We start from the raw sequence: 56,388 nt of genomic DNA, 5'->3' as shown, positions 1-56,388 counted from the left end.
CTCCTCCCCCACCCGCCGCATCGACGACACCGCTCGCGCGACGCCTGCTGGCGGAGCTGAGTCGGTCGGGACGGGATGTCGGCGGCTCTCGTTAGGCTGGGAACATGCCTCATCTGCGTATCGCCACGGTCAATGTCAACGGGATCCGAGCGGCGGCTCGCAACGGGATGAGCGGCTGGCTGGACGACGCCGGTGTCGACATCCTGACGCTCCAGGAAGTCCGCGGTCAGGACGAGCACCTCGAAGCCGCTCTCCCCGGCTGGTCCTTCGTGCACGACGAGGCGACGGCGAAGGGCCGTGCCGGCGTCGCGATCGCGAGCCGCACCCCGGCCGTGGCCTCCCGCACCGCCTTCGGTCCGGAGGACTTCGACTCCAAGGGCCGCTGGATCGAGGCCGACTTCCAGATCGGCGACCGTCCGCTCACGGTGGTCAGCGCGTATGTCCATTCGGGCGAGGCCGAGACTCCGAAACAGGAAGAGAAGTGGAAGTTCCTCGACGCCTTCGGCACCCGGCTGAGCGAGCTCGGCACCGAGGGAGCGCTCGCGCTCGTGACGGGAGACCTCAACGTCGGGCACCGCGAGCTCGACATCAAGAACTGGCGCGGCAACCGCAAGAAGGCGGGGTTCCTCCCGCGCGAGCGCGCCTATTTCGACCGCTTCCTCGGAGAGAAGGGCACCGAGGTCACCGGGGTCGACGGCACCGTGGGCACGGGCCTCGGCTGGGTGGACGTCGGGCGGAGGTTCCACGGCGAGGTGGACGGCCCGTACACGTGGTGGTCCATGCGCGGACAGGCTTTCGACAACGACTCCGGGTGGCGGATCGACTATCACCTCGCGACACCGACGCTCGCTGAGCGGGTCGAGACCTACCACGTCGCGCGGGCTGCAGCCTATGACCAGCGGTGGAGTGACCACGCGCCGGTCGTGGTCGACTACCGCTACTGAATCGTGCCTGACCCGGTGCCGTCTGCGTAGCGGTACCACCCGCGATATTCGAGGATCGTTCCGAGAACAGGGCTCGTCGCGCGCATGTCGATCGTGCGACGACGGCGGGCATCATCCCACCCATCGACGAGCTCGACGTCGATGCGAAGGATTCCGCGAAGTGCGATCCGATGTCGGCCCACCCGTAGTGCGACGGCGCGCGTGCTCATACGCAGCGCGCCGTTGTCGGTGACCGCGCACCGTTCCAGCATCTGAATCCGACCGCGTGCACCCAAGGCGTTCTGCACGATGGCGGAATGCCCCGTTGCGAAGAGTCGATCCACGACGTGCTGCGTCGCGCCGGGAAAGCGGAACTCGCGGACGGTGTCGAGCGTCGCCCGCCCCGAGCGCGACCGACCGGACACCGTGTCGATGCGGAACGGCACATCGCGCGCGAACCGTGTCACGAGCAATCCTGGACCGACCACCGGAGCGGCGAGACCGGCGAGCCGCCCGAACCGGCTCCCCGCGACCTCGAACACGCCCTCCGCACTGTCGTGCGTCACCTCGACCCGCATCTGCGCGAGGAGCTCGGGATGGAGCCGCCGGGCCTCCGCTCCCAGTGCCTCGAGGAACGCCGCTCCCCGCGCGGTCGCCGCCGCGGGATCCGCGACTCCTCGCGCTCCGGACCGCGAGCGGGGAGACGAGGGCGCCATTCGCCCATCGTAGGCGCATGCCGCGCACCCCATAGGATTGATCCTGTGACGAAACCTCGCCTGTACTCCGGAATGCAGCCCTCCGCCGACTCCCTCCAGATCGGCAACTACATCGGCGCGCTGCTCCAGTGGCGAGATCTGCAGAACTCCTACGACGCGTACTTCTCCGTGGTCGACCTGCATGCCCTCACCGTCGCCCAGAACCCGGCTGAGCTCCGCGAGAAGACGCGGCGCACTGCCGCCCAGTACATCGCTGCGGGCATCGAACCCTCACTGTCCACCCTCTACGTGCAGTCGCACGTGCGCGCACACGCCGAGCTCGCCTGGATCCTCAGCACCATCACCGGCTTCGGCGAAGCCGGCAGGATGACCCAGTTCAAGGACAAGTCGACGCGCTACGGCGCCGACGCGACGAGCGTCGGACTCTTTACGTACCCGGTGCTCATGGCAGCCGACATCCTGCTCTACCAGACCGATGTCGTGCCGGTCGGCGACGACCAGAAGCAGCATGTCGAACTCACCCGCGATCTCGCCGAGCGCTTCAACTCCCGCTTCGGCGCGACCTTCACGGTACCGATGCCGGTCATCCAGAAGGAGACCGCCCGCATCTACGACCTGCAGAATCCGACCGCGAAGATGTCGAAGTCGGCGGAGAGCGACGCCGGCGTGCTGTGGCTGCTCGACGACCCCGCGAAGTCCGCGAAGAAGATCATGCGCGCGGTCACGGACAACGAGGGCTCCGTGCGGTTCGACCGGGAGAACAAGCCGGGCGTCTCGAACCTTCTCACGATCTACGCTGCACTCAGCGGGCGTCAGGTCGCATCGATCGAAGACGAGTACGCGGGGCGCGGCTACGGAGACTTCAAGAAGGGCCTCGCGGAAGTCATCGTCGAGGAGTTCGAACCTGTACGCGCGCGCGCACTCGAACTGCTCGACGACCCGGCGGAACTCGACCGCATCCTGGCGGAGAACGCCAGCCGCGCGGATGCCGTCGCCGATGCCACCCTGTCCGACGTCTACGACCGCGTGGGGCTGCTCCGCCGCGTCTGAGCCACGCCTAGGATGGGCTCGTGATTGATCCGCAGCTGCCTCCTCCGGTACCCCCGGCGTACCCGGCACCCCCCACCTCCCCGACGGCGGCTCCGGCGTACCCGGCGGCGCCTCCTGGCGCCTATCAGGTCCCGGTGGGAGGCTACGCTGCCCCCGCGGGCATGTATGCCGTCCCGGAGACCGCCCCGCGACGGTCCGCCGTCCTCGGCGTCGTCGCCCTGGTCCTCTCGCTCATCGCCGCGGTCGTGCCCGCGATCCTGGTGGGAATCAGCGCCTTCGAAATCGGCCGAGTCCTCCCGCAGGGCGTCACGACCACGACCTCCGACGACCTCAGCCTGCTGTCCCCCGCCCGGGATCAGGTTCTCTGGGCGGAGCTGTCGTTCTGGGTCGGAACGATCCTGGGCATCGCCGCGATCGTGATCGGCATCGTCGCGATCGCCAAGAGGAAGGGCAGGGGCATCGGGATCGCGGCCCTGGTGATCGCCGTGCTGGGCGCGGTCCTCTTCTTCATCGTGCTCGTCTCGGCCCTGGCAGCCGGCAGCGCCGCAGGCTTCGCCACGTATACCGCCTGACCCCCCCGCAGCGCGGTCGGAACGTGTCAGCGCGGAGCGTGGTGCTTCTGCTGCGCCGCGAGCAGACCTTCGCCCACGAGCAGTTCGACCGCGTCAGCGGCATCGGCGATGAGGATCGGTAGGTTCGGCCGCTCGTCCTTCCCGAAGGGTGCGAGCACCCAGTCCGCAGGGTCCTGACGCCCGACCGGGCGCCCGATCCCCACCCGCACGCGGGGGAACTCGGCGGTGCCCAGCGCGCGCGCCACATCGCGAACACCGTTGTGTCCGCCGTGACCACCTCCGGTCTTGAGCTTCACCGTGTCGAAGGGGATGTCGAGTTCATCGTGCACCACGACGACCTGTTCGGGGGGAACGGAGTAGAACCGGGCCAACGCGGCCACCGGGGCACCCGAGACGTTCATGAAGGTGTTCGGCTTGGCGAGCACCAGCTTCTCCGCGCCGGGGCGCAGCCAGGTCTCGACGACCCGCGCTCCGCCTTTGTGCTCGCGAAAGGTCTCACCGCGGCGCGCGGCGATCTCGTCCACGACCATCTGGCCGATGTTGTGCCGGGTCGTCTCGTATCGGGGACCGGGATTCCCGAGTCCGACCACGAGCCAAGTGGATGCCATGTCCTCGTCCTCTCGATACCCGGGTGCGCGCCCCGGGTCAGGATATGACAGAGGGGACGCGATCGGATCGCGTCCCCTCTGTGATGAGTCAGTCGGAGATCACTCCGCGGCGGCCTCTTCGGTCTCCTCAGCTGCCTCGGCGTCCTCCGCGGTCTCGTCCTCGGACGGAGCCGCGGGAACGGAGACGGCGACCACGAGGACCTCGGGGTCGGAGAGCAGAGTGGAGCCCTTGGGGAGCTTCACCTCGGCGGCGGTGATGTGTGCGCCCTCTTCCAGCCCCTCGACCGAGACCTCGATGTGCTGCGGGATGTGCGTGGCCTCGGCCTCGATCGAGAGCGTGGTCGCGTCGAGGTTGACGATGGTGCCCGAAGCCGACTCGCCCGTGATGGTGATCGGGACGTCGATCGCGACCTTCTCGCCCTTCTTCACGACGAGCAGGTCGATGTGCTCGATGATCTGGTGCACCGGGTCGCGCTGGACGTCCTTGACGAGGGTGAGCTGGCTCTTGCCGTCGATGTCGAGCTCCAGCAGCGCGTTCGCGCGGCGGATGATCAGCGAGACCTGGTGGCCGGGAAGTGCCACGTGGACGGGCTCGGTGCCGTGACCGTAGATGACGGCAGGGATCTTGCCGGCGGCGCGGAGGCGGCGGGCGAAGCCCTTGCCGAAGCTCTCGCGGAGCTCGGCCTGGACCTTGGTGTCTTCAGACATGGGTTCTCCTTCGGGACACGCAGCGAAGGCGCCGCGCGGTGGTCTTGGAATATTCGAACTCGCTGACGCAGGAGGAAAGCCACCGGGCTTGCTTCGCCGCGTCGATAACGGATGATCGCGCACGCGCAGAAGCATCCCTCGCCGAGGTACAGCCTCAATGGTACCGGATGACCCGATAGGCTGAGGACACCGGTCCTTTTCTGCAGAACACGGAGAACCCCCATGCTCGACGGCGCCTTCCTCTCGCACGTACTCCTCTGGCTGATCGGGGCCATGAGCGTGTGCGCCGTCGTGGGCAGCCTTGGCGCCCTCTTCTCCCTGGGACGCTCGGGCTACCGCAAGGACTGACGCTCAGAGCACGGTCTGCGCGATCAGCGCGACGGACTGTGCCACATCCGTCCGCTCCACGCGCACGCCCGGCTCGTCGCCCTGAAGAGGTTCGAGCGTCTGCAGCTGCGAAGCGAGCAGGGCAGGCGGCATGAAGTGATCCGCGCGCGAGCGCACCCGCTCTTCAAGGGCGGTCCGATCCACCACGAGCTCCGCGAAGAACGCCTCGGGCGCCTCGGTCCTGATCGTGTCTCGGTAGACGCGTCGCAGAGCCGAGCAGGCGACGACGATGCGGTCTTCCCGCTGGAGCGTACGTCCGACGAGTGCCAGCCACGGCATGCGATCCTCGTCGTCCAGCGGCACCCCGGCAGCCATCTTCTCCACGTTGGAGAGCGGATGCAGGTCGTCCGCGTCGATGAAGCGCGCGCCGATGCGATCGGCCAGCGCCCGACCGACCGTCGACTTCCCGCAGCCGCTGGGACCCATCACCACGATGCGCGTGCTCATGCCGACGCTCAATAGAACTCGACGGTGTCGACCACCGCGCGCAGCGGGCGACCGTCCAGCAGCCGGGTCGCGTTCTCGGCGAAGCGTCGAGCGATCCGCTCCTCCTCCTGAGCGCTGATGGCCGCGGTGTGCGGGCTGATCAGCACGTGCGGATGCGACCACAGCGGCGACGACGCCGGAAGCGGCTCCTGCTCGAACACGTCGAGCGCGGCGAATCCGACGCGACCGTCATCGAGCGCGTCCAAGAGCGCCCCCTCGTCGACCACGCTGCCGCGACCGACATTCGTGAGAACCAGGCCCGGCTTCGCGGCGGCCAGCGCGTCCCGACCGATCAGGTGGTGCGTCTGCGCGGTTCCCGGGAGCGTGACCACGATCGCGTCGACTTCCGCGATCGCCGCCGTCAGCTCTTCGAGGGGCACGAGCCGGTCGACGCCCTCGACGGCTTCGCCCGACCGGGTGGTGCCCCACACGGTGGCACCCAGCGCGTGGAAGCGCCGAGCACACTCCTTGCCGATCCCGCCGAGCCCCACCACCAACACCGTCATCTCCTCGAGCTGCCTCATCTCCCAGCGATCAGGCCAGGTGCGAGCACGCTGGTCAGCGAGAAGGCGAGGAAGGCCCTTCGCGCCGGCGAGGATCGAGAAGACCGCGAACTCGGCCAGAGTCCCGCCGTGCACGCCGGCGCTGGTCGTGAAGACCACCCGGTCGAGGTCGCGGCGGGACAGTCCGGCCTCCCTGACCGTGGCGCCGCCGCCCGCAGCGGTGGTCATCACCCAGCGCAACCGTGGATTCGCGCCGACGGTTCGGGCGAGCGCGGCGGCATTCACATCGGGGATGCCGAACAGCACATCGGCGGAGTCGACCATCTCCTCGAAGGACGACTGCTGCTGCGGCGTGCGCGCGTACGCGGGATCGCCGGACCAGTCGGCCGGCCAGCGGGCCGGCGGAGTCAGACGGGCGTCACGCACCACATCGAGTCGCGGCTCCAGACGCTCGATCAACTGACACAGGTCCTCCGGCAGGGGTACCGCCACGACCGCTCTGAGCCTGTCTCCGTTGTCCGCCACGCCGTCTCCTCATCGAATCGATCCGTACCTCCAGCGTAGGGCCGCCGGCTCCCGCCGCCCGAAGCATGACGAGAACGGGACACACGTGCGCACCAGACCTGTGACAGCGATACGCTGAGTCCATCCTTTCTTCACGATCGAGGAGCCTTCTGTGCCCGAAGCATCAGCGAACATCGGAGTCGTCGGACTCGCCGTCATGGGATCGAATCTCGCCCGCAACCTCGCCAGCCGCGAGGGCAACACCGTGGCGATCTTCAACCGCAGCTACGAGAAGACCCAGACTCTCCTCGACGAGCACCCCGAGGCCGGCTTCGTCCCGGCGCACTCCTACCAGGAGTTCGCCGATTCGCTGCAGAAGCCGCGGACCGCGATCATCATGGTCAAGGCCGGGGGCCCGACGGACGCCGTGATCGACGCCCTGGTCGAGGTCTTCGAGCCCGGCGACATCATCGTGGACGGCGGCAACGCCTACTTCCCCGACACCATCCGCCGCGAGAAGGCGGTCCGCGAGACCGGCATCAACTTCGTCGGCGCCGGCATCTCCGGCGGTGAGGAGGGAGCGCTCACCGGCCCGTCGATCATGCCCGGCGGCTCGGACGAGTCCTGGGTCACGCTCGGACCGATCCTGAAGTCGATCGCGGCGATCGCCGAGGGTGAGCCCTGCGTCACGCACATCGGTCACGACGGTGCCGGCCACTTCGTCAAGATGGTGCACAACGGCATCGAGTACGCCGACATGCAGCTCATCGCCGAGGCCTACGACCTCATCCGTCGCGGCACCGGCAAGTCCCCCGCCGAGATCGCCGAGATCTTCGCCGAGTGGAACAAGGGCGAGCTGGAGTCGTATCTGATCGAGATCACCGCCGAGGTGCTCCGACAGGTCGACGCCTCCACCGGCAAGCCGTTGGTCGATGTGATCCTCGACCAGGCCGGGGCCAAGGGCACCGGAGCCTGGACCGTGCAGACCGCGCTGTCCCTGGGCGTTCCCGTGTCGGGCATCGCCGAAGCGACCTTCGCCCGCTCTCTCTCCTCGCACCCCGAGCAGCGCGCCGTCGCCGGCGGACTCCCCGGCCCCGACGAGGAGTTCACGGTCTCTGACGAGGACACCGATCGGTTCATCGAAGACGTGCGTCTGGCCCTCTACGCGTCGAAGATCGTCGCCTACTCGCAGGGCTTCGACGAGATCCGCGCCGGCGCAGCCGAGTACGGCTGGAACATCGACCTCGGCGCGATCTCGAAGATCTGGCGCGGCGGCTGCATCATCCGCGCCCAGTTCCTCAACCGCATCGCGGATGCCTACGCCGCGACCCCCGATCTTCCGGTGCTGATGACCGCGCCGTACTTCGCCGAGGCGCTCGCGCGCGGCCAGGCGTCGTGGCGCCGCGTCGTCGTCACCGCGGCGCAGGCGGGTATCCCCTCGCCGGCGTTCTCCTCGTCGCTGTCGTACTACGACGGCATCCGTGCCGACCGCCTTCCGGCAGCGCTCGTCCAGGGCCAGCGCGACTTCTTCGGCGCGCACACCTACAAGCGCGTCGACAAGCCGGGTACCTTCCACACTCTGTGGTCGGGCGACCGCACCGAGATCGAGGCCGAAGACACGCACTGATGTGAACGGTCGAAGGGCCGGGAAACCGCGAGCGCGGGTTCCCGGCCCTTCGTGCGTCAGACCGTGATGTTGTGGTTGCGGCGGAACAGGTTCGCCGGGTCCCACGCGGCCTTGGTCGCACTCAACCGCGGGAGGGCGGCTTCCGAGAACATGCCGGGGACAGCCTGCGGCCGCTCGGTGTCCGCGAAATTGCCGTACTCGGCCAGACGACCGCCCTCGATCACGCTCCAGTCCGACTCGATGGCGGCGCGGGTCTCGTCATCGATCAGACCGGGGATGTCGAACGCGCCGGCGAGGACGAACCAGTTCGCCGCGCGGGCGGGGAACGCCGTGTCATCCTGCGCCACGTCCTGGATCGCCCCGCCCAGAGATCGCAGGAACACGACGGACGCCGGGTAGGAGCGACGGAAGGCCACCAACTGCGCAATGAGCGCGTCGTCGAGTTCGGCGTAGAGCCCGTTGCCCCCGATGAAGCCAGGAGGAGAGGCGGGTTCCTCCCCGTCGGGCGCTGGCATCTCCATCAGCACCTCCCGATATGCCGGCGTCGTCACCTCGGTCTGCACCCCGTCGAGGGCGGAGATCGGTTCCAGCACCGCACGCAGCCGATCCGGCTCCGGTGCTGCCCACACCGCGCTCAGACGTGCTCCCGCCGGCGCACTCGGGTCCATCGGCGGGACGTCCATGTAGGTGACCGTGAGCTCTCGAGGCGCGTCACGGAGCAGGTCTCGGGTCGCCTTCAGCACGGCGGTCGCCTCGCCGTCGATGCGGCTCTCCGAGAAGGCGATGCCGGGGAGCGGATGCGCGGCGAAGTCGAAGCGTGTCACGACGCCGAAGTTCCCTCCGCCGCCGCGCAGAGCCCAGAAGAGCTCGGGGTGTGCATCGGCCGAGGCCTCGACGATGTCACCCGTCGCCGTGACGACCTGGGCGCCGACGAGCTGATCGATCGCGAGGCCCCAGGCGCGCGCCATCCACCCGATGCCGCCTCCGAGCGTGAGACCGCCGACGCCCACCGATGCGGTGTCGCCGGAGCTGAGGGCGAGGCCGTGTGCGGCGAGTGCCGTCGCGACATCTCCCCAGACCGCGCCACCGCTGATGCGGACGGTGGTGCCGTCGACCTCGATGTCCGACAGCCCACCGAGCTCCAGACGGATGCCGGCAGCGGGGCCGTGCGACCACGGGCCGTGCCCGCCGGCGACGACGGTCACGGGCACGGCCTCGCGTGACGCCAGGCGCACGACCCGGGCGACCTCGGCGGCGGTTCTGGGACGGTGGACGGAAGGGACGGGAGCAACGGAGTCGTCGGCCATGCCGACACTGTAGCCAGTGCCGCCGACATCGCACCCCTGTTCGCCCTCTCCTACGTCGTGATGTCCCGTACCACGCCCTTCGCGAGGCGGAGGCGCCGCGTCGCGCGTCGAGCCACGGCCGAGTCATGCGTCACGACGATGATCGTGATGCCTTCGGCGCACAGGGATTCGAGCAGCGTCAGGATCTCGTCGCGCATGCTCTCATCGAGGTTGCCGGTGGGCTCATCGGCGAGCAGGACCCGCGGCCTCTTGACGATGGCTCGAGCGATCGCGACCCGCTGCTGCTGTCCCCCGGAGAGTTCCGTGGGCAGATGGTCGCCTCTGTCGTGGAGGCCGACGTGTGCGAGGGCCTCGGCGACTCTGGTCCGGCGTTCCGCCGGGTCGAGGCGGAGAGGCTCGAGTGCCATGTCGACGTTCTCGGCGGCAGTGAGCGTGGGGATCAGATTGAAGCCCTGGAACACGAAGCCGATCTCCTCCGCCCTGATCCGGCCCAGCTCTTTCGGAGAGGCCGACGCGAGCTCCCTGCCGTCCAGCAGGAGCGAACCGGTCGACGGCGTGTCCAGGGCACCGAGGAGCTGCAGGAGGGTCGACTTCCCTCCCCCCGTCGGCCCTTGGATCGAGACGAACTCGCCGGGCATGATGTCGAGTTCGACCCCGGTCAGGGCCTTCACGACGCGCCCCTTCTGCGTATACGTCCTGGTGATGCCCGCGACACGATAGAGCGGGTGCGTGCTCTCCGCGTGCGATGTCGTCTGCTGAAGCTCTTCGATGCTCATGTGTTTCTCCTTCTCGGGGGATGACGGGGTGTGTCCGATCTGAGCCGGTCGCGGAGTGCTCACGCGACCGACCGCAGGGCTTCAGCCGGGCTGAGGCGCGCAGCCCTCCAGCCGCCGAAGGCACCGGCGACGAGCCCGCCGAGCACGGCGAGTCCGACCGCCGCCACCAGCACCCACGGCGTGAACGGTGCCTGCAGAACGATGTCCGCGGTCGGCTGATTCGACAGCATGGCTCCGCCGCCACTCGGGCCGCCGCCCATGCCCCCCGGGCCCGCTCCCTGACCCGCGGAGCTCGCCGCAACGGTCGGCCTCAGCACATTGATCAACACGATGCCCGCGATGCCGAGGACGAGACCGGCGGCACCCCCGATCAGCCCCTGCACCATGGACTCGCCTGCGACCTGACGCACGACCCGACCGTTCGACCATCCGATCGCCTTGAGGGTGCCGAACTCCCGGGTACGACGCCCGACGCCCGACAGTGTGAGCAACACGGAGATGAGCACCGCGACGGCCAGCACGATGACCGCGAGCCAGCCGCCGAGATTCGTGATCAGCGTGGTCGCACTCGAGAGCGAACCCGATACGGTCGAGGCGAGCTCGGATTGCGAGGTCACGGTCGCGTCCGGGAGTTCATCGGCGAGCGCGGACTGCACGGCGTCGATCGAGGCCGCCGAATCCGCCTGCACGTAGACGGTGGAGATCACGTCGTCGACGCCGGCGAGCGTCTGCGCCGTGCTCAGCGGCAAGTAGACGTTCGCCGCCGTGTCCGCGCTGTCCGAGGTCGAGGCGAGAAGTCCCACGACCTCGACGTCGGAGCCGGACACCTCGATCGTGTCGCCCACGACGATCTCGTTCGTGGTGGCGTAGCTTCCATCGACGAGGGCGACCAGTTCCCCGTCGTCCGCCGCGTCGAAGCCGCGGCCATCGGTCACCTCGACGGAGGCCAGCGGGCCCACCGCGATCGAGGCCGGGTCGATCCCGAGGACGGAGAACGAGTCGACTCCGAAAGAGCCTCCCCCACCCTGTCCACCATCCGGTGGCGCTTCTCCCCCCTGAGGAACGGTCGGCTGCTCGCCGTCCTGCTGCCCGAATCCGCCGCGGGGCACCTCGCCCGAGAAGGTGGAGTTCGTCAGGCTCAAAGCCCCGGATGCCGCAGCGACGCCTTCGGTGCCGGCGACGGTGTCGAGCACCGCGGAATCGAGGGTGCCCCGCAGGAAGTCGGTTCGCAGCGTCGACTGCGCGAGCGTGGTCGTCTCGCCGTCGGATTCCCCGGCATCCGCATCGAACTCGAAGCGGGGCCCCTGCCCCTGGCCGGGCTCCGCGGCCGCACCGGTCACCGTGAGATCGGTACCGACGCCGTACACCGCGGCGAGAGCCTGAGCCTGCGCGTCGCGGACTCCCGCAGTGAGAGCGTTGACGATGATCACCAGAGCGATCGCGATCGCCAGCCCGATCGCGACGATCAGCGTCTGCTTCTTGCGGCCCGCGAGTTCGCGCCGCAGATATGTCCCGTACATCTCTCTCCTTCCACCGCGGCCTTCGCGGGGTGACATCGACGCTAGGAATCTCGGATAAGGGGAATCGAAGGGGAAGTGATGAGGAAGCTATGAAGAACGACGTCTCCCAGGCAACGCATAGCCGGTTCCATAGAAATCGCATAGGAGATTCCGCAGAATAGGGATATGACCAGCGACCTGCCCGAACTGCGCCGCCCCGACGGCTCCCCCCTGCGGATCCTCGCCGTCGACGACGAGCAGATGCTCACCGACCTGCTCGCGATGGCCCTCCGGATGGAGGGCTGGGAGGTGCGCACCGCATCCTCCGGCATGGAGGCGCTCCAGGTCGCCCGCGAGTTCGAACCGGACGCACTCGTGCTCGACATCATGATGCCGGATCTCGACGGCATGTCGGTGCTGAGACGACTGCGCGAGTCCGGGAACCTCGTCCCCGTCCTGTTCCTCACCGCGAAGGATGCCGTGGGCGACCGCGTCGCCGGGCTCACAGCGGGCGGCGATGACTACGTCACCAAGCCCTTCAGCCTGGAAGAGGTCATCGCGCGTCTCCGGGCGATCATCCGCCGCACCGGTCACGCCACCGCCGACGACGGGCAGTCCATCCTGCGCGTCGCAGACCTCACCCTCAACGAGGACAGCCATGAAGTCGTCCGCGACGGTACCGAGATCGAGCTCACCGCCACCGAGTTCGAGCTGCTGCGCTACCTGATGCGCAACGAGCGCCGGGTGCTGTCGAAGGCCCAGATCCTCGACCGCGTCTGGAGCTACGACTTCGGGGGCAAGTCCTCGGTCGTGGAGCTGTACATCTCCTACCTGCGCAAGAAGATCGATGCCGGACGCACGCCGCTGCTGCACACCGTCCGCGGCGTGGGGTACATGATCAAGGCTCCGCAGTGACTTCTGCGACGATGCTGAGGCGGCCGATGAACCTGCAGACACGGCTGATGACCGCCGTGATCGGGTTCGTGTCGCTGATCCTCGTCATCGTCGCCATCATCACGAGCGCGACTCTGGGGAAGACGATGGAGGATCAGCTCGATCAGAAGCTCAGCACCAGCGCCCGCGCGCTGGTGAGTGTCACCGAGGCCTTCGCCCCCTCGGCGGCGACCGCGCAGAACGTCCTCCTCGCTGGCCGATACTCGCCACCGGCCGGACTGCTGTTCGTCGTCTCGAGCCCGGTGACCGGCTTCAGCGGTTCCCTCGTGAAGAGCACTGCCGCCGACGAGCTCACGGGGACCCTGCAGCCGCTGACCGGTGAGCAGCTGACCGAGATCGCCGTGGCGCTGAAGGGTACGTCTGTAGCCACGGTCTCCCTCACCGGCCTCGGCTCCTATCGGGTGATGGCGCTTCCGTCGAACAACGGCGTTCTCGCGGTGACAGGGCTCCCCCGCGACGACATCCAGAACCAACTGGCCCAACTACTCACGGTCATCGCCCTCGCGACGATCGGCGGCCTCATCCTGCTCGCGTTGACCACGGCGATCACCATCCGCGTGGGACTACGGCCCCTCCGCGCCGTCGCGATGACGGCGACCAGGGTGGCGAATCAGCAGCTCGACCGCGGAGAGGTGACCATCTCCGAACGTGTTCCCGCATCCGAAGCCGATCCACGCACCGAGACCGGACTCGTCGGGGCATCGCTGAACAAGCTCCTCGATCACGTGAACAGCTCGCTCGCCTCGAGGCAGAAGAACGAGGAGCGGATGAGGCGGTTCGTCGCCGACGCCAGCCATGAGCTGCGGACCCCGCTCGCCTCCATCCGCGGCTACTCTGAGCTGTCGCTGCGCGCGCTGCACCAGTCCGATCCGAGCTCTGAGCGCCCCGAGGTGATCGAGAGCACGACGACATCTCTCGAGCGCATCCAGGCGCAGTCGCTGCGGATGACCCGGCTCGTCGAGGATCTGCTGCTGCTGGCGCGACTGGACGAAGGCCGCGAGCTCGTCTACGGCACGGTGGACCTCACGCAGTTGGCCCTCGAAGGCCTCTCCGATGCGCGCCCGACGGCCGTGGACCACCACTGGAAGATCGAGGTCCCCGAAGAGCCCGTCACCATCGTGGGCGATGCAGGGCGGATGCACCAGGTCGTCGCCAACCTCCTGGCCAATGCGCGCACGCACACGCCTGCAGGGACGACTGTCACCCTCAGCGTCGTGCAGGACGGTGAAGACGCGGTGCTGCGGGTCCACGACGACGGGCCAGGCATCGACCCCGCCATCCGCGACGAGCTGTTCGCACGCTTCGCCCGCGGCGACAGCTCGAGAGCCCGTCAGACAGGCGGTACCGGCCTCGGCCTCGCGATCGTCAAGGCCATCGTCGAAGGCCACCACGGCACCATCACCGTGATCAGCGAACCCGGCGACACGACCTTCACGGTCCGCATCCCGTCCACCCCGGCGAGCGAGGCCACCGGGGCCTGAGCCGCGTCGTCCGGTCCGCTCCGTCCCCGTCCCGTTCCTGCCCCCGTCCGGTCCTGCCCCCATCCCGTCCTGCCCCCGTCCCGTCCGTTTGTCAGGAGATCGGACGGTTGCAGGTCGGCGCGATCCCTTCCTCCCGACACCCGTCCGATCTCCCGACGAACGCGCACAAGGATCGTTCGGGCGGGGGTTCCGCAGGTCAGTCACGCGCCCGGAGGCGGAGGATGGCCGCGATGACCGCTGCTTCGACGGTCGGCCACGCGTGCACGATCTGCGCGTAGTCGAACCGCAGTGTCTCGTAGCCGAGGACCGAGGCGGCAGCATCCCTCACCAGATCCCGGTGCCGATGCCCGGGGGCGTCATGATTTCCCTTTCCATCGGCCTCGAGGATGAGAAGGCCGTCGAGGACGAAGTCGACCTTCCCGACGGAGGGGATACGCACCTGGCACTCCAGCGTGATGCCGATCAGGTGCAGTCGGAGCCGCAGGAGCGACTCCAGGCCGCTGTCGGCGTCCGACCGCGCCAGATCGACGAGCCAGTGGGCGCGAACGGGCAAGCGGCGGCGGATGCGGCTACGCGCGGCGGAGGAGATCTTGCGCTGTGCCAACGCGGACTCGAGCGCGGCGAAGAACACCTCATCGCCAGCACAGCGGTACACGTGGATGAGCACCTCGTCTAGCGGTGCGAGACCAACCCCCGCGTGCCCCGCGTCGTAATGCCCGACGCACTCGCAATCCGCATGATGAGCACGCCCCTTCCCCTCCGAGCCAGACGTGCGGGGGACCATCCGTGGACAGCACCCAGATGCCGTGCAGCCGCAGGGCGTGCCTGCATGTCAGCGCCCCTCCGTGAGCTGCGGCCTCATACAGACTCGGGTCCGCGGTCGGCACGGCGAACACGCCCGCTCTCACCCGCACGAGCGCGCCCGCCCGCACCTCGTCAGCCCGCATCCGACGGGTGATCCCGTAGCGCTGAAGGAGTGTTCCTCGGACGACTCCGCCGTGCATGGCGGTCACGGCTGCAGCTCTGAGCATGCGACGATCCTGCCTTCCGTGCGGCCTCTTCCCACACCCGGAACGCCCGTTTGTGGACAGCAGGCGACGACGTTCGCGTTCCGCAGGAAGACACGTCACGCACGCGTGCCGGGAGGATTCACGGATGTCGGGCCGAAACCGGGAGGTCGCCCGACATCCGTTCGAACTCCCGACGGATGCACCGCGTCCGCGTCCGCGTCCGCAGGCGTCCGCGGGCGGGGGCGCGGGCGGGGGCAGGCGTCCGCGGGCGGGCGGGCGGGGCGGGGGCGGGCGGGGGTCAGTACCCGGCGAAGGCGTCGGTCGTGAGGCTGCGCGCCTTCTGCAGCGCGGGCGCGAGGTCGGCGATCAAGCGCGGCGGACCGGAGATGAAGGCGTGGCGCGTGCCGATGTCGGCGACCGTGCGCTCCAGGATCTCGGCATCCAGGCGCGCGCCCTGTGCCCAGGTCCAGTGCGCGGGCAGGCCTGCAGGCTCGTCGCGGGTGAACACGACGGTGCGCACGCCGGTCTCGGCGAGCTCGTCGCGGAACGCCAGCTCGGACGCCTCGGATGCCACGTAGACGAGAACCACATCTCGTTGCTGCCCGGTGGCCTGCAACTGGCGCAATTGCGACACGAACGGGGTCACGCCGATCCCGGCCGCCACCATCAGCACCGGACCGTCTCCGCGCGGCAGGATGAAGTCTCCCCAGGTGCCGGTCACCGCGAAGGTGGCTCCGGGCTCCGCCGCGGCCAAGGCGCGCTTGTAGCTCGAAGGGTGCTTCTGGTCACCGTTCTTGTAGGCGATGCGCAGCGTCGGCAGATCGGCCGGCGCGGACACGATGCTGAACTCCCGCCGCGTTCCGCGGGCGTCGGGACGGCGGTGCGGGACGTCGAGCTCGAGATACTGGCCGGGGAGGAATCGGACCCGCCCCTTCGCCCGGAAGGTGAGCTCCTGGGCGGTCGGGGTCACGAACTCGCGCCGTTCGAGCACCAGCCGCACCGAACCGCGGAGGGCGAAGACGAACGCCACCAGGTTGCCGATGAGCAGCGCGCGCTCCTGCCCGAGCGTGAACAGACCCGCTACCGAGATCGGCCACCCGGCGAGCAATCCGACCACGAGAGCCACGACGAGCTGCTGCCGACGCCGAGGCGGGAGGGTCAGCGGCTCGGAGAGCATGAACGCGCCGAGGAACAGGAAGGGCGACTGCAGCACGGCGAACTGCAACGCTGTCGACAGGTCGAATCCGATGTCGAACTGTGCGGCCTGCACTGCCTGGCGCACCACCGACGTCGCCACCGCGACGAGCAGGAAGACCAGCACCACTCGCACCTTCTCGGTGCGCCACAGCACCGCGAGCCCGAACACCGCCACCGGAATGGTCAGCACCGGCGTTCCGACCCACCACGAGGAGGAGGTGCCCAGCCACTCGAAGGCTCCGAAGGCTCCCAGGATCGAGACGACGGCCGCGCCGAAGGCCGCCGGGTTGAAGATGTGCCGGCCGCGCCACGCGATCAGGTACTTCGACACACTCGCCACGGCTCCGGCGAGAGCGAGCCCCAGCAGGGCGCCTGGCGCGAGGCCGGGACGGAGCACGAACAGCAGGATCAGGGCGGTGACGAGGGAGGATTCGATGCGCCACGGGAGCCGCAAGAGCCGCTGCGCCCCGGCATCGACGGCCGAGATCACGACCGCCAGCACGAGGAAGGAGACCAGCAGCTCCCACGGCGTCGGCGAGACGATGATCCCGAGCAGCGACAGCACGAAAGCCGTGACCGCGAGCGCGATGAGGGCGAAGAGCACGAGACGGTACATCGACAGCGAGCCCAGCACCGCGAGGACCCGTTGGCGTGCGGCGGCGTATGAGGTGATCACGGTCTCCACTCTTCCCTAGTTCGTCGTCGTAGGGCGCGTCTTCGCTCCGACGAGGAACAGCTCCACCGGACATCCGGGAGAGCGCTGCACCCTGCCGTCGGTGCTCATACGGACCCATTCCACGCCCCAGGCCCCTGCGAGCTCCGGACCGCCGTCGAAGAAGAGCGCCGTGGCGACGGCGTCCGCCCTCATCGCCTCCGGCGCCAGAGCCCAGGTCGCCGCCCAGGTGCGCACCGGGACGCCCGTCCGGGCGTCGAGCACATGGTGCAGCCCGCTCCCCCACGTTCGCCGGTTCACGGCTGAGGCGCACAGCGCGCCTTCCCGCACCTCGACGACCCCGATCGCCTTCTGTGCGTCGTAGGGATGCTCCAGACCGATCCGCACGCCCGCGCCGCGGACTCGGATGTCGCCGCCGGCGTCGACCACCACATCGCCGGGTACGGTCGCCAGGACGCCCATCACGAGGTCGACCAGGCGTCCCTTGCCGAGCGCACCGACGTCGAGGAGAGCTGGGCGGGCGACGGTAACGGAGGAGTCCGTCCACGACACGTGCTCCAGCCAGTCGGACGGAGCATGGACCGGCGCTCCCGCCACGAGCGAGTATCCCGCGTCATAGCCGAGGGCCTCGAGGCTGTCCGCCACGCGGGGGTTGACCGCCCCACCCGACGCCCGGAACAGGTCCCGATAGGCATCGAGCATCGGGGCGGCGTCCGCGGAGGCGAAAGACCCGCCGTCGCGACCCAGCCGTGCGACCTCCGAGTCCCCGCGGAAGCGGGACCACTCGCGGTCGAACCGTGCGATCTCGGCGGAGACCTCGGCACGCTCTGCCTCCGGGAGCGGATCCGTGGTCTCGATCTCCCAGTGCGTTCCGATCGCCTCGAAGCGCCAGGTCGCCATGGGCGTCAGGCGCCTAGGCGGCCGCCTGCTCCTTAATCGACGCGACGGCGTCGTTGAACCCGCCGCTGGTGAGCGAGGAACCGGCGACGCGACTCACGTTCAGCTCGTCGAGAGCGACGCCCTCGACCTCGTCTGCGATACCGGCGATGAACTGGCCCTGATACTGCTCGGTCTCAGGCGCTTTCGGATCCCCCGTGACCTCGACATCGGTCACGACGCCGTCTGCGAGCGTCAGGGTGACGGAGATCTGCTCGACGGTCTCCGGCGTCTGGTACGAACCGTCGGCCGTGTAGGTACCGTCGGCGTAGTTCCCCGTGGAGTCGCCGCCGGAGGACGATGACGAACCCGTGTCTGCGGTCGCCCCGTCCTCGGCCGGGGATTCGGCGTCGGCGCTGCCGGAACAGCCGGCAAGGACGAAAAGTCCCGCGATGCCGAGGATCGCGGATCCCTTGCGGACGGAAGTCGGTACGGTCGTGCGGATCATGATGTGGTCCTCCCGGCTCGGTGTCGGTCGACTCCGGTGGTCGACCATTCGACCGTAGGCACCGTGGCTATGCACGGGCTGTGCCGCATCGATGCGTTACGCGTCGCCGCCGAACATGCTCGTCACCGAACCGTCTTCGAAGACCTCATGGATCGCGCGGGCGAGCAGCGGAGCGATCGGGAGGATCGTCAGCTTCTCCCACCGACGCGACTCGGTGAGCGGGATCGTGTCGGTGATGACGACCTCGTCGATGGACGAATCCTGCAGTCGCTCGGATGCCGGGTCGCTGAAGATCGCGTGCGTCGCAGCGACGATGACGCGGTGGGCGCCGTTCGCCTTGAGCGCCTGCGCGGCCTTGACGATCGTGCCACCGGTGTCGATCATGTCGTCGACCAGGAGGCACGTTCGCCCCTCGACGGTGCCGACGATCTCGTGCACGGAGACCTGGTTGGCGACCTTGGGGTCACGACGCTTGTGGATGATCGCGAGCGGGGCGCCGAGGCTGTCGGACCAGGTATCGGCGACGCGCACACGCCCCATGTCCGGGGACACGACGGTGAGGATCTCACGGTCCGCCGGCGACAGCGTGCGCTCGAAGTAGTCGAGGAGCACGGGCTTGGCGAACAAGTGGTCGACCGGACCGTCGAAGAAGCCCTGGATCTGCGCCGCATGCAGGTCGACGCTCATGACACGGTCCGCGCCCGCGGTCTTCAGCAGGTCGGCGACGAGGCGGGCGCTGATCGGCTCACGGCCGCGGCCCTTCTTGTCCTGACGCGAATACGGATAGTACGGCGCGACGACGGTGATGCGCTTGGCCGACGCACGCTTGGCCGCGTCGATCATGATGAGCGTCTCCATGAGCCACTCGTTGACCGGCTCGCCGAACGTCTGGATGAGGAACAGATCCACACCGCGGATCGACACCTCGAAGCGGGCGTAGATCTCACCCGAGGCGAAGGTGCGATGCTCGATCGGCGCGATCTCGGTTCCGAGCGCCTCGGCGACGGCTGCGGTGAGCTCGGGATGCGAGCGGCCGCCCGCGACGACGAGCCGCTTCTTGGTCTTGGCGATGATCCCCGGAGCCACGCCGTTGTCGCGATCCAGATCGACCGTCTTCTTCTTGCGCGCCATGTCCGCCTATTCCGCCGAATTCTCGCGGGACGCAGCATCCGCCGCGCCCGTGCCTGCTCTGTTCTTCTCGACCCAGCCCTCGATGTTGCGCTGGGGGGCGACGCTCATGGCCAGAGCGCCGGCGGGGACGTCCTTGCGGACGACGGCGCCTGCACCGGTCTTCGCACCGGCTCCCAGCCTAACGGGCGCCACGAGCACCGTGTGCGACCCGGTGTGCACCTCGTCACCGATCTCGGTCCGGTGCTTGTGGACGTCGTCGTAGTTGGCGGTGATCGTGCTCGCGCCGAGGTTCACGCCGCGTCCGATCGTGGCATCGCCCACGTAGGAGAGATGGGGCACCTTGCTGCCTTCGCCGATCTCGGCGTTCTTGGTCTCGACGTACGCGCCGATCTTGCCCTTGGCGCCCAGGACCGTGCCGGGGCGGAGGAAGGAGAACGGGCCCACCGTCGCCTCGGCACCGATCACGGCGAAGGTGGCGTCGGTACGGCGGACGGTCGCGTCCTCGCCGACCTCGCACCCGACCAGCGTCGTGTCTGGACCGACGACGGCACCGGAGGCGATCACCGTGGCCCGCAGGATCTGCGTGTTCGGGAGGATCGTGACGTCGGGCGAGAGCGTCGCATCGTCATCGATCCAGGTGGTGGCCGGGTCGATCACGGTGACGCCTTCGAGCTGCCAGCGGCGCACGATGCGCTGGTTGAGCAGACGGCCGACCTCGGCGAGCTGGGCACGATCGTTGACGCCGAACGTGACGGAGACATCGGAGACGACCGAGGCCGCCACCCGGTCCCCGTCGCGGCGGAGCAGTCCGGGGACGTCCGTCAGGTACATCTCTCCCTGAGCGTTGTCGACGCCGACCCGCGGGAGGTAATCCCGCAGCGTCGCGGCGCGGAAGACGTACATCCCGGCGTTGATCTCGCGGACCGCCGCCTCTTCGGCGTTCGCGTCCTTCTGCTCCACGATGCGATCGACTCCCCCGTCGGCATCGCGCACGACGCGCCCGTAGCCGGTCGGGTCGTCGACCAGCGCGGTCATCAGCGTGGCCGGCGCACCGGAGGCCCGATGCTCGGAGAGGAAGGCGGAGAGCGTCTCGGCATCCGCCAGCGGGCAGTCGCCGGAGAGCACGAGCACATCGCCGTCGAAGTCGGCGGGGAGAGCGTCGACGGCGACCTGCACCGCTCGTCCGGTGCCGGGGATGTCGTCCTGGTCGACGAATACCACTCCGGGGTAGTCCTCGGTCAGAGCGGCGACGACCTGATCGCGCTCGTGCCGCACGACGACCTCGACGTGCGCGGCCTGCAGCCGCCCGGCCGTGGCGAGCACGTGTCCGACGAGCGGACGTCCGCTGATCGGATGCAGCACCTTCGGAAGGCGCGATTTCATGCGAGTGCCCTGGCCCGCTGCCAGGACGATGATGGCGAGGTTGTTCCCAGTCATGCTCCGCCGCCAGGACTCGAACCTAGACCTCACAGCTCCAAAGGCTGTCGTGCTGCCATTACACCACGGCGGACCGCGCCGTCCCGAGGACGCCACTGGTCAAGTCTGCCATGCTCCGAGCCCTGATCCGCTGACACCGCCGCTCGACATCCATCCGAAACACCGCTCTGGGATGCTGGGGAGATGAGCATGTCGATCGAACGGGTCGCGGTCGCACGCCCCGACCTCGCCGAGTTCCTGGTCGCCCATCATGCGGAGCTGGAGCACACCGCGCCCGCGGAGAGCCGCCATGCGCTGGTGTTCGAGCGCCTGCTCGCCCCGGGCGTGCGGCTGTTCGCCGGGTTCCTCGACCGCCGTCCCGTCGCCACCGGCGCCCTGGCGGCGGTCGAAGACGGACATGAGGAGATCAAGTCGATGCGCATCGACCCTGCGCTGCGCGGACGCGGTCTCGGCCGCACCATGCTCGCCTTCCTCCTGGCCGATGCCGGGGCACGCGGCGTCCACCGGGTCTCGCTCGAAACCGGAAGCGCGGAGTTCTTCGTCCCGGCGCGCTCGCTGTACGCCGCGGCCGGCTTCCGCGAGTGCGGCCCGTTCGGTGGATACACGCTCGACCCCCACAGCACCTTCATGACGACCGTTCTGCCCGCCGCGTCCGGGATCGCCTCGTCGCACGCGCGATAATGGGCGGATGAGCGAGGTGGATGAGGTCGACCGGATCGTCGGGGCATGGAACACCCAGCGCCCGGACCTCGACTTCTCACCCCTCGAGGTCCTGTCACGGATGGACCGGCTGTCGAAGCACCTGGACCGCGCCCGGCGCGATGTCTTCCGCCGCAGCGACCTCGAGCACTGGGAATGGGATGTGCTGTCCGCGCTGCGCCGAGCCGGTTCCCCGTTCCAGCTCTCCCCCAAGCAGCTCCTGCAGCAGACGCTGGTGTCGAGCGGCACCATGACGAATCGGATCGACCGCCTGGTCGGGCGTCGCTTCGTCCGACGGGAGGCCGACCCCGGCGACGGACGCAGCGTTCTGGTGACCCTCACCGACGACGGTCGGATCCGCGTGGACGCCGCCATCACGCGTCTCGTCGATGTGGAGGCCGATCTCCTGCGAGCACTCTCCCGCTCGGATCGGGAACGCCTCGCCGGTCTCCTGCGCAAGCTGAGCCTGAGCTTCGACTCGTGAGGGGTCGCTGCTGATGGGCATGCCCTCTCCCCTCCCCGTCCGCGACGGCGTGGGCGCGACGCGGCTGCACGTGCCGCTCACCGGCCCCTGGCCGACCGCCGCGGCCTACATGGTCGAGCGCTTCTTCCACCTCGACCCCGAGCGGCTGCTCGAGCGCTTCGACCGCGGCGACATCGTGCGTGCCGACGGCTCTCCCGTCCCGCGTGACGCCCCGCTGGGCAGCGTCGAGTTCGTGTGGTACTACCGCGAGCCCGCCGTGGAGACACGGATCCCTTTCGAGATCGAGATCCTGCACCAGGACGACCATCTCGTCGTCGTCGACAAGCCGCACTTCCTGCCGACGACTCCCGGCGGGAAATTCCTGCAGAACTCCGCGCTGGTCCGACTGCGCAACCTGCTCGACAATCCCGACCTGGCGCCCATCCATCGACTCGATCGCGCGACGGCGGGATTGCTGATGTTCGCGACGCGACCGGCGACGCGCGGCGCATACCAACTGCTGTTCGAGAATCGGCAGGTGCAGAAGGTCTACGAAGCCGTGTCCGCACGCCCCGAGAGCGGGAAGCTCCCGGCATTTCCGCTGGTCTACCGCAACAACATCGTGAAGGCGCGCGGTCAGGTGCGCGTGCAGGTCGACGACGCGAAGGAGCCGAACTCCGAGACGCTCGTCGAACTCCTGGACGACGACGAGCACGTCGTGCACACCCTCCTCCGCCCGCACAGCGGCAAGATGCACCAGCTGCGTGTGCACCTCGCCGCCCTGGGCATCGGCATCCTGAACGATCGGTTCTACCCCGAGCTCCTCGACGATGTCCCGGACGACTTCGAGCGCCCCCTGCAGCTGCTCGCGCGCGAACTGCGCTTCGTCGATCCGCTGACAGGTGCGCAGCGCGTCTTCACCACTCGGCGCACCTTGCAGCACGCTCCCGGTGCCCGCACTCCTGTCAGCGGCGCATGACCATGCGCGCGAGTCGCGTGCCGAGCATCTGCACGAGGTGCACGAACACTACGATCAAGACGATCGCCACCCACATCACGACCGGCTCGAACTGCCGGAAGCCGTAGATCTGAGCGAACGCGCCGAGGCCGCCTCCACCGATCAGCCCGGCCATCGCCGTCATGTCGATGAGCGCGACCACGATGAACGTGTAGCCGAGGATCAGCGGGCCGAGCGACTCGGGGATCGCCACCGTGAAGAGGATGCGCCAGGGTCCCGCCCCCATGGCGCGAGCCGCTTCGATCACTCCGGGCGACACCGAGACGAGGTGCTGCTCGACGATGCGGCCGATCGCGAAGGCGGCGGCGAGAGCGATCATGAACGCACCGGCCGTGGTCCCGATGCCGACGCCGACGACAGCGCGTGCGAAGGGCTGCGCCACCGCGACGAAGAGGACGAAGGGGATCGGGCGGAAGAAGTTCACGCCGAGGTTGGCGAGAAACGCGACGACCGGATTCTGGAGCAGTCCCCCGGGACGGGTGACGTAGAGGATGACGCCGATGGCCAGGCCGAGGATCCCGCCGAGCACGAGGGCGAAGGAGGTCATGTAGAGCGTCTCGACCGCGGCCTTCCACAGCTCGGGCCAGAGCTCGTTCAGGCGATCCATCAGTGCGCCTCCTCTCGGGCGATCTCGGTCACTTCGACGCGATGCGCGATGCCGGCGAGCGTCCGATCGATCACGGCGTCGTCGCCCCGGATCGCGAGCGTGAGGTGGCCGAACGCGCGCCCGCGGATGTCGTTGATACCGCCGTACACGAGCTCGAAATCGAGTCCGGCACCGGCGAGGTCGAGGAAGACCTGCGCCTGAGACGCGTCGCCGTCACGGAACGAGAAGGTCACGAGTCGCCCTCGGTGACGCTCCCTCAGCACCGCCAGCTCCGCGGGCGACGGCACACCCTTCACGACCGTCCCGACGAACCGCTGCGACGCCGGGTTCTGCGGCGACGAGAAGACGTCGAACACATCGCCCTGCTCGATCACACGACCGTTCTCCATCACGGCCACCTTCGTCGCGATCGTCTGGATCACATCCATCTCGTGCGTGATGACGACGATCGTGACGCCCTGTTCCCGGTTGACCCGCTGGAGCAGGTCGAGCACCTCGTGGGTGGTCTGGGGGTCGAGGGCGCTGGTGGCCTCATCCGCGAGGAGGATCGCAGGCCCGGTGGCGAGTGCGCGGGCGATGCCGACGCGCTGCTTCTGCCCACCGGAGAGCTGCTCCGGGTAGGCCTTGGCCTTGTCGGAGAGTCCGACGAACGAGAGAAGCTCCGTGACCCGCGCCTCGATGTCGGTGCTGGACCAGCCTGCGAGCTTCAGCGGGTAGGCGATGTTGCCCTTGACCGTGCGCGAGGAGAACAGGTTGAACTGCTGGAAGATCATGCCGATTCCGCCGCGGACCTTGCGCAGCTCGCGCTCGGTGAGGGCGGTGATGTCGACGCCGTCCACCGTGATGCTGCCACTCGTGGCCGGCTCGAGCGCGTTGATCAGCCGGACGAGAGTCGACTTGCCCGCCCCGGAGTACCCGATGATGCCGTAGACGTCGCCCTTCTCGATGGAAAGGGTCACATCATCCACGGCCACGATCTCGGCGTCGCCGCGGGTGCGGGAGGGGTACGTCTTCGAGACGTTCGTCAGAGTGACGATCGGCATGCGTAGCTCCGGTCCCCGAGTCCTACTTGTTCGCCTCGGCGTCGGCCTGCACCTTTTCGAGCGACGCGACCAGGTCCTCCACCGGCGTCTGCAGCGCCACGGCGGTGCCGCCCGACGACTCCAGGAGTCCCTTCTGCACGGCCTCGTTCGTCTGGAAGATCTCGACCAGCTTGAGGTAGGTCTCGTTGTCGGCGTCGTCGGCGCGGGCGGCGAAGATGTTCACATACGGCAGGGCGCTGGGGTCCTCGGGGTCATCCTGGGCGATCGCGTCCTCGAACGTGAGACCCGCGTCCTGCACGAAGTCGTTGTTGATGATCGCGGCAGCGACGTCGGGCAGCGAGGTCGGGATGAGGGCGGCCTCGAGGGCGGTGACGGTGACCTTGGACTTCGCGGTGTCGACGTCGGCGAGGTCGGAGTACGGTGTTCCGCCGCTCTTGAGCGTGACGAGACCGGCCTGCTGGAGCACGTTCAACGCGCGGGCCTGGTTGGACGCGTCATCGGGCACGGCGACGCTCTCGCCCTTCGGAATGCTCTCGACGTCGTCGTACTTGGTCGAGTACAGACCCAGCGGGTAGATCGCCGTGGATCCGATCGGAGTGAGGTCGGAGCCCGAGGCGTTGTTGTACTCGGCCAGGTACACGATGTGCTGGAACTGGTTGAGATCGATCTCCCCCTCGGAGAGCGCCGGGTTGGGCTGCTCGTACGAGCCGAAGTCGACCAGCTCGACCGTGATGCCCTCTTCGGCCGCAGCCTCGACGAAGGCCGGCCACTGCTCGTCGCCCTTGCCGACGACGCCGATCTTGACGACCTCGTTCTCGGACGATCCGTCACCTCCGGAACCGGCGTCGGAAGACGCCGTGGCACAGCCGGCGAGCGCGACGAAGAGCGGGACAGCGGCGAGCGCGGCGAGGACGGTGGTGGTGCGACGAGACATGCGAGGGGAGTTCCTTCCTGGTGGGACTCGCCTACGTTAGACAGGCCGCCCGCCGCGCACGGAATCGGTTCGTCACACGGCGTCACGAGGCGCTCCTGCGCTCCTCAGTCGAACTCCTCGATGCCCTGGAGTCGCACCTGTTCCAGGTCGAGGCGGGCGGAGATCCGGCGCACCACGATGTCATCGACGGTCCCGGCACCGCGCAGCCCCAGCAGCACCTCGCGCTTCCGGTCGAGGAGGGCGAGCTTGAGGCGCGTGTGCTCCTCGTGCCGGACCAGTGGCGAGCGCTGTGCGATGTCGACGTCGGTCGAGGTCGCGATCATCTGCAGAACCGTGCCATCGGGCGGGTCAGCCTGTTCCACTCCCGTATCTCCGACGGGTCGGGATCCGGCGGTCCCGGCGCCCAGCGGATCCGGCTCTCCCAGCATCTCGTCGAGCATCTCGGCTTCCGCGTCGACCAGAGCCTGTTCCCGTGCCAGGGCGCGTGCATTCGCGAATTCGAGCATCTGATACCCCTCGGAGCGCACTCGATCACGCACCTCCTGCCCCACACCGTGCTCGGCGGCGAGGTCGTCGAGAGCGGCCAGCGCGGCCCCCGAGATCGCACGTTCGGCGAGCTCGTACTCCTCATCTTCGACGTGGTCGACCGGGAAACGCGCCCAGCGGACGATGGCGGGCAGGAACGGCCCCTGCACGAGCAGGCTCAGCAGGATGACACCGGCCGTGACGAACACAATCTCATCGCGGCCGTTCAGCGCTCCGCCCTCGGTGACGGTCACCGGCACGGAGAGAGCGATGGCGAGAGACACGGCACCGCGCATCCCCGCCAGAGTGGACACGACCCGTGCCCGGGACCTCGCTCCGCGCGGCGGTCGCGGATCGGTCCGCCGCTGGAACGGCACGTTCAACAGCTGGAAGAGGTACCGCACGACCAGCAGCGTCGCCCAGACCGCGAGCGTGATCAGCACGAGGCGGCCGATCGCCGCGGCCGAGATCTCGTGCACGACGTACTGCACTTCGAGCCCGATCAGCACGAACAGCGCGCCGTTGAGCAGGAACACACCGAACGGCCAGGCCGCATCCGCCTGTCGGCGGGAGGACGCGGTCGTCACCCGCGGCGACACGTAGGCGACGATGAGTCCGGCGACGACGACCGCGAGCACCCCCGAGGCGTGCACCGTCTCGGCGAGGAGGAAGGCCGTGAACGGGATCAGCAGCAGCGCGACGTTGATGACGATCGTCGACGCCGTACGACGCAGCAACAGGTAGCCGAGAGCGGCGACCACCGCACCGGCCGCGATGCCGCCGACGTACGAGATGAGCAGGTCGACCGTCACCGACAACGGCGTGATCTGACCGCCGAGCGCGAGCGACACCGCGATCGCGTAGAGCACCAGAGCGGTGCCGTCGTTGGTCAGGCTCTCGGCCTTGAGCTTCATGAACATGCGGCGCGGGAGGAGACGCCCGAGGGCGGCCACGGCCGTGGCGTCGGGCGGAGCGACGGCGGCCCCCAGGATGAGGGCGATCTCCCACGGCATCCCGAACAGCACTCCGATGCCGGCCACGGCGAACGCCGAGGCGACGACCAGCACGGTGCTCATCGGAAGGATGTAGCGGAAGTCGCGGCGGATCGATCGCAGCGAGGTCGTCAGGCTCTCCCAGAAGAGCATCACGGGGAGGAACAGCAGGAGCACCGTCTCCGGCGGCAGCTGCACCTCGCGCAGCTGCGGCACGAAGCCGAGGAGGAGTCCGAAGATGACCAGGACGAGGGGTAGCGCGAGACGCACGCGCGGGGCGATCAGGGTTCCGACGAGAATCGTGAGTCCGAGCAGGACCGTTACTTCGAGGCCTTCCATCCCTACCTCCCAACAGCGGTGAGAGAAGGATATTCCCCGCTCAGTCGTGCGACCAGCGCGGGATCACGAGCGGGCTCCCCGACTCGGGATCGACGATCACCTGGGCATCGAGCCCGAAGACGTGCGCGACCAGCGACTCGGTGATGACGTGCTCCGGCTTCCCGGTCGACACCACGGCTCCGTCCTTCATCGCGATGATGTGGTCGGCGTAGCGCGCTGCCTGGTTCAGGTCGTGCAGCACGGCGACGAGAGTGTTCCCGGCACGGCGGTTGAGGGAGCGGCACAATTCCAGCAGCTCGACCTGATGGCTGAGGTCGAGGTAGGTGGTGGGCTCGTCGAGTAGCAGGATGGGCGTCTGCTGCGCGAGCGCCACCGCCATCCACACGCGCTGCCGCTGCCCGCCGGAGAGCTCGTCGACGAGGCGACCGGACAGATGCCCGACCCCCGTGGCGTCCATGGCTTCGGCGACCGCCTCCTCGTCCTCCGGCGACCACGGGGTGAACAGGCGCTGGTGCGGGTAGCGACCGCGCGAGACGAGATCGATCACGCGGATCCCGTCCGGCGCCACGGGGCCCTGTGGCAACAGTCCCACCTCGCGCGCGACGTGCTTGGTCGGCAGACGGTGCAGGCTGTCGCCGTCCAGCAGTACCCTTCCCCGAGCGGGCTGCAGCAGACGGGTGAGGCTCTTCAGCAGCGTCGACTTGCCGCAGGCGTTCGGCCCGACGATCACGGTGAACGCGCCATCGGGGATCTCCACGGACACGTCTTCGCAGACGATCCGATCCGCGTAGCCGAGCGCGGCCTCCGCGACGGTCAGACGGGTCATCTTCTCTTTCCCTCTCTCAGGAGCAGCCACAGGAAGTACAGCCCGCCGATCGACACGGTCACGATCCCCACCGGCAGCGGGGAGTCGGGGTGGATCCGCTGTGCGACCACATCGGCGAGCAGGAGCAGGAGCGATCCGACCGCCGCGGTCGGTCCGAGCGCCAGACCGTCCGAGCGCACGATGCGTCGTGCGATCTGCGGCGCCGCGAGCGCGATGAAGGAGATGGGACCGACCGTCGCGGTCGCGAGCGCCGTCAACCCGACGCCGACCACGATCGCGCTCACCTGCACGAGTCGGACGTTCTGTCCCAGGGCCGTGGCGAACGGGACCCCGATCTGCAGGAGCCGCATCGGCCGGCTGAGCACGAGCGCCGCGAGGACGAACGCGGAGGAGCCGGCGAACGTCACCGCGAAGGTGGGCCAGGTCACCCCCGAGAGGTTGCCCGCTCCCCACAGCCCCGCCATGATCGCGTCCTCCACGGTCGCATTCAGCAGGATCCACACGTTCACGGAGGCGAGCATGGCGCTCACGCCGATCCCGACGATGATCAGCCGCACCCCGCGCACGGACCCCCGCTGAGAGGACAGCAGGAACACGAGGAAGGCCGTCGCCACACCGCCGATCAGAGCGCCGCCCATGGTCGCCGCCGAGCCCCCGCCGAGAAGCAGCATCACGACGAGAGCGCCGGTGTACGAACCGGTCTGGAATCCGATGACATCCGGGGAGCCGAGCGGGTTGCCGGTCAGGTTCTGAAAGATCGCTCCGCTCATCGCCAGGCACGTGCCCAGGAGCACGGCCATCAGGATGCGCGGCACCCGCCATTCGAGCACCACCATGGTCGTGTAGTCGTCCCCGCGTCCGACCAGTGCCGCGATCGCTTCGGGGAGCGAGATCTGCGCGGAACCCGAGAACACGGCGAACAGGGCGAGTGCCGCGGTCGCGACCCAGAGCCCCGTGCACACCTGCAGGGAGCGCGCATCGACGAGCAGCAGCGGACGCCCCGCCGGACCGAGGCGATGCAGGCGTCGGCCGAAGTCGAGATCCGTCATCGCTCAGACCTCCGAGACCCGGAAGCGCCGGACCATCCAGATGAGCATGGGGGCGCCGATGAACGCCGTGACGACGCCGACCGGAACTTCCCCGTCGGTGATGACGCGGCCCAGCACGTCGGCGAAGCCCAGCACCGTGGGAGCGATGAGCACCGAGTACGCCATGATCCATCCTTGATGCGGTCCGACGATCATGCGCGCCACGTGCGGAGCGAGCAGACCGAGGAAGCCGATCGGGCCGGCGGCGGCCGTCGCCCCGCCGGCGAGCAGAGCGATCGCGACGAGGGTCACCACGCGGATGCGGTTCGGATGGGCGCCCATCGCGACGGCCGAGGCCTCTCCCAGAGACAGCACGTCGAGGGATCTGGAGCTCAGCAGGGCGATCGCCAGGCCCACGAGGATGAACGGGGTGATCGCGAGCGTCGCGGCGAGCGGCTGCGAGGCCGTCGTCCCGGCGGACCACCCGCGCATGCGCTGGAGAACCTCGGAGTTCGACAGCAGCACGGCAGAGGAAAAGCCCGACAGCACCGCCCCGAGCGCGACCCCAGAGAGCGTCATCCGCACGGGATTGCCGCGCGCGGCTCCCGTATTGCCGATGGCGAAGACCAGAACCGATGTCAGCATCGCGCCCGCGAAAGACCACCACATGTACTGCGAGATGTCCGTCACCCCGAAGAACGCCAGCCCCGCGACGACCGCGAGAGAAGCACCCGCGTTGACGCCGAGGATGCCGGGATCCGTCATGGGATTGCGCGTGACGGCCTGCATGAGCGCACCGGCGACCCCGAGGGCGGAACCGGCGACCAGCACCAGGACCGTGCGCGGAACGCGGGAGAACCAGACGGTCTGCGATATCGCATCATCGGGATCAGGATGCAGGAGGAAGTGGAGCACCTCACCCGGAGAGAGCGCTCGCGAGCCCACCAGCATGCTCGCAGCGAGTGCCAGCAAGCACAGGACGACGAGCGGGACGATGCCGAGCCAGCGACGGGGAGCGCCGCGGCGCTCCCCGTCCACCCGGGGCTCTGCGAGCGAGACCTGCGACATCGAGGGGTCAGGCGACCTTGTCGGAGCCCGAGACGAGTCCGGCGACGTCATTCAGCCACTGCGCGTACGTCGACGCCGTCATCGCGCCCTTCGAGCTCCACGCCCCGAGCTGACCGGCCTTCACGGCCGGGAGCGCGTCCCAGAGCTCGGCCGAGAACGAGAAGTCGTCCGTGTACCCCTCGACCAGGAGCACGTCGGCCGGGTAGCTCGATGCGTCCTCCCACGCGACCTGGCCCCACGGGTTGCCGGTCTCGGGAGCATCGGCGCCGACGATGGTCGCTCCGAGCTCCTCCAGCATGTCTGCCTGCGCGAACCCGACCCCCGTGTACAGCATCTCCTTCGTCGGGCTGGTGAGCATGAGGTTCAGCCCGCTGTCGGCGATGGCCGTGCGGAACGCCTCCTTCGCAGCCTCGAGGTCCTCATCGGACTCGAGGATCGCCGCGGAGGCGACGTCACCACCGAAGAACTCCGCGATCTCGCGGGTGTCGGCGATGCGTCCGTCGATCGTGTCACCTCCAGGCAGGGCCACGAACGGCGCGACACGCGTGATCTGCGCGTTCACGTCTTCATCGAACCAGGCCCATCCGTCTGCGTCGCCCTGGCCGACGATCGCATCCGGACGCAGTTCGGCCAGCTTCTCGACGTCGATCTCCCCGTCCTTGCCGACGACCTCGATGCCGCTGATGTCGGCGTCCCCCATCACGAACGGGTTGTCGCACTCGTATCCGAACAGTGCGACGGGCTCGATCCCGTACTCGTGGAGCGAGCTGTAGGCGTAGCAGTCCATCACGATGTTCTCGGGCTGCGCGGCGAAGTCGATCTCGAGATCGTCGATCGTGGGGTGCACGAGGGTGACCATCTCGTCGGCGTCGGTCCCGGGTTCGCCGGAGGTGTCGGCGGAGGCGCAGGAGGCGAGCGCGAGCGCGGAGGCGGAGACGAGGGCGGCGAGGGCAAGGCGACGATTCACGGCAGGACCTTTTCTGTCGTTGGACGGGACGCCCCCGAGACTAACGACAATTTAGTTAGGGTAGGTAATCCTAACTATGCTCCGGCGTGTCGGTCAGCCGATCTGCTCCGTGAGTTCGAACCACTGCGACTCCAGGTCCTCGATCTCGGCCTCCTGCGTGGAGATGGCTTTCATCCGCTCCCCCAGCCCTTCATAGTCGGACTGATCGTGATCGGCGAGCGCATGCTTGGCACGGTCCACCTGCTCCGTGAGCTTCTGGATGCGACGCTCGAGCGATGCGGCCTCCTTCTGCGCCGTGCGCAGCGCGGCACCCTCGAGACCCTTCGGCGCAGGAGCACCTGCGGGGGCGGGCCTCGCCGCGGCGGCCTCGACCTGTTCGCGCAGGCGAAGATACTCGTCGACGCCGCCGGGCAGGTGACGTAGACGCCCGGCCCCGTCTCCTGCGGGCAGGATCGCGTACTGCTGGTCCGTCACGCGCTCCAGGAAGTACCGGTCGTGACTGACCACCAGGAGCGTGCCAGACCAGGAGTCGAGCAGGTCCTCGATCGCGGCCAGCATGTCGGTGTCCATGTCGTTGGTCGGTTCGTCGAGGATCAGCACGTTGGGCTGCTCGAGGAGCACGAGCAGCAGCTGGAGGCGGCGCTGCTGACCGCCGGACAGGTCCTTCACAGGGGTCGAGAGCTGCGCGGAGGAGAACCCCAGCCGCTCCAGCAGCTGCCCGGGGGTGAGGTCCTGCGCCTTCGATCCCGCACCGAGCGTGTAAGAGGTGCGCAGACCCGAGATGACGATGCGCACGGGGTCGTTCCAGTGCCGTGCGAGCTCGTCCAGACGCTGCGTGAGGGTCTTGACGTTCACCGTCTTGCCCCTCTTGACGCGACCGCTCGTCGGCTCGATCGTGCCCGCGATGAGCCCCAGCAACGTCGACTTGCCGGCGCCGTTGACCCCGAGGATGCCGGTGCGCTCGCCCGGGGCGATGCGCCACTCGACGTCGCGCAGGACCACCTTCTCGCCGCCGCCCGCTCCCCCGCTCCCCGAACCCGTCGACGGGTAGGTGACGCCGACGTCGAGCAGGTCGACCACGTCCTTGCCGAGGCGGGACACGGCGAGCGACTGCAACGAGACCTTGTCCCGGATCTCCGGCACGTCGGCGATCAGCTCGTTCGCGGCGTCTATGCGGAACTTCGGCTTGCTCGTGCGCGCCGGCGCGCCGCGGCGGAGCCAGGCGAGTTCCTTGCGGGCGAGATTCTGCCGTTTCGCCTCGGTCGCCGCCGCCATCCGGTCGCGCTCGACGCGCTGAAGGATGTACGCCGCGTACCCGCCCTCGAAGGGCTCGACGATGCGATCGTGGACCTCCCACGTCGCGGTGCAGATCTCATCGAGGAACCAGCGGTCGTGGGTCACGACCATGAGGGCCCCGGAGCTCGGCGACCAGCGCTTCTTGAGGTGTCGCGCGAGCCAGGTGATCGCCTCGACGTCGAGGTGGTTGGTCGGCTCGTCGAGGGCGATGACGTCCCAGTCCCCGGTGAGGAGCCTGGCGAGAGACACGCGGCGCCGCTGACCGCCCGAGAGGGAGCCGATCTCCGCATCCCAGGGCAGGTCGGCGAGGAGCCCGGCGATGACGTCACGGATGCGCGCGTCACCCGCCCACTCGTGCTCCGCCATGTCACCGACCACGGCCTCGCGGATCGTGAGGTCGTCCGCGAGCGTGTCTGCCTGATCGAGCACTCCGATGCGGGTTCCACCGCGCACCGTCACACGCCCGGAGTCAGGCTCCTTCGTGCCGGCGAGCATCCCGAGGAGGCTGGACTTGCCGTCGCCGTTGCGCCCGACGATGCCGATTCGATCCCCCTCCTCGATCCCGAGGGTCACAGAGTCGAAGACCACTCTGGTCGGATATTCGAGGTGCAGGGCTTCGGCCCCCAGAAGATGTGCCATGTTCCTTCCAGGGTAGCCGCGCGGGATGGACGAGTTCTCCGCCCGGCTCGGGGCGCCCTAGGATCGACGGGTGCCAATCAGTCGCCGGGTGTTCTCGCTTCTGCTCGACGGCCGAAGGGCGAAGCTCATCCGGTCGAAGAGGCGCCCTGATCGCTACGAGCTCAGCGTCGACGGGATCCCGCAGTCCGTCGTCTCGACGACCGAGCCCACCGCTCTCGAGTACGCGTACACCCAACACATCGCCCGCGCCATGGATGCCGCCGCCGAGCCCGGCTCGCCTTTGTTCACCGTGCATCTCGGAGCCGGGGCGCTCACGCTGGCGCGCTACGTCGAGGCCACGCGCACCGGGTCGCCCCAGCTCGTGGTGGAGTTCGAGCCCGAGCTCTACGAGGCCGTGCTCGCCGCTCTGCCGCTGCCGCCCGGCGCGGATGTGCGCGTCATCTTCGGCGACGCGCGCGTGGTCGCGGACGCGGAGCTTTCCGGCGACTGGATGGGAGCGCGGTTCACGGTCGTCGATCTCTGGGATGCCGCCGTCATCCGGCATCGTGTGGCCAGCCAGGAGTTCTATCGCCGCGTCGCCGCGCGCTCAGCAGCGGAGGGAGTCGTCGCGGTCAACCTGCTCGACGGACATCCTTTCGAGTACTCACGACGACAGGCGGCCACCCTGCGCGCGGTGTTCGACCATGTCGCCGTCATTCTCGACGCCGAACCGAACGATGACGAAGGCCCGCTCGGCAACGTCGTCGTCTTCGCCAGCGATGAGCCGCTGGCCGTCGCGACGGACCCCGACCTGCTCGGCACGCCGCGACCTCACCTGCTCCACGACGATGATCTGACGTCGTGGATCGCCGACGCGCGCATCATGACCGACGCCGACGGCACGGACTCCCCCGACCCGGACGATCCGATCTGGCAGTAGTGCTCTCGGCGACGATCGGATACTGGGATTCTGGTGAACATAGTTTCGAATGTCGGTGGGCCGTGATGGACTGACGTCATGACAGCATTGCTCGACGCGACCGACTCCCAGATGGCGATGCTCGCCGATCTGGTGGCCTCGCTCGAGGCGGCGGAGGCGACGCTGAGCAGCATGCAGGCCGCGCGCGACGGCATGCTCGCGATGGCCGCACGCCTGGCCGTCGACATCGCCCGCGGCGCCGCCCACCCCGATCGCGGCGACATGGCGATCCGCACGGTCGCTGCCGAGATCGGCGCTGCGCAGCACCTGAGCGACCGCACGATCGAGCGCAAGATGGCCGAGGCCTCGTGGCTCGTCGAGCGATTCCCGGCGGTATGGGAGGCGCAGGGCGAAGGGCGCATCAGTGCCGCGCACTCCCGGGTCATCGTCGAGGCGGGCGCGCATCTCGACGAGGCTGCGGATCGCGCCGCCTACGCCGCGGAGGCCGTGGAGGTCGCCGTGACGGAATCCCCGAATCGGCTTGGGCGGATCGTGCGGCGTCTTGCCGAGCGGTTCCAGGAGCGAAGTCTCACCGAGCGGCATCGCGATGCCCGCGAGCTGCGCCGCGTGTGGGTGAAGGACCTCGACGACGGGATGGCCGAGCTGGGGGCGCGCGGACCCGCGGTCCTCCTGCACGGCATGCTCGACCGGCTGTCGCAGATGGCGCATGCGGTGAAAGAGGAGAATGCACGAGAGGCACAGGATGCTTCGGCCGCCGGACTCCCCGCCGACGACCGCACGGTCGATCAGTTGCGCGCCGATCTGCTCGCCGACCTCGTTCTCACAGGATCCCCCGCGGGCCATGACACGGCGGACAGCCTGCTGGGCGAGGTCCGCGCCCGCGTCGAGGTCACGGTGCCGGTGCTCACTCTGATGGACGATGACGCTCCGACGACCTCATCACCGGCCGAGCTCGACGGAACGATCCCCATCGACGTCACGACCGCTCGCACGCTGGCAGGTTCCGCGACCGGCTGGGACCGCGTGCTGACGCATCCGATCTCCGGCGAACTGCTCGCTGTCGACCGCTACCGCCCGAGTGAACATCTCCGGCGGCATCTCCGCGCGCGGGACCAGCGGTGCCGGTTTCCCGGATGCGGGATCACGGCGCGCAAGTGCGACCTCGACCACAATCATGCGGCCTCGACAGGAGGGGCGACCACCCACGGAAACCTTGCCGCCTTCTGCCGACGACATCACATGCTCAAACACCACTCCCCCTGGCACGTCGACCAGACCTCGGGCGGCGTGCTGGAGTGGACAAGCCCGACCGGTCGCACGTACATCGACCGGCCGCCACCGCAGAACACGGTGACCTTCACGAGTGCCGATCCGGTGGCCGCACCGTTCTGAGGCGCGTCCCGGGCATGTGCACCGGTTGAACGACGAACCGCCCGGACCCGAGGGCCCGGACGGTTCGTCGTATCCGTGAGGATGTGTGCCGTGCGAGTTACTGGTACGACTTCACGATCTCCAGGAGGCTCGGGACGTTGGCGTATGCCTCTGCCGCGTTCTCCTTGGTCACGATGACCGGGTCGAGCAGGTAGGCCGGGACCACCTTCACGCCGTTGTCGTACTGCTCGGTGTCGTTGACGTCGACCTCTTCGCCCTTCTGGAGCTGGCCGACCATCTTGATCGACTGCTCGACGAGGAGCGTGGTGTCCTTGTTGATCGTGGAGTACTGGATGCCCTCCATGATCGACTTGACCGACTCGACCTCGGAGTCCTGACCCGTGACCACGGGGACCGGCTTTCCGGCCTGCTGCACCGAGGTGATGATGGCGCGGGCGAGCGTGTCGTTCGGGGAGAGGACGCCGTCGAGGGTCTCGGAGCCGTACGACGAAGTGAGCAGCGAGTCCATACGGCGCTGCGCGTTCTCCGGCTTCCACCCCTCGGTCGCGGTCTGCGCGATCTCGGTCTGGCCCGACACGACGTTCAGCGTCCCGTCGTCGATCTTCGGCTGGAGGACCTCCATCGCGCCGTTGAAGAACACCGCCGAGTTCGCGTCGTCGGGCGAACCCGAGAACAGCTCGATGTTGTACGGAGCCTCGTGGCCCGCACGCTCGGCGAGACCGTCGAGGAGTGCCTGCCCCTGCAGCTGACCGACCTTGAAGTTGTCGAAGGCGACGTAGTAGTCGACGGCCTCCGTGTTCTCGATCAGACGGTCGTACGCGATGACGGTGACACCCGCGTCGCGGGCCGCCTCGACCTGCGTCGACAGCTGCTTGCCGTCCTTCGCGCCGATGATGATGACCTTGGCTCCGCCGGTGACCATCGCCTGGATCTGGTTCTGCTGCTCGGCGACCGTGTTGCTGGCGGGCGCGTACTGCACGTCCGCCTTGAAACCGGCCTCCTCGAGACCGTCCGTGAACAGCTGACCGGCGAGGACCCAGTTCTCCGAGGTCTTGTCGGGAAGAGCGACACCGATCGTGGCGTCGGCGGCGAAGCCCTTGGCCTCGTCCCCCGATCCCGAGTCGCTGCCACCGCCGCGCTCCGAGGAGCAGCCGGTAAGGGCGAAGGCGCCCGCGACGACAAGCGCTGTCGCCGACAGAAGAATCTTCTTCATGTGATCTCTTTCTCTGGTGTGTGAAGGTCTCGTCGCACGTGCGCTGTGCGGCTCGGCCTCTCCTAACCGCGCGTCTCGTCGACGGCGGGGGCTTCGTACTTCTGGCTGGTGGGATAGTTCGTCTTGGTCGGATCGAACGTGTCGGTGGCCGGGTCCTGCTTGCGCCCGAAGCGACGCGTCAGGAAGCCGATGATCGACGGGCGACCCTGCTGCTTGTTCCACACATCGACGCCGACGGCGAACAGGAGCACGAGACCCTTGATCATGGACACCACGTCGGCGCCGGCGCCCAGCAGAGCGAGACCGTTGTTCAGGAACGCCATCACGAGACCACCGATGATCGACCCAATCACGGTTCCGATGCCGCCCGAGACGGCCGCACCACCGATGAAGACGGAGGCGATCGCATCCAGCTCCCAGCCGTTGCCGTCCTGCGGGCCCGAGGCGGTAGCCCTGGCGACGTAGATCATGCCGGCCAGCGACGCGAGCACCGACATGTTCATCATCACGAAGAAGTCGACCCAGCGGTCCTTCACACCCGACAGCCGCGCGGCCTGACGGTTGCCGCCGACCGCGTAGATGTGACGACCGAAGACGGTGTTGTTGGTGATGAAGGAGTAGAGGATGACGAGCGCGAGCAGGATGACGCCGGAGATCGGGAAGCTCGTTCCCTCACGCCCGGTGGCGAACAGCCAGCCGGCGATGAGGATCACGGCCGAGATCAGCACGACCTTCGTGACGCTCACCCAGAGGGGGGCGGTCTCGGCACCCATCTTGTGCTGGATGCGACGCGTTCGGATCTCCCAGAACACGATCCACGCGACGCCGATGAGCGCCAGCAGCATCGTGAAGACGTTGAAGGGCACGGGGATGAACGACAGTTCGGGGAGATAGCCGGCGCCGATCACCTTGAAGCCCTGCGGTACGGGAACGGACTGCGAGTCACCGACCCACTGGTTCGCACCGCGGAAGAACAGCATGCCCGCCAGGGTCACGATGAACGCCGGCACCCCGACGTACGCGACCCAGAAGCCCTGCCAGGCACCGACCAGCACGCCGACCCCGAGACCGAGGAGGATGCCGAGCGGCCAGGGAAGGTTCCAGTCGGCCATGGCCTTCGCCACCACGATGCCGGTGAAAGCGGCGACGGACCCGACCGAGAGGTCGATGTGGCCCATGATGATGACCATCACCATTCCGATCGCGAGGATCAGGATGTACGAGTACTGATTCACGACGTTGATCAGGTTGCCCGACGAGAGGGTGAGCCCCGTCCCCTTGACGATCCAGGTCAGCACCTGGAAGACGACCAGGATCACGACGAGGCTGCCGAGGATGCCGAACTGGCGGAGCGTCGACTGCCCTCCCCCGAACATCTTCGTGATGTCCTTGAAATGGAAGCCGCGCTTCGTTGCGGTGGTGTCGGTGGTCATGCGGATGCTTTCTGGGTCGCGGAGGTCATGCTGCGCATGAGGTCCTCAGGTGTCGCCTGATCGGCCGGGATACAGTCGGTGACCCGACCTTCGAAGACGGTGTAGATGCGGTCGGAGATGCCGAGCAGCTCGGGAAGCTCGCTGGAGATGACGATGACGCCCTTGCCCTGCGCCGCGAGCTCGTTGATGATCGCGTAGATCTCGTACTTCGCGCCGACGTCGATACCTCGCGTGGGCTCGTCGAGGATCAGCAGGTCGGGGTCGGTGAACATCCACTTCGCCAGGACGACCTTCTGCTGATTGCCACCCGAGAGCTTGCCGACGCCCTCTTCGACCGAGGGGGTCTTGATGCGCAGCGCCTTGCGATAGTCCTCGGCCACAGCGAACTCGGCGCGGGCATCGACGACGCCCCGCTTGGCGATCTTGGAGAGCTTCGCGGCGACGACCGACCGCTTGATCGTGTCGAGCAGGTTGAGCCCCAGCACCTTGCGGTCCTCGCTCACGTAGGCGAGGCCGTGCTTGATCGCCGCCGCCACATCGGGGAGCGCGACCTCCTGGCCGTCCTTGATGAGCGTGCCGGAGAGGAACGTGCCGTAGGAGCGGCCGAAGATGCTCATCGCGAACTCCGTGCGGCCTGCGCCCATGAGCCCCGCGATGCCGACGACCTCGCCGCGTCGTACGGTGATGTTCGAGCCCTTCACGACCATGCGCTCCGGGACGGTCGGGTGCTGCACCCACCAGTCCTTGACCTCGAAGAACACCTCGCCGATCTCGGGCTCGCGGTCCGGGTAGCGGCTCTCCAACGAGCGGCCCACCATGCCGCGGATGATGCGGTCCTCGTTGATCTCCCCGCGGGAGATGTCGAGGGTCTCGACGGTGCGCCCGTCGCGGATGATCGTGATCTCGTCGGCGATCTGCTCGATCTCGTTGAGTTTGTGGCTGATCATGATCGACGCGATGCCCTTGGCCTTGAGCCCGAGGATCAGGTCGAGCAGATGCTGCGAGTCGTTCTCGTTCAGGGCAGCGGTCGGCTCGTCGAGGATCAGCAGCTTCACGTCCTTGTTGAGCGCCTTCGCGATCTCGATCAGCTGCTGCTTGCCGACACCGAGCGTCTTGATCTGCGCATCCGGATCCTCGTTCAGCCCGACCCGAGCGAGCAACTCGATCGTGCGCTCCTTCTGGGCCTGCCAGTCGATGCGTCCAGCGTGCTGGATCTCGTTGCCGAGGAAGATGTTCTCGGTGACCGACAGCTCGGGGATCAGGGCGAGCTCCTGGTGGATGATCGCGATGCCGGCCTGCTCGCTGGCGACGATGTCCTTGAACCTCTGCTCCTGACCGTAGAGCAGGATCTCCCCGTCGTAGGTCCCATAGGGGTACACCCCCGAGAGGACCTTCATCAGGGTCGACTTTCCCGCGCCGTTCTCGCCGCAGATGGCGTGGATCTCGCCGGCGCGGACGGTGATCGAGACATCGGCGAGCGCCTTGACGCCCGGGAACTCCTTGGTGATGTTGCGCATCTCCAAGATGGGGCCTGACACGGTAGGCAACGTTGCTGTGGTGCTCACGGATCTTCCTTGCGACGTGCGGTCACCTTCGATGTGACCGTTCACATTGAGTTACATCGTCCACTCACGAGGAAGCGCTGTCAAGTCCGCGCCACGAATTCGTGTCGCGACCGTGACGCGGTGCGCTATCTCGTCGCGGCGGATTCGCGCGCGCGCAGGACCGTCTGCAGCGGACCGAAGACCGGGACGTCCTCGCCCCGGATCTGCGCGAGGAGGATCCGCACGGCGCGCCGCCCCAGCTCGGGGAAGTCCTGGTGCACCGTGCTCAACGTGGGAGCCACGTGTGCGGCGACCGGGATATCGTCGAATCCGATCACGCTCACATCGTGCGGCACGCGGAGGCCGGAGTCGCGGAAACCGTGCATGAGGCCGATCGCCATGAGGTCGTTCGCGGCGAACACCGCCGTGAAGTCGCGGCGCCGCGACAGCTCCTTGCCCGCGAAGTACCCGAAGTCGGCGGTCCAATCCCCGCGGATCGGGGGAAACGTCGGCAGGTCCGCCTCGCGCAGCCCATCGAGGTAGCCCCGCATCCGCGACTCCGCCTCGATCCAGTCCTGTGGACCTGCGAGGTGCAGGATGTCGCTGTGACCGAGGGAGATCAGATGCTCCGTGGCCGCTCTGGCTCCCGCCACCTGGTCGGCCGAGAGGCTCACTCCGTCGGAGCCCGATGCGGTCTGCAGCGTCACGAACGGCATGTCGACGGACATTCCCCGAAGGACATGGAACACGCGCACCTGCGGGGCGAGCACCACGATCCCGTCCACCTGTTCGCGGGCGAGCTGGCGCACCGCGTTGCCGATCGCCTCCGGCGTGGTCTCCGGAAGGTTGAGGGTGGAGACCGCGTATCCCTCCTCGCGCGCCGCGTCCTCGATACCGGCGATCGACGAGGTCGGCCCGAACTCCCCGATCGTCGCGGAGAGGATGCCGAGCACGTTCGACTTGCTGGTCACCAGTGCGCGGGCAGCGAGGTTCGGGCGATAGTCGAGCACGGAGATCGCGTCGAGCACCTTCGCCTTCGTCTCCGGGCGGATGCTCGGATGGTCGTTCAAGACCCGGGATACCGTCTGGTGAGAGACCCCGGCCAGGCGAGCGACATCGCGGATGCTCGGCTGCCGCGCGCGCTCGGAGGCGCTGGACATCGGGTGCCTCCTCGCGTGTGCACGGTCACATCGTCACTTCATTATGTCTGTCAGGACGCACGCACGCACCTTTTCGAGCGCGGTCGCCGCGCGTGGCGGGTTGTGCGCGGGAGCCTCGTCAGCCGATGATCCGTGCGCCGGGAACCGGGCCGTGCACGTGCAGGGGATCGAATCCGGATGCCCGCAGAGCGGATTGCACCCCCTGTGCCGTCTCGGGATCGGGACACAGGAGCGCCACTGTGGGTCCGGAGCCGGACACGATGCCCTGCAGCGCACCGGCAGCGACCCCCTGGACGATCGTCTCGGCGAGATCGGGACGCTCGGTCAGGGCCGCGACCTGCAGGTCGTTCTCGAGTGCCGGGGCGAGCTGCGCGGGATCACCCGACCGAAGCGCCTGCAAGACCGGGATCGGGACGTCGAGTGACAGCGGCGGATCGTCGGCGAGCGCGCCCTGCTCCTCCCGCAGCAGGTCGAGGCGCTCGTAGACCACGGGCGTCGAAAGCCCCTGCTCGCTGGGCACCAGGATCCAATCGAAGCGCCCACGCGCGAGCGCGGGGTTCAACTGATCGCCGCGACCGGTTCCGACCGCCGTCCCGCCGTGCAGCGCGAAGGGCACGTCGGCGCCGAGGCGGGCGGCGAGGTCGTGCAGGCGAGCCTGCGACAGCCCCGTCCCCCACAGCGCGTCGCATGCGACCAGGGCGGCGGCAGCATCCGCGGATCCGCCGCCCATGCCCCCCGCCACGGGGACGCTCTTGCGGATCTCGAGCGCGACACCGCCCCGGTGGTCGACCGCGAGGGCGAGCAGCTTGGCCGCGCGCATGGCGAGGTTGCGGTCGTCCAGTGGAACCGAGTCGACATCCTCCACCCCCGAGACCGTGACCGAGAAGTCGTCGGCAGGGCGCGCGATGACGTCTTCGTAGAGGGACACCGCTTGGAAGACCGTCGCCAGCGCGTGATACCCGTCGTCATGCCGGCCGCCGACCCCGAGGAAGACGTTGATCTTGCCCGGAGCGCGCACGTGCACGGAGTCGGTGGACGCGGCGAGGCTCATGATGCGATCACAGCTCCGAGGACTTCGCCCACAGGTTCACGTCGATCGCCCCGGCCAGCTCATCGATGCGGGCGAGCTCCTCGCCCTGGAAGGCGGGACCGTTCACGGCGGCGATGTTCTCGTCGAGCTGTTCGGGACGCGAGGCGCCGATCAGCGCCGAAGCCACGACCGGGCTGCGCAGCGTCCACTGCAGTGCGAGCTGGGCGAGCGACTGACCACGCCCCTTCGCGACCTCGTTCAGCGCCCGCAGCGTCTGCACCGCCTCGTCGGTGAGCCGACCCTCCGGCAGCGAGCCGCGCTTCTGCGCACGCTCCGCCGTCCCGTCATCGAGGTACTTGTCGGTCAACAGCCCCTGCGCCAGAGGAGTGAAGGCGATCGCGCCCAGGCCCGACTGCTCCAGGGTGTCGGTCAGGCCGTCCTCCACCCAGCGGTTGAGGATCGAGTACGCGGGCTGGTGGATGACCAGGGGGGTGCCGAGGTCCTTCGCGACCGCGACGGCCTCGGCCGTGCGCTCGGCGCTGTACGACGAGATGCCCACGTAGAGGGCCTTGCCCTGGCGCACGAGCGTGTCGAGCGCGCCGATCGTCTCGGCGATCGGGGTGACCGGGTCGACCCGGTGCGAGTAGAAGATGTCGACGTAGTCGAGGCCCATGCGGGTCAGCGACTGCTCGGCGCTGGCGAGGATGTACTTGCGGCTCGCGAAATCGCCGTACGGGCCGGGCCACATGTCCCACCCGGCCTTCGACGAGATGATCAGCTCGTCGCGGTACGGCCGGAAGTCCTCCGCGAAGATGCGACCGAAGTTCTTCTCGGCTGAGCCGTAGGGCGGGCCGTAGTTGTTCGCCAGATCGAAGTGCGTGATGCCGCGGTCGAAGGCGTGGCGCAACAGGGCGCGTTGGTTGTCGAGCGGGATGTTGTCGCCGAAGTTCCACCACAGCCCGAGCGAGATCGGGGGCAGATACAGGCCGGACGTGCCGACCTGACGGTAGGCGAACTGCTGATAGCGGCTCTCATCCGCCGCATACGGACGGTGCAGCTCGGGGACATCGGGGCGGAAGCGGGGGGAGTCGGTCACGGTGCCAGATTACTGGGTGAGGCGACGTCGTCGTCGAGAACCTCGGACACGGCCGCGTGCTGCGCGATCCGGTGGTAGTCGTCGACCGTGAGGTCCTCGCCCCGCGCCGTCGGCGCGACGCCGGCGGCGAGCAACACCTCGGACGCGGCGGCGGAGCTGCCGAAGATCCCCGACAGCGCCTGGCGGAGCATCTTGCGACGCTGGTTGAAGGCCGCATCGACGATCTCGAACGTGCGACGACGCTCCTCCTCGGTCCCCCGTTCCCCGTCGGAACGGTCGAAGCCGACGAGCAGGCTGTCGACGTTCGGCACCGGCCAGAACACCTGGCGGGAGACGGTGCCGGAGAGCTTCCACTCGCCGTACCAGGCGGCCTTGACGCTGGGCGACCCGTAGATCTTCGAGCCCGGTTCGGCGGCGAGCCTCTCGGCGACCTCGGCCTGCACCATGACCACGCCGCGCTGCAGGTAGGGGAAGCTCTCGAGGAAGTGCAGCAGCACCGGCACCGACACGTTGTACGGGAGGTTCGCGACCAGCACGGTCGGCTCGCCGGGCAGTTCGGTGATGCGCAGGGCGTCGGCGTCGACGACCGTGAGCCGGTCGGGCTCCACACCGTGTGCGGCGGCGGTCTCGGCGAGGCGCGCGGCGAGGCGGTGATCGATCTCGACCGCGGTGACCGAAGCTCCGGTCTCCAGGATCGCCAGCGTGAGGGAGCCGAGTCCAGGACCGACCTCGACCACGCGCTCACCCGGCTGTACGCGCGCCGCCTGCACGATCTTGCGGACGGTGTTCGCGTCCGTGACGAAGTTCTGGCCGAGCTTCTTCGTCGGAGTGACGTCGAGCTCAGCGGCGAGGCGGCGGATCTCGGTGGCGCCGAGCAGGGTGACGGTCATCCCCCCATTGTCCCCCACGCGACAGATGTCCCCCGCCGTCAGTAGTCTTCTCTGGTGCCAAGACTGGGAGAGCTCGTCGCGCCACGACGCATGGGCCGGGATTTCCGCTGGCTGCTCGCGTCATCGTGGACCAGCAACATCGGTGACGGAGTGGCCCTCGCCGCCGCTCCCCTGCTGATCGCATCCATGACGTCATCGCCCCTGCTGGTGGCGACCGGTGCGATCCTGCAGTTCCTCCCGTGGCTGCTCTTCGGTCTGCACGCAGGCGCGATCGCCGACCGGTTCGACCGTCGTCGCCTGGTCATGCTCGCCAACGCTGCGCGCGCGGTGGTCCTCGCCGCGCTGTGCGTGTTCCTCGTCACGGGCGTCGCGAACATCTGGATCGTGCTCGCCGTCGCCTTCCTCTACGGCACCGCCGAGGTGTTCGTCGACACGACGGGGAGCACACTCCTGCCGATGCTCGTGAAGCCCGCCGACCTCGGCATCGGCAATGCCCGCCTGCAGGCCGGCTACCTGGTCGCGAATCAGTTCGCCGGTCCCCCGCTGGGCGCGTTCCTGTTCGCCGCGGGCATGGCCTGGCCGTTCCTGCTCGAAGCGGTGTGCGTGGCACTCGCGGTCGTGCTCATCTCCCGCATGGCGAGGACCCCCGTCCCACCCCGGGCCGCCGAGGCGCACTCGCCGGTGCACACCGACATCGCCGAGGGACTGCGGTGGCTGTGGCGCAATCCGCCGGTGCGGATGCTGGTGCTGATCGTCCTCGTCTTCAACATCACGTGGGCAGCCCCCTGGGGTGTGCTCGTGCTCTACGCGACCGAACACCTGCAGATGGGTGCCGTCGGATACGGCACCCTCACGACGGCCTCAGCGGCGGGCGGGATCCTCGCGACCCTCTGCTTCGGTTGGCTCGAACGGCATGTCTCCTTCGCGACGCTGATGCGCATCGTGCTCTCACTCGAAGTGCTCATGCACCTGTCGTTCGCGCTGACCACCACCGGCTGGGTCGCACTGGTCATCATGTTCTTCTTCGGTGCGTACGGGTTCGTGTGGGCGACGATCTCCACCACCGTCCGGCAGCGGCTGGTCCCCGCCGAGCTCCAAGGGCGGGTGGCCTCCGTGAACATGGTCGGAGTCTTCGGCGGCATGATCGTCGGGCAGGCCATCGGCGGTGTGATCGCCCAGGTCTGGGGCCTCACCGCCCCGTGGTGGTTCGCATTCGGCGGCGCGGCGCTCACGCTTCTGCTGGTGTGGAAGCCGATCTCGCACATCGTGTCCGCGACGCCGGTTGCCGATCCCGATCCGATCGACGCAGCCTGATCCTTCCGCAATCGCCGACCGGGTACCCCTGCGCATTTGTCGGGAGGATGGACGCTTGTCGGGAAGACTCGCCCTGTCGCTCCGACATACGTGCAGACTCCCGACAGGTGTACCGCGGGACCGGCGAGCGAGCCTCAGGGTCAGACGAACGAGCCGTAGACCCTCAAGGTGTTCTCGGCGAGCTGGGCGCACAGCTCGTCCACCCCGACGCCGAGCTCGGCCGCCATGAAGCGCACCGTGATCGGAACGAGGTACGGCGCGTTCGGGCGGCCCCGCAGCGGCACCGGCGTGAGGAACGGCGCGTCCGTCTCGACCAGGAGGCGATCGAGCGGCGTGACCTTCAGCGCATCGCGCAGGTTCTGGGCGTTCTTGAACGTCACGTTGCCCGCGAACGACAGGTGGTAGCCGGCATCCGCGCAGACGCGCGCCATCGCATCATCCCCCGAGAAGCAGTGGAAGACCGTCCGCTCCGGGGCACCGACACGGGCGAGCGTCTCCAGCACCGCGTCGTGTGCATCGCGGTCGTGGATCTGCATCGCGATGCCATGCTTCTTCGCGAGGTCGATGTGCGCCTCGAAGGACTCGAACTGGGGAGCGCGTCGCTCCGGCTCCGTGCGGAAGAAGTCGAGCCCCGTCTCGCCGATCGCGCGGGTGCGCGGGTGGGCGGCGAGTTCGTCGATGACCGCGATCGCCTCCTCGAGACGACCGTCCTCGGCATAGGTCGGCGCGTCGTTGGGGTGGATCGCGACGGCGGCGAGCACGCGCGGGTCGGATGCTGCGGCCTCGACCGCCCACCGCGACGACTCGATGTCACCGGAGGCCTGCACGACGCCGGCGATCCCCACCGCCGCCGCCCGGTCGAGCTGCTCCGTCAGCGACAGCGGCTCGTCGCCGTCGACGATCTCCAGGTGCGCATGGTTGTCGTACACCGGAATCGTCAACGGTTCGGGCGCGGCCGGGTACTTCAGATCCTTGCGCCCGTCCGCCGAGCGCTCGCGCACATAGGTGTCCGCCATCTCGTGTGCCCCGCTCAGGCCGTCGACTCCACCCGCGGGAACAGGGGAGCCAGACCGTTGACGCTCGTACCCGGGCGCAGCACGCCCCAGGCTCCTGCTTCGCGGATCGGCTGATCCTGCAGGCGCCCCAGCGTCTCCGCAGCGCCGAGCGCGATCCACAGCTTCTCGGTCGACTGCGGCATCACCGGTGACAGCAGCACCGCGAGGGCACGCAGCCCCTCGGCGCAGGTGTACAGCACGGTGCCGAGTCGCTCGCGCTGCTCTTCGTCACGGGCCAGCGCCCACGGCTCGTTCTCGGTGATGTAGCCGTTGAGCGCGTCGACGATCGTCCAGATCGCGGCGATCGCCTCGTCGATGCGGAACTGCGCGACCGCCGCATCCGCGTTCGCCGCCGCCTCCGCCACGATCTTCTGGATCGCGAGGTCCTTCTCCGTGTAGTCGGCCGCGGGCGGCACGATGCCCTCGAAGTACTTCTCGATCATCGCCGTCGTGCGCGAGGCGAGGTTGCCGAAGCCGTTGGCGAGCTCAGCCTGGTACCGGGCGGACAGGTCTTCCCACGAGAAGGAGCCGTCCTGTCCGAAGGCGATCGCGGAGAGGAAGTAGAAGCGGTACGCGTCGGACCCGAAGACGTCGGTGATCTCGGTCGGAGCGATGCCGGTGAGCTTCGACTTCGACATCTTCTCGCCACCGACCAGCAGCCACCCGTGCGCGAAGACGCCCTGGGGAACCTCGAGACCGGCCGCCATCAGCAGAGCCGGCCAGATGACGGCGTGGAAGCGCAGGATGTCCTTGCCGACCACGTGGTACGCGGGCCAGCGACGCTCGAAGGTCTCCTCATCGGAGCCGTAGCCGACGGCCGTGGCGTAGTTCAGCAGCGCATCGACCCACACGTAGATGACGTGCGACTCGTCCCACGGGAGCGGGATGCCCCAGTCGAAGGTCGAACGCGAGATCGACAGGTCCTTGAGACCCTGGCTCACGAACGACACGACCTCGTTGCGTGCCGAGTCGGGGCGCACGAAGTCAGGTCGTGTCTTGTAGAGCTCGAGCAGCCGGTCCTGGAATTCGCTGAGCTTGAAGAAGTAGTTCTTCTCCTGCAGCAGCTCCAGCGGCTTCGAGTGGATGGCGCACACCTTCAGCCCCTCGAAGGGACCGGTGCCGTCGACGATCTCCGACTCGGGCTTGAACTCCTCGCAGCCCACACAGTAGAGCGCCTCGTACTCCCCCGCGTAGATGTAGCCGCGGTCGTACAGGCGCTGGAAGAACGTCTGCACGTTCTTCTCGTGACGTTCCTGCGTGGTGCGGATGAAGTCGTCGTTGGCGACGTCGAGCGTCTTGAGCAGCGGGAACCAGCTCTCGCTGACGAGCTTGTCGACCCACTCCTGCGGTGTGACGTTGTTCGCCGCCGCGGCCCGCAGCATCTTCTGGCCGTGCTCGTCGGTGCCGGTGAGCATCCAGGTGTCGTCGCCCGCCTGGCGGTGCCACCGTGCGAGCGTGTCGACGGCCACCGTCGTGTACCCGTGTCCGATGTGGGGCACATCGGACGGGTAGTAGATGGGCGTGGTGATGTAGAACGATTCGCCTGCGGGCATGGAGCAATTCTAGGTGGGATGCGGCGCGTGGTTACGCCGTGCGCGCGGTGGTTGCGTCCGCCTCTCAGGCCACGGACACGTCGATGCGATGCCAGCCCTGCGCACCGTCGGGGGCGGGTGCCGCGGGATCCGCTGTCTGCGTCTCGCCTTCGGCGTTGAGCGCCCGGCATTCGATGGTGTGCGTGCCGCTGTCCGCCACCCAGTCGAGGCTCCACTGCACCCACGTGTCGGTGGAGATCGCGGTCGCGAGCTCGGCCGACCGCCACGGCCCGTCATCGATGCGCACCTCCACTCCCGCGATGCCGACGTGCTGCTGCCAGGCCATCCCCGCGATGACCACCGCTCCCGCGGTGACCTGCTGCCCACGACGGGGGACGTCGATGCGCGACTGCAGCTTGATGGGTCCGCGCTCAGACCATCCGCGGGTCGTCCAGTAGGCGGTGGCGCGATCGAACCGCGTCACCTCCAGTTGGGTGACCCACTTCGTCGCGGACACGTAGCCGTAGAGCCCCGGCACCACCATCCGCGCGGGGAAGCCATGCTCGATCGGCAACGGCTCGCCGTTCATGCCGATCGCGAGCAGGGCCTCGCGGTCGTCGGTGAGTGCCTCGATCGGCGTGGACGCCGTGAACCCGTCGGCTGAGGTCGAGAGCACCATGTCGGCGTCGGCGTCGACACCCGCGCGCGCGAGCAGATCCCGCACCGGGACCCCGAGCCAGCGGGCGTTGCCGATCAGGGATCCGCCGACCTCGTTCGACACGCACGCGAGCGTGACGAACGACTCCTGCATCGGCATCGCGAGCAGTTCGTCCCAGGTGAACTCCATCTCCCGCTCGACCATCCCGTGGATGCGCAGCGACCAGTCGGCCGGGTCCACACGCGGCACGATGAGCGCGGTGTCGATGCGGTAGAACTCCGCGTTCGGAGTGACGACGGGGGCGAGCCCGGGAACCCCCAGCTCCGCACCGGCAGGGACCGCCGCTGCTGCGCGTGCCGCCGAGGGCAGCCTCAGCGCGTCGCGGACCGCCTCGATCGATCGGCTCGCGCCCCGCGCGACATTGCCGACGATGAGCGCCACGGCACCCGCTGCGGCGACGCCCGCGGCCCACACCAGGAAGCGTCTGCGATCCTCACCGTCGGGTTCGAGGCCGGCGACCGGCCGGAGCCGAGCGACGAGCAGGCGCAGGACCATCACCGCGACGAGACCGGCGACCAGCCCGGGCAGCCAGGCGAACGGTCCCGCACCGGGGCGAACCATCGCCGCGACGACGGCGAGCGCACCGAGCGCCCCCACGATCACGGCACCGACACCGGACCGTCGTCGCTCCAGGATTCCCGCGACAGCGGCGACGACCACGAGCACCACGGCGATGCCCACGATCAGGGCCGCCTTGTCACCGGTGCCGAACAGCGCGATGGCGGTGTCCTTCGCCCAGCTCGGAGCGAGGTCGATGAGCCCGCTGCCGATCACGGCGAACGGGCTTGCGCTCGGCTCCACCACGGCGGCGACGAGTTCCGCCAGGCCGACGGCGAGGAACGACGCGCTCAGACCGGCCGCGGCGGCGCGGAACGTGTCCTCCCTCGTCGCCTGCGTCGCCTTCGCCATGACCCGAGGGTAACGGTCACGCCCTCGGGGGGCGAGCGGCGAGGGCAGCCTGGTAGAGATCGCGGGAGGAGAGACCGGTCAGCGCAGCGACCTCGGAGGACGCGTCCTTGAGGCGGACGCCTTCCGCGACGAGTCTCTGCACCTCCGCCAGAGCATCTTCCGGGGAGCCGTCCCGGCGCGCGGCTCCCTCGACCACCACGACGATCTCGCCCTTCACGCCGCCTTCGGCCCAGGCCCCCAGTTCGGCGGCGGTGCCACGGCGGACCTCCTCGTACAGCTTCGTGAGCTCACGGCACACCGCGATGCGCCGCTCGTCCCCGAAAGCGGCGCCCATGTCGGCGAGCGCACTCGCGAGCCGGGCCGGAGACTCGAAGAAGACCATGGTGCGCGGCTCGGCGGCCAAGGCGCGAAGGGCCGATCGCCGCTCCCCCGGCTTGCGCGGGAGGAACCCCTCGAACGTGAAGCGGTCGGTCGGAAGCCCCGAGATCGCGAGCGCCATCAGCACGGCGCTCGGGCCGGGGATCGCGGTGACGGTGACCCCCCGTTCCACCGCCTCGGCCACCAGCCCATAGCCGGGATCACTCACAGTCGGCATCCCCGCATCGCTCATCACCACGATGTCGGTCTCCTCCGCGAGCGCGGCCAGCTCGGCGGCCTTCTGCTTCTCGTTGTGGTCGTGCAGCGCGATCAGGCGAGGGCGGTTGTCGATCTGCAGCGCCTTCAGCAGGCGCTGCGTGGTGCGGGTGTCCTCCGCGACGACGACCTCCGCGTTCTCCAGCACCTCCACCAGCCGTCGCGACGCGTCGCCCAGGTTTCCGATCGGGGTGGCGGCGAGGATGATCACCCGCCCAGCATAGGCGCGCCGGAAGCAGCTCCCGCGGAAGGGGCGTTGTCTAGGCTGGAGCGGTGACCGCGCCCGAACCGCTCCTGCCCGCCCCTGAGGCGCGGCTGACGCACTACGGACGGCTGCGGGATCGCCTGCTACGGGACCCGGACTGGGGCCGCGCGATCCGATGGCTCGCTCCGCTGGTGATCACCGCGCTCGCCGCGGTGCTGCGCCTGGTCGGCGTGTCTCACCCGCACGAGCTCGCCTTCGACGAGACCTACTACGTCAAGGACGCCTGGTCGCTGTGGACGCTCGGCTACGAAGGCACCTGGGGTGGCGACGCGAACGCGGCGTTCGCGACCGGGCAGAGCCTCCCGCTCTCGGACACGGGCTCGTTCATCGTGCATCCTCCGCTCGGCAAGTGGCTCATCGCGCTGGGCATGGCGATCGGAGGACCCGAGAACAGCGGCGGATGGCGTCTGGCCACGGCGGTGCTCGGAGCGGGCTCGGTGCTCCTGGTGTATCTGATCGCTCGGCGTCTGAGCGGATCGGTGGTCGTGGCATCCGTCGCCGGGACGCTGCTGGCGATCGACGGCCTGAGCATCGTCATGAGTCGGATCGCGCTGCTCGACGGCATCCTGACGTTCTTCGTCCTATTCGGCGTGCTGTTCGTCCTCGTCGATCGCCAGCGCACGATCCCGCAGCTCGAGCGACGCGATCCGGAGGCGCCCGACCCGTTCTGGGGGCCGGTGCTGTGGCGTCGCCCCTGGCTGATCGCCGCCGGTGCCGCCCTGGGTGCGGCTTCGGCCGTGAAGTGGTCGGGCCTCTACGTCCTCGCGGGCTTCGGTCTCTACGTCGTGGTCACCGACGCGCTGGCGAGACGCCGGGCCGGTGTGGTGCTGTGGCCGACCGCCGCCGCGTTCCGACAGGGGCCGGTCTCGTTCGTCCTGTTCGTCTTCCCCGCGCTGGCCATGTACCTGGCGAGTTGGACCGGGTGGCTCCTGACCTCGGGGGGCTACGACCGGCAGAGCGATCCGAACCCGCTGCTCGCGCTGTGGAAGTACCACGAGTCGATGCTCGGCTTCCACGTCGGCCTGAGCCGCGGACACCCCTATGCGAGCCCCGCATGGGAATGGCCTCTCCTGCTGCGGCCGACGGCGGTCTGGGTGGATTCCGATCCCACCGGCTGCGGCACCGATCACTGCATCGGCGTGATCTCCGCCGTCCCGAATCCGCTCATCTGGTACGGCGGGGTCGCGGCAGCGGTGTATCTGCTCTACCGGTTGGTGCGGAGCTGGATCACCCGGCAGCCGATCCCGCCCGCGCTGACGGTCCCGCTGGTCGGCCTGGCGGTCACGTACCTGCCGTGGCTGATGTTCCCCGAGCGCACGATCTTCCAGTTCTACACGGTGGTGATGATGCCCTTCCTCGTGCTCGCGCTCACCATGACGCTGCAGATCATCGCCGGACGACGCGAAGACCCCTTGTACCGTCGGCAGTCCGGCGAGCGCACGGTGCTGATCTTCCTCGCGTTCGTCGTGCTGGTGTCGGCGTTCTTCCTGCCGCTGTGGACCGGGATGAGCGTGCCGTACCAGTTCTGGCTGCTGCACAACTGGCTTCCCGGCTGGGTGTGACGCACCGCGCCCTCACCTCACGGCGACGTGGTCATCCGTCCTCACGGGGTCACCGCCCGATCGACACCTCGGCAGGGTCGCTCACCGGCAGCCGACACACGAACGCGCGGCAGTCGTAGGCGCGTTCCGCCACCTCGTCCTTCCCCTCGAACAGGGTGAACCCCGCATCCGCGAACGCGCGCGCCTGGGCAGGACTGACCACGGCGACGACCTCGGCGTCCGCTCCTCTGCCGGCGAGGCCGAGGGCACCATCCGGCTCTGTGGTGACCACGACGAGTTGGCGCGGCGGCACGGCGAGGCCCGCGGCCACCCGGAGCAGCGTGCCATGGGCGAACGGCTGCTCCAGCGCCCGCACGGCCAGGGTGCTCACGGTCGAGACGGCTGCCGCGCGATACCGGTCCCCCGCTCCGAGCCACCATGCCGTCAGCGCGGCGCCGGCCACCGCCGCGGCATCCGAGGGGAGGTCACCGTCGGTCTGGTCGGGAGAGGTCGCGATGCCCTGGGCCGACAGCAGCGGCTCCTCGCCCGCTGCACCCTCCAGCGCGTCATCGAGGACTCCGCGGGCCGTCGCCGCCCAGTGCGCTTCGCCGGTGGCCAGAGCCAGAGCGAACAGACCGTCGGCGAAGAGGCCACGATCCGCGACCGTCGCGACCGCGGCAGAGGTCCGCCCGTCGAGTGACGCGCGGATGAGAGCACCATCGGCATCGCGATTGACCCTCAGCACCGTGTGCGCCGCGGACGTCGCAGCGTCGATCCAGCTCTGCTCGGCGAAGGTCGCCCCGGCGCGGGCGAGAGCGGCGATCGCGAGGCCGTTCCACCCGGTGATCACCTTGCCGTCCACGGCCGGCGGCTCCAGGCCCGCGCGCGCAGAGAGCGGGCGCCGGTAGTAACCGCCTTCGCTACGAGCCCCCTCGACCCACGACTCCGAGTCCTGAGCGGCACCGAAACCGCCGCCGTCACGCTGCAGCACGCCCGTCAGGAAGGACACCACGCCGCGGACGACCCGCTCCTCCCCCGCATCGCGGGCGACTTCGAGCAGTTGCGCGTTGTCGGTCAGCATCCGCTCGTAGTGCGGCACCGTCCAGTCGCGCTGGGTGGCGTAACGGAAGAACCCGCCATCGGCATCGCGCAGCTCCGATCGGCTCATCGCGGCGAGCGCGCGCACCGCTGATGCCGCCGCCTCCGGAGCACCGTCCTGCACGAGTGGATGCTGCAGGAAGCGCAGGGTGGTGGCCACGGGGAACTTCGGGGCACCGCCGAACCCGCCGAACCTCTCATCCTCCCGCTGGGCGATCGTCTCGGCAGCCGTCGCGATCGCGACCACGTCGGGGAGCTCGGACGGGATGGCTTCCGCTGCTCGCGCGAGCGCATCGGTCACCGCATCCGCCGATGCCTCGGCCTGCTCCCGCCGCAGGGTCCAGGCTTCCCCGACCGCGGCGAGGACGTCGCGGAACGCGGGCATCGGCGGCCGAGCCTCCTGCGGCCAATACGTGCCGGCGAAGAACGTGCGCCCGCGTGGCGTCGCGAAGACCGTGAGCGGCCAACCGAGGTTCTGGGTGAACGCCGAGGCAGCCGCCATGTAGGCACCGTCCACCTGCGGATGCTCCTCGCGATCGACCTTCACCGCGACGAAGCCCTCATTGATCAGAGCGGCCGTCGCCGGATCCATGAACGATTCGCGTGCCATCACGTGACACCAGTGACACGTCGAGTAGCCGATCGAGATCAGCAGCGGCACGTCGCGTCGTCTGGCCTCCTCGAACGCCTCCGCGGCCCACGGATGCCAGTCGACGGGGTTGTCGGCGTGCGCGCGGAGGTACGGGCTGAGAGCGTCGGCGAGCCGGTTGGTCATGCCCACACGCTACGCCGCGAGACGGTGGTGGGATCAGCCGACCAGCAGGTCGACCGGACGCGAGGCCGCGTAGCCGACCAGTGGCAGGGCACGATCCGCGGCCAGGGCGATGCGTGCGCGCAGCACGTCGGAGGCGATCTCGTAGCCGTCGAAGTCGGTGTTGCTCGCATAGACCCCGAGGGGAAGGGTGAGCGCCTGGAAGAACGCGAACAGCGGCCGCAGCTGGTGCTCGATGATCAGGGCGTGCTTCTCTCCGCCGCCGGTCGCCGCGAGCAGCACGGGCTTGCCCACCAGGTCGTACTGGCCGACGAAATCGAACAGGTGCTTGAAGAGCCCGGTGAACGACGCCCGGTACACGGGGCTTCCCACGATGAGCAGATCAGCGGACTCGATCGCCTGCAGCTGCGCTTCGACCTCGGGCGGCAACTGGTCTCGATGCAGCGCGCCCGCCAGCCCAGGGCCGATCCGTGTCAGCTCGATGAGCTGCGCCTCGACCTCGGCACGCTCGGCGACGGCGGCCGTGATCGCGCGGACGAGGGCGGTCGTCTTGCTGGGCTCGTGCAGGGATCCCGACACGGCGACGACACGGAACGGAGCTGTCATGCCTCGACGGTACTCACGACGACGCCCCGTGTCGCGCGTGGCGACACGGGGCGTCATCTGGGCCCGAGGACCCGATGCCACGGGAGGTCAGTTGACCTCGTCCGGGTGCGCCCCGACGCGTCCGGAACCGTCGAGCGGGTCGAGGGCGTCGATCGCCGCGACCTCGGCATCGGTCAGCTCGAACCCGAACACATCGAGGTTCTCGCGCAGGCGCTCGGCGCGCACCGACTTCGGGAACACGATCACGCCCTTCTGCAGGTGCCAGCGCAGCACCGCCTGTGCCGGGGTGACACCGTGCGCGGCTGCAGCCTCTGCGACGGCCGGAACCCCGAACAGGTCGTACTTTCCCTGTCCGAGCGGCCCCCATGCCTCGATGCGCACGCCGTTCGCCTGGGCCCAGGCGACCACGTCGCGCTGCTGGTAGGCGGGGTGCAGCTCGATCTGGTTGACCGCGGGGACCACGCCGGTCTCCTTCACCGTTCGCTCCAGGTGCGGCACGAGGAAGTTCGAGACGCCGATGCTGCGGGTGAGACCGGCCTCGCGCAGCTCGACGAGCTTCGCGAACGCATGCACGTAGTCGTCCTTGGCGGGTGTGGGCCAGTGCACGAGGTACAGGTCGACCTTCTCCAGACCGAGCTTCTCGAGACTCTCGGCGATGGCCGCGCGCGGCTCCTCGTCGTGGTGACGGTCGTTCCAGAGCTTGGTCGTGATGAAGAGGTCGTCACGGGCGATGCCCGAAGAGGCGATGGCGGCGCCCACGCCCTCTTCATTGCCGTAGATCGCAGCGGTGTCGATGTGGCGGTAGCCGATCTCGAGCGCCTCGCTCACCGCGCGCTCGGTCTCTGCCGGCGGCACCTTGAAGACGCCGTAGCCGAGTTGCGGGATGGAGTTGCCGTCGTTCAGTTCGAGTGCAGGAATGCTCATCGCCCCAGCCTAAGACCGGTGTGGGACAGCCGCCATCGCCGCTGCGCCACGCCCGACCAGGCGCTCCAGCGGACCTCGTCCGAAGAACATCGACCAGAGCGTCGTGAGTACCAGCAGCCCCAGCGCCGTCGCCGCCCAGAAAGCGTTGCTCGAGAAGAATCCCCCCGGTCCGACCACCAGGACGATCGAGAGCACATGCGCGCTGTAGGCCGTCAACGGCATGGATCCGAGTGCTCCCAGCGGCAGCAGCACCCCGTGCAGGGGCCCGCTCGCCAGCAGGCACAGCGCGATCACGACGAGCGCGAAGCCTCCGGAGCCCAGGACCTCGGCCGTTCCACCGCTGTGCGGTTCCACCGCGACGAAGGCCATGAGCGCCGCTCCCCCGGGATCCGCCTCGGCGAGCGCCTGCGGATAGTCCGCCCACCCGGACGGCGCCGACATCACTTCGCCGTCGGCGGCGCCCGCGATCCCCGTGGCCTGTCCGAGAGCGCCGAGGCCGTAGCCGACCACAGCCAGCGCCACGCCAACGACCAGCGCGACCACGGCGGTGCGCACCCGCTCCACGTGCATGCGTCCCAGCGCCATGCCGCCGAGCACGAGGGCCAGCCAGACCGTGATCGGATACGTGCCGTACAGCACGAAGCCGATCCCGGTGCCGAACGGGTACAGCATCACGGCGCCCAGGAACGCCAGCAGCGCCGGCCCCAGCAGCGCGAGCACCGCCGCGCCGATCAGAAGCCGCCGGGGCCCCCACCGCAGGAACGGGATCACCGCGACGTAGAGGATGCCGTAGAGCGTGAGGATCACGGCGATCGGGGTGTTCAGCAACTCCAGCGCGAGCCCGATCAGGAAGATCACGGCACCGCGTCCGACCAGGTTCAGGCGGATGCTCGGGATGCGCTCGGGCTCGGGCAGCGCGCCGCGCCCGGTTATCAGGGCGATCGACACCCCGGCGAGGACGGCGAAG

The 56,388-nt window shown here is 68.7% G+C and carries 53 protein-coding genes and 1 tRNA gene (2 of these 54 cut by a window edge); 15 read left to right on the top strand and 39 right to left on the bottom strand.

Translation table 11 applies throughout. The features are described 5' to 3' along the window. Together LC041_RS04160 and LC041_RS04155 are read left to right on the top strand one after the other, a co-directional pair. Positions 1-95, top strand: the 3' portion of a protein-coding gene (locus tag LC041_RS04160) for a YihY/virulence factor BrkB family protein (RefSeq protein WP_226531685.1). 1,120 nt of this gene lie to the left of the window's left edge; only the last 95 of its 1,215 coding nucleotides appear in the window; its start codon lies beyond the left edge, outside the window; its stop codon occupies positions 93-95. A 9-nt stretch (positions 96-104) separates the two neighbouring features. Continuing rightward, positions 105-944 (top strand): exodeoxyribonuclease III, encoded by an 840-nt coding sequence (locus LC041_RS04155; protein WP_226531684.1) that lies wholly within the window; start codon positions 105-107, stop codon positions 942-944. On the opposite strand, the gene LC041_RS04150 is transcribed toward LC041_RS04155, so the two are convergent. Continuing rightward, entirely contained in the window at positions 938-1,639 is a 702-nt protein-coding gene (locus tag LC041_RS04150) for a DUF4166 domain-containing protein (protein ID WP_226531683.1), read from the bottom strand. The two genes, LC041_RS04155 and LC041_RS04150, sit on opposite strands and share 7 nt — an antisense overlap. A 45-nt stretch (positions 1,640-1,684) precedes the next feature. Between LC041_RS04150 and trpS the strand changes: the two genes are divergently transcribed. Beyond that, entirely contained in the window at positions 1,685-2,689 is a 1,005-nt protein-coding gene (gene trpS / locus LC041_RS04145; protein ID WP_226531682.1) for a tryptophan--tRNA ligase, read from the top strand. Positions 2,690-2,709: 20 nt separating this feature from the next. After that, entirely contained in the window at positions 2,710-3,261 is a 552-nt protein-coding gene (locus tag LC041_RS04140; RefSeq protein WP_226531681.1) for a hypothetical protein, read from the top strand. Between the two features lie 26 nt (positions 3,262-3,287). Here the strand turns inward: LC041_RS04140 and pth are convergent, their stop codons facing one another. Further along, positions 3,288-3,869, bottom strand: a complete 582-nt coding sequence (gene pth, locus LC041_RS04135) for an aminoacyl-tRNA hydrolase (RefSeq protein ID WP_226531680.1) — start codon at positions 3,867-3,869, stop codon at positions 3,288-3,290. 99 nt (positions 3,870-3,968) lie between these two features. Then, a complete protein-coding gene (locus LC041_RS04130) occupies positions 3,969-4,577 on the bottom strand; it encodes a 50S ribosomal protein L25/general stress protein Ctc (protein WP_226531679.1) in 609 nt (202 codons plus the stop codon). A 222-nt stretch (positions 4,578-4,799) separates the two neighbouring features. Between LC041_RS04130 and LC041_RS17060 the strand changes: the two genes are divergently transcribed. Then, complete coding sequence (locus LC041_RS17060) at positions 4,800-4,925, top strand: hypothetical protein (RefSeq protein WP_264188853.1); 126 nt, start codon at positions 4,800-4,802, stop codon at positions 4,923-4,925. 3 nt (positions 4,926-4,928) lie between these two features. Here LC041_RS17060 and LC041_RS04125 read toward each other — a convergent pair whose 3' ends face one another. Both LC041_RS04125 and LC041_RS04120 read right to left on the bottom strand, forming a co-directional pair. Then, a complete protein-coding gene (locus LC041_RS04125; protein ID WP_226531678.1) occupies positions 4,929-5,411 on the bottom strand; it encodes a gluconokinase in 483 nt (160 codons plus the stop codon). A gap of 8 nt (positions 5,412-5,419) precedes the next feature. Further along, positions 5,420-6,478: a D-2-hydroxyacid dehydrogenase gene (locus LC041_RS04120; protein WP_226531677.1), complete on the bottom strand. Its 1,059-nt coding sequence runs from the start codon at positions 6,476-6,478 to the stop codon at positions 5,420-5,422. Positions 6,479-6,629: 151 nt separating this feature from the next. On the opposite strand from LC041_RS04120, the gene gndA reads away from it, so the two are divergent. Further along, on the top strand, positions 6,630-8,084 hold the full coding sequence (gndA, locus tag LC041_RS04115) for an NADP-dependent phosphogluconate dehydrogenase (RefSeq protein WP_226531676.1): 1,455 nt from the start codon (positions 6,630-6,632) through the stop codon (positions 8,082-8,084). 56 nt (positions 8,085-8,140) lie between these two features. Here gndA and LC041_RS04110 read toward each other — a convergent pair whose 3' ends face one another. Genes LC041_RS04110 through LC041_RS04100 form a run of 3 tightly spaced genes read right to left on the bottom strand, consistent with a single transcriptional unit; the run spans position 8,141 to position 11,687 of the window. Beyond that, positions 8,141-9,391, bottom strand: a complete 1,251-nt coding sequence (locus tag LC041_RS04110) for an FAD-binding oxidoreductase (RefSeq protein ID WP_226531675.1) — start codon at positions 9,389-9,391, stop codon at positions 8,141-8,143. A gap of 50 nt (positions 9,392-9,441) precedes the next feature. Next, positions 9,442-10,167: an ABC transporter ATP-binding protein gene (locus tag LC041_RS04105; RefSeq protein ID WP_226531674.1), complete on the bottom strand. Its 726-nt coding sequence runs from the start codon at positions 10,165-10,167 to the stop codon at positions 9,442-9,444. Positions 10,168-10,226: 59 nt separating this feature from the next. After that, positions 10,227-11,687 carry an ABC transporter permease gene (locus LC041_RS04100; RefSeq protein ID WP_226531673.1) on the bottom strand — a complete coding sequence of 487 codons (1,461 nt, stop codon included), beginning with the start codon at positions 11,685-11,687 and terminating at the stop codon, positions 10,227-10,229. A gap of 165 nt (positions 11,688-11,852) precedes the next feature. Here LC041_RS04100 and LC041_RS04095 point away from each other — a divergent pair, with 165 nt between their 5' ends. Both LC041_RS04095 and LC041_RS04090 read left to right on the top strand, forming a co-directional pair. Next, a complete protein-coding gene (locus LC041_RS04095; RefSeq protein WP_047523621.1) occupies positions 11,853-12,581 on the top strand; it encodes a response regulator transcription factor in 729 nt (242 codons plus the stop codon). 26 nt (positions 12,582-12,607) lie between these two features. Then, positions 12,608-14,101 carry a sensor histidine kinase gene (locus tag LC041_RS04090; protein WP_226531672.1) on the top strand — a complete coding sequence of 498 codons (1,494 nt, stop codon included), beginning with the start codon at positions 12,608-12,610 and terminating at the stop codon, positions 14,099-14,101. A gap of 196 nt (positions 14,102-14,297) precedes the next feature. Here the strand turns inward: LC041_RS04090 and LC041_RS04085 are convergent, their stop codons facing one another. The 7 genes from LC041_RS04085 to LC041_RS04055 form a co-directional block, all read right to left on the bottom strand. Further along, positions 14,298-14,768 carry an endonuclease domain-containing protein gene (locus tag LC041_RS04085; protein WP_226531671.1) on the bottom strand — a complete coding sequence of 157 codons (471 nt, stop codon included), beginning with the start codon at positions 14,766-14,768 and terminating at the stop codon, positions 14,298-14,300. 641 nt (positions 14,769-15,409) lie between these two features. Next, entirely contained in the window at positions 15,410-16,984 is a 1,575-nt protein-coding gene (locus LC041_RS04080) for a flavodoxin reductase (protein ID WP_226531670.1), read from the bottom strand. Between the two features lie 15 nt (positions 16,985-16,999). After that, a complete protein-coding gene (locus tag LC041_RS04075; RefSeq protein WP_226531669.1) occupies positions 17,000-17,881 on the bottom strand; it encodes an FAD:protein FMN transferase in 882 nt (293 codons plus the stop codon). Between the two features lie 13 nt (positions 17,882-17,894). After that, the gene (locus tag LC041_RS04070; RefSeq protein WP_226531668.1) at positions 17,895-18,365 is read right to left on the bottom strand and encodes an FMN-binding protein; all 471 of its coding nucleotides are present in this window, start codon (positions 18,363-18,365) and stop codon (positions 17,895-17,897) included. Positions 18,366-18,461: 96 nt separating this feature from the next. Then, positions 18,462-19,496 carry a ribose-phosphate diphosphokinase gene (locus tag LC041_RS04065; protein ID WP_226531667.1) on the bottom strand — a complete coding sequence of 345 codons (1,035 nt, stop codon included), beginning with the start codon at positions 19,494-19,496 and terminating at the stop codon, positions 18,462-18,464. Between the two features lie 6 nt (positions 19,497-19,502). Next, positions 19,503-20,933, bottom strand: coding sequence for a bifunctional UDP-N-acetylglucosamine diphosphorylase/glucosamine-1-phosphate N-acetyltransferase GlmU (gene glmU / locus LC041_RS04060; RefSeq protein ID WP_226531666.1), 1,431 nt, complete (start codon positions 20,931-20,933; stop codon positions 19,503-19,505). A 1-nt stretch (position 20,934) separates the two neighbouring features. Next, positions 20,935-21,006: transfer RNA gene (locus LC041_RS04055), tRNA-Gln, on the bottom strand. 116 nt (positions 21,007-21,122) lie between these two features. Here LC041_RS04055 and LC041_RS04050 point away from each other — a divergent pair. From LC041_RS04050 to LC041_RS04040, 3 genes are read left to right on the top strand one after another with little or no spacing between them, the layout of a single operon-like run. Further along, positions 21,123-21,614, top strand: coding sequence for a GNAT family N-acetyltransferase (locus LC041_RS04050; RefSeq protein ID WP_308012737.1), 492 nt, complete (start codon positions 21,123-21,125; stop codon positions 21,612-21,614). A gap of 7 nt (positions 21,615-21,621) precedes the next feature. Next, positions 21,622-22,116 (top strand): MarR family winged helix-turn-helix transcriptional regulator, encoded by a 495-nt coding sequence (locus LC041_RS04045; RefSeq protein WP_226531664.1) that lies wholly within the window; start codon positions 21,622-21,624, stop codon positions 22,114-22,116. A 19-nt stretch (positions 22,117-22,135) separates the two neighbouring features. After that, positions 22,136-23,074 (top strand): pseudouridine synthase, encoded by a 939-nt coding sequence (locus LC041_RS04040; RefSeq protein ID WP_226531663.1) that lies wholly within the window; start codon positions 22,136-22,138, stop codon positions 23,072-23,074. On the opposite strand, the gene LC041_RS04035 is transcribed toward LC041_RS04040, so the two are convergent. The 9 genes from LC041_RS04035 to LC041_RS03995 form a co-directional block, all read right to left on the bottom strand. Beyond that, a complete protein-coding gene (locus LC041_RS04035; RefSeq protein ID WP_226531662.1) occupies positions 23,061-23,720 on the bottom strand; it encodes a methionine ABC transporter permease in 660 nt (219 codons plus the stop codon). The genes LC041_RS04040 and LC041_RS04035 overlap by 14 nt on opposite strands. Beyond that, entirely contained in the window at positions 23,720-24,763 is a 1,044-nt protein-coding gene (locus LC041_RS04030; protein ID WP_226531661.1) for a methionine ABC transporter ATP-binding protein, read from the bottom strand. Before LC041_RS04030 ends, LC041_RS04035 begins: the two co-directional genes overlap by 1 nt. A gap of 22 nt (positions 24,764-24,785) precedes the next feature. Further along, positions 24,786-25,697 carry a MetQ/NlpA family ABC transporter substrate-binding protein gene (locus LC041_RS04025; protein WP_226531660.1) on the bottom strand — a complete coding sequence of 304 codons (912 nt, stop codon included), beginning with the start codon at positions 25,695-25,697 and terminating at the stop codon, positions 24,786-24,788. Between the two features lie 104 nt (positions 25,698-25,801). Beyond that, on the bottom strand, positions 25,802-27,553 hold the full coding sequence (locus tag LC041_RS04020; RefSeq protein ID WP_226531659.1) for a Na+/H+ antiporter: 1,752 nt from the start codon (positions 27,551-27,553) through the stop codon (positions 25,802-25,804). 40 nt (positions 27,554-27,593) lie between these two features. After that, positions 27,594-28,379 (bottom strand): ABC transporter ATP-binding protein, encoded by a 786-nt coding sequence (locus LC041_RS04015; RefSeq protein WP_226531658.1) that lies wholly within the window; start codon positions 28,377-28,379, stop codon positions 27,594-27,596. After that, positions 28,376-29,428, bottom strand: coding sequence for a FecCD family ABC transporter permease (locus LC041_RS04010; RefSeq protein WP_226531657.1), 1,053 nt, complete (start codon positions 29,426-29,428; stop codon positions 28,376-28,378). Before LC041_RS04010 ends, LC041_RS04015 begins: the two co-directional genes overlap by 4 nt. A 3-nt stretch (positions 29,429-29,431) precedes the next feature. Then, positions 29,432-30,475: a FecCD family ABC transporter permease gene (locus tag LC041_RS04005; protein WP_226531656.1), complete on the bottom strand. Its 1,044-nt coding sequence runs from the start codon at positions 30,473-30,475 to the stop codon at positions 29,432-29,434. A 7-nt stretch (positions 30,476-30,482) separates the two neighbouring features. Beyond that, positions 30,483-31,442 carry an ABC transporter substrate-binding protein gene (locus LC041_RS04000; RefSeq protein WP_226531655.1) on the bottom strand — a complete coding sequence of 320 codons (960 nt, stop codon included), beginning with the start codon at positions 31,440-31,442 and terminating at the stop codon, positions 30,483-30,485. A 93-nt stretch (positions 31,443-31,535) separates the two neighbouring features. Further along, on the bottom strand, positions 31,536-33,377 hold the full coding sequence (locus LC041_RS03995) for an ABC-F family ATP-binding cassette domain-containing protein (RefSeq protein ID WP_226531654.1): 1,842 nt from the start codon (positions 33,375-33,377) through the stop codon (positions 31,536-31,538). Positions 33,378-33,447: 70 nt separating this feature from the next. Between LC041_RS03995 and LC041_RS03990 the strand changes: the two genes are divergently transcribed. Beyond that, complete coding sequence (locus LC041_RS03990) at positions 33,448-34,296, top strand: spermidine synthase (protein ID WP_226531653.1); 849 nt, start codon at positions 33,448-33,450, stop codon at positions 34,294-34,296. A 78-nt stretch (positions 34,297-34,374) separates the two neighbouring features. Next, complete coding sequence (locus LC041_RS03985; RefSeq protein ID WP_226531652.1) at positions 34,375-35,688, top strand: HNH endonuclease signature motif containing protein; 1,314 nt, start codon at positions 34,375-34,377, stop codon at positions 35,686-35,688. A gap of 97 nt (positions 35,689-35,785) precedes the next feature. Here the strand turns inward: LC041_RS03985 and LC041_RS03980 are convergent, their stop codons facing one another. From LC041_RS03980 to rsmA, 7 genes are all read right to left on the bottom strand, one after another. Further along, positions 35,786-36,901, bottom strand: coding sequence for a substrate-binding domain-containing protein (locus tag LC041_RS03980; protein ID WP_226531651.1), 1,116 nt, complete (start codon positions 36,899-36,901; stop codon positions 35,786-35,788). Positions 36,902-36,963: 62 nt separating this feature from the next. After that, positions 36,964-38,334 carry a multiple monosaccharide ABC transporter permease gene (gene mmsB / locus LC041_RS03975; RefSeq protein ID WP_226531650.1) on the bottom strand — a complete coding sequence of 457 codons (1,371 nt, stop codon included), beginning with the start codon at positions 38,332-38,334 and terminating at the stop codon, positions 36,964-36,966. Further along, positions 38,331-39,872 carry a multiple monosaccharide ABC transporter ATP-binding protein gene (gene mmsA, locus LC041_RS03970; RefSeq protein ID WP_226531798.1) on the bottom strand — a complete coding sequence of 514 codons (1,542 nt, stop codon included), beginning with the start codon at positions 39,870-39,872 and terminating at the stop codon, positions 38,331-38,333. Before mmsA ends, mmsB begins: the two co-directional genes overlap by 4 nt. A 152-nt stretch (positions 39,873-40,024) precedes the next feature. Beyond that, positions 40,025-41,038 (bottom strand): LacI family DNA-binding transcriptional regulator, encoded by a 1,014-nt coding sequence (locus LC041_RS03965; RefSeq protein WP_226531649.1) that lies wholly within the window; start codon positions 41,036-41,038, stop codon positions 40,025-40,027. 118 nt (positions 41,039-41,156) lie between these two features. Beyond that, positions 41,157-42,089 carry a 4-(cytidine 5'-diphospho)-2-C-methyl-D-erythritol kinase gene (locus tag LC041_RS03960; protein ID WP_226531648.1) on the bottom strand — a complete coding sequence of 311 codons (933 nt, stop codon included), beginning with the start codon at positions 42,087-42,089 and terminating at the stop codon, positions 41,157-41,159. A 7-nt stretch (positions 42,090-42,096) separates the two neighbouring features. Then, complete coding sequence (gene mgrA / locus LC041_RS03955) at positions 42,097-43,164, bottom strand: L-glyceraldehyde 3-phosphate reductase (RefSeq protein WP_226531647.1); 1,068 nt, start codon at positions 43,162-43,164, stop codon at positions 42,097-42,099. Next, on the bottom strand, positions 43,161-44,054 hold the full coding sequence (gene rsmA, locus LC041_RS03950) for a 16S rRNA (adenine(1518)-N(6)/adenine(1519)-N(6))-dimethyltransferase RsmA (protein WP_226531646.1): 894 nt from the start codon (positions 44,052-44,054) through the stop codon (positions 43,161-43,163). The genes mgrA and rsmA overlap by 4 nt, the downstream gene beginning before the upstream one ends. A 54-nt stretch (positions 44,055-44,108) precedes the next feature. On the opposite strand from rsmA, the gene LC041_RS03945 reads away from it, so the two are divergent. Beyond that, positions 44,109-45,368, top strand: coding sequence for an MFS transporter (locus LC041_RS03945; protein ID WP_226531645.1), 1,260 nt, complete (start codon positions 44,109-44,111; stop codon positions 45,366-45,368). Between the two features lie 140 nt (positions 45,369-45,508). Here LC041_RS03945 and LC041_RS03940 read toward each other — a convergent pair whose 3' ends face one another. The 4 genes from LC041_RS03940 to rsmI form a co-directional block, all read right to left on the bottom strand. After that, positions 45,509-46,384: a TatD family hydrolase gene (locus tag LC041_RS03940; protein ID WP_226531644.1), complete on the bottom strand. Its 876-nt coding sequence runs from the start codon at positions 46,382-46,384 to the stop codon at positions 45,509-45,511. A gap of 14 nt (positions 46,385-46,398) precedes the next feature. Then, positions 46,399-47,976 carry a methionine--tRNA ligase gene (gene metG / locus LC041_RS03935; RefSeq protein WP_226531643.1) on the bottom strand — a complete coding sequence of 526 codons (1,578 nt, stop codon included), beginning with the start codon at positions 47,974-47,976 and terminating at the stop codon, positions 46,399-46,401. Positions 47,977-48,040: 64 nt separating this feature from the next. Then, a complete protein-coding gene (locus tag LC041_RS03930) occupies positions 48,041-49,582 on the bottom strand; it encodes a molybdopterin-dependent oxidoreductase (RefSeq protein ID WP_226531642.1) in 1,542 nt (513 codons plus the stop codon). Between the two features lie 16 nt (positions 49,583-49,598). Continuing rightward, the gene (gene rsmI, locus LC041_RS03925; RefSeq protein ID WP_226531641.1) at positions 49,599-50,426 is read right to left on the bottom strand and encodes a 16S rRNA (cytidine(1402)-2'-O)-methyltransferase; all 828 of its coding nucleotides are present in this window, start codon (positions 50,424-50,426) and stop codon (positions 49,599-49,601) included. Positions 50,427-50,488: 62 nt separating this feature from the next. Between rsmI and LC041_RS03920 the strand changes: the two genes are divergently transcribed. Further along, a complete protein-coding gene (locus LC041_RS03920; protein WP_226531640.1) occupies positions 50,489-52,042 on the top strand; it encodes a dolichyl-phosphate-mannose--protein mannosyltransferase in 1,554 nt (517 codons plus the stop codon). A gap of 49 nt (positions 52,043-52,091) precedes the next feature. On the opposite strand, the gene LC041_RS03915 is transcribed toward LC041_RS03920, so the two are convergent. From LC041_RS03915 to LC041_RS03900, 4 genes are all read right to left on the bottom strand, one after another. After that, on the bottom strand, positions 52,092-53,894 hold the full coding sequence (locus LC041_RS03915) for a thioredoxin domain-containing protein (RefSeq protein WP_226531639.1): 1,803 nt from the start codon (positions 53,892-53,894) through the stop codon (positions 52,092-52,094). Between the two features lie 33 nt (positions 53,895-53,927). After that, positions 53,928-54,497, bottom strand: coding sequence for an FMN reductase (msuE, locus tag LC041_RS03910; RefSeq protein WP_226531638.1), 570 nt, complete (start codon positions 54,495-54,497; stop codon positions 53,928-53,930). Between the two features lie 87 nt (positions 54,498-54,584). Continuing rightward, the gene (locus LC041_RS03905) at positions 54,585-55,421 is read right to left on the bottom strand and encodes an aldo/keto reductase (RefSeq protein ID WP_226531637.1); all 837 of its coding nucleotides are present in this window, start codon (positions 55,419-55,421) and stop codon (positions 54,585-54,587) included. Positions 55,422-55,430: 9 nt separating this feature from the next. Further along, a protein-coding gene (locus tag LC041_RS03900) for a heparan-alpha-glucosaminide N-acetyltransferase domain-containing protein (protein WP_226531636.1) crosses the window boundary here: on the bottom strand, positions 55,431-56,388 show its 3' portion. 191 nt of this gene lie beyond the right edge of the window; the window shows 958 of its 1,149 coding nt (coding positions 192-1,149); the start codon falls outside the window, past its right edge; the stop codon is at positions 55,431-55,433.

The sequence above is a fragment of the Microbacterium paraoxydans genome (genome assembly GCF_020524545.1).
In the GTDB taxonomy this organism is placed as follows: domain Bacteria; phylum Actinomycetota; class Actinomycetes; order Actinomycetales; family Microbacteriaceae; genus Microbacterium; species Microbacterium paraoxydans_C.
Note: the sequence above shows the minus strand (reverse complement) of the source record. Positions and strands in the feature narration are given on the sequence as shown.

What these genes read in the sequence shown, in the direction of transcription:
- LC041_RS04155 (WP_226531684.1), top strand. Translation starts at nt 105, where the DNA reads ATGCCTCATCTGCGTATCGCCACGGTCAATGTCAACGGGATCCGAGCG.
- LC041_RS04150 (WP_226531683.1), bottom strand. Translation starts at nt 1,639, where the DNA reads ATGGCGCCCTCGTCTCCCCGCTCGCGGTCCGGAGCGCGAGGAGTCGCG.
- pth (WP_226531680.1), bottom strand. Translation starts at nt 3,869, where the DNA reads ATGGCATCCACTTGGCTCGTGGTCGGACTCGGGAATCCCGGTCCCCGA.
- LC041_RS04130 (WP_226531679.1), bottom strand. Translation starts at nt 4,577, where the DNA reads ATGTCTGAAGACACCAAGGTCCAGGCCGAGCTCCGCGAGAGCTTCGGC.
- LC041_RS17060 (WP_264188853.1), top strand. Translation starts at nt 4,800, where the DNA reads ATGCTCGACGGCGCCTTCCTCTCGCACGTACTCCTCTGGCTGATCGGG.
- LC041_RS04125 (WP_226531678.1), bottom strand. Translation starts at nt 5,411, where the DNA reads ATGAGCACGCGCATCGTGGTGATGGGTCCCAGCGGCTGCGGGAAGTCG.
- LC041_RS04110 (WP_226531675.1), bottom strand. Translation starts at nt 9,391, where the DNA reads ATGGCCGACGACTCCGTTGCTCCCGTCCCTTCCGTCCACCGTCCCAGA.
- LC041_RS04105 (WP_226531674.1), bottom strand. Translation starts at nt 10,167, where the DNA reads ATGAGCATCGAAGAGCTTCAGCAGACGACATCGCACGCGGAGAGCACG.
- LC041_RS04100 (WP_226531673.1), bottom strand. Translation starts at nt 11,687, where the DNA reads ATGTACGGGACATATCTGCGGCGCGAACTCGCGGGCCGCAAGAAGCAG.
- LC041_RS04095 (WP_047523621.1), top strand. Translation starts at nt 11,853, where the DNA reads ATGACCAGCGACCTGCCCGAACTGCGCCGCCCCGACGGCTCCCCCCTG.
- LC041_RS04090 (WP_226531672.1), top strand. Translation starts at nt 12,608, where the DNA reads ATGAACCTGCAGACACGGCTGATGACCGCCGTGATCGGGTTCGTGTCG.
- LC041_RS04075 (WP_226531669.1), bottom strand. Translation starts at nt 17,881, where the DNA reads ATGGCGACCTGGCGCTTCGAGGCGATCGGAACGCACTGGGAGATCGAG.
- LC041_RS04070 (WP_226531668.1), bottom strand. Translation starts at nt 18,365, where the DNA reads ATGATCCGCACGACCGTACCGACTTCCGTCCGCAAGGGATCCGCGATC.
- LC041_RS04065 (WP_226531667.1), bottom strand. Translation starts at nt 19,496, where the DNA reads ATGGCGCGCAAGAAGAAGACGGTCGATCTGGATCGCGACAACGGCGTG.
- glmU (WP_226531666.1), bottom strand. Translation starts at nt 20,933, where the DNA reads ATGACTGGGAACAACCTCGCCATCATCGTCCTGGCAGCGGGCCAGGGC.
- LC041_RS04050 (WP_308012737.1), top strand. Translation starts at nt 21,123, where the DNA reads ATGTCGATCGAACGGGTCGCGGTCGCACGCCCCGACCTCGCCGAGTTC.
- LC041_RS04045 (WP_226531664.1), top strand. Translation starts at nt 21,622, where the DNA reads ATGAGCGAGGTGGATGAGGTCGACCGGATCGTCGGGGCATGGAACACC.
- LC041_RS04040 (WP_226531663.1), top strand. Translation starts at nt 22,136, where the DNA reads ATGCCCTCTCCCCTCCCCGTCCGCGACGGCGTGGGCGCGACGCGGCTG.
- LC041_RS04035 (WP_226531662.1), bottom strand. Translation starts at nt 23,720, where the DNA reads ATGGATCGCCTGAACGAGCTCTGGCCCGAGCTGTGGAAGGCCGCGGTC.
- LC041_RS04030 (WP_226531661.1), bottom strand. Translation starts at nt 24,763, where the DNA reads ATGCCGATCGTCACTCTGACGAACGTCTCGAAGACGTACCCCTCCCGC.
- LC041_RS04025 (WP_226531660.1), bottom strand. Translation starts at nt 25,697, where the DNA reads ATGTCTCGTCGCACCACCACCGTCCTCGCCGCGCTCGCCGCTGTCCCG.
- LC041_RS04020 (WP_226531659.1), bottom strand. Translation starts at nt 27,553, where the DNA reads ATGGAAGGCCTCGAAGTAACGGTCCTGCTCGGACTCACGATTCTCGTC.
- LC041_RS04015 (WP_226531658.1), bottom strand. Translation starts at nt 28,379, where the DNA reads ATGACCCGTCTGACCGTCGCGGAGGCCGCGCTCGGCTACGCGGATCGG.
- LC041_RS04010 (WP_226531657.1), bottom strand. Translation starts at nt 29,428, where the DNA reads ATGACGGATCTCGACTTCGGCCGACGCCTGCATCGCCTCGGTCCGGCG.
- LC041_RS04005 (WP_226531656.1), bottom strand. Translation starts at nt 30,475, where the DNA reads ATGTCGCAGGTCTCGCTCGCAGAGCCCCGGGTGGACGGGGAGCGCCGC.
- LC041_RS03995 (WP_226531654.1), bottom strand. Translation starts at nt 33,377, where the DNA reads ATGGCACATCTTCTGGGGGCCGAAGCCCTGCACCTCGAATATCCGACC.
- LC041_RS03985 (WP_226531652.1), top strand. Translation starts at nt 34,375, where the DNA reads ATGACAGCATTGCTCGACGCGACCGACTCCCAGATGGCGATGCTCGCC.
- LC041_RS03980 (WP_226531651.1), bottom strand. Translation starts at nt 36,901, where the DNA reads ATGAAGAAGATTCTTCTGTCGGCGACAGCGCTTGTCGTCGCGGGCGCC.
- mmsB (WP_226531650.1), bottom strand. Translation starts at nt 38,334, where the DNA reads ATGACCACCGACACCACCGCAACGAAGCGCGGCTTCCATTTCAAGGAC.
- LC041_RS03965 (WP_226531649.1), bottom strand. Translation starts at nt 41,038, where the DNA reads ATGTCCAGCGCCTCCGAGCGCGCGCGGCAGCCGAGCATCCGCGATGTC.
- LC041_RS03960 (WP_226531648.1), bottom strand. Translation starts at nt 42,089, where the DNA reads ATGAGCCTCGCCGCGTCCACCGACTCCGTGCACGTGCGCGCTCCGGGC.
- rsmA (WP_226531646.1), bottom strand. Translation starts at nt 44,054, where the DNA reads ATGACCGTCACCCTGCTCGGCGCCACCGAGATCCGCCGCCTCGCCGCT.
- LC041_RS03940 (WP_226531644.1), bottom strand. Translation starts at nt 46,384, where the DNA reads ATGGCGGACACCTATGTGCGCGAGCGCTCGGCGGACGGGCGCAAGGAT.
- metG (WP_226531643.1), bottom strand. Translation starts at nt 47,976, where the DNA reads ATGCCCGCAGGCGAATCGTTCTACATCACCACGCCCATCTACTACCCG.
- LC041_RS03930 (WP_226531642.1), bottom strand. Translation starts at nt 49,582, where the DNA reads ATGGCGAAGGCGACGCAGGCGACGAGGGAGGACACGTTCCGCGCCGCC.
- LC041_RS03915 (WP_226531639.1), bottom strand. Translation starts at nt 53,894, where the DNA reads ATGACCAACCGGCTCGCCGACGCTCTCAGCCCGTACCTCCGCGCGCAC.
- msuE (WP_226531638.1), bottom strand. Translation starts at nt 54,497, where the DNA reads ATGACAGCTCCGTTCCGTGTCGTCGCCGTGTCGGGATCCCTGCACGAG.
- LC041_RS03905 (WP_226531637.1), bottom strand. Translation starts at nt 55,421, where the DNA reads ATGAGCATTCCTGCACTCGAACTGAACGACGGCAACTCCATCCCGCAA.